The organism is Marinovum sp. PR37, assembly GCF_028807375.1.
In the GTDB taxonomy this organism is placed as follows: Bacteria; Pseudomonadota; Alphaproteobacteria; order Rhodobacterales; family Rhodobacteraceae; genus Marinovum; species Marinovum algicola.
In genome coordinates this window covers 1-56,322 of the sequence record NZ_JARAML010000027.1, presented here as the reverse complement: position 1 = coordinate 56,322, position 56,322 = coordinate 1, and the positions used below count along the sequence as shown (strand labels likewise).

50 protein-coding genes, 1 tRNA gene and 1 pseudogene (1 of these 52 only partly in view) are annotated in these 56,322 nt (G+C 65.9%); 24 read left to right on the top strand and 28 right to left on the bottom strand.

Annotation, left to right across the window (positions count from 1 at the left end; genetic code table 11):
• Positions 1 to 649, top strand: partial view of an HvfC/BufC N-terminal domain-containing protein gene (locus PVW49_RS19265; protein ID WP_274562626.1) — the 3' portion only. It extends 104 nt beyond the left edge of the window; the window shows 649 of its 753 coding nt (coding positions 105–753); the start codon falls outside the window, past its left edge; its stop codon occupies positions 647 to 649.
• Positions 646 to 1,218, top strand: coding sequence for a DoxX family membrane protein (locus tag PVW49_RS19260; RefSeq protein ID WP_274591315.1), 573 nt, complete (start codon positions 646 to 648; stop codon positions 1,216 to 1,218). The genes PVW49_RS19265 and PVW49_RS19260 overlap by 4 nt, the downstream gene beginning before the upstream one ends.
• Here the strand turns inward: PVW49_RS19260 and PVW49_RS19255 are convergent.
• From PVW49_RS19255 to PVW49_RS19220, 8 genes are all read right to left on the bottom strand, one after another.
• On the bottom strand, positions 1,215 to 1,706 hold the full coding sequence (locus PVW49_RS19255; RefSeq protein ID WP_274591314.1) for a hypothetical protein: 492 nt from the start codon (positions 1,704 to 1,706) through the stop codon (positions 1,215 to 1,217). The two genes, PVW49_RS19260 and PVW49_RS19255, sit on opposite strands and share 4 nt — an antisense overlap.
• A gap of 88 nt (positions 1,707 to 1,794) precedes the next feature.
• A complete protein-coding gene (locus PVW49_RS19250) occupies positions 1,795 to 2,079 on the bottom strand; it encodes an HlyU family transcriptional regulator (RefSeq protein WP_074835374.1) in 285 nt (94 codons plus the stop codon).
• 127 nt (positions 2,080 to 2,206) lie between these two features.
• Positions 2,207 to 4,189 carry an RNA polymerase sigma factor RpoD gene (gene rpoD / locus PVW49_RS19245; RefSeq protein ID WP_048530556.1) on the bottom strand — a complete coding sequence of 661 codons (1,983 nt, stop codon included), beginning with the start codon at positions 4,187 to 4,189 and terminating at the stop codon, positions 2,207 to 2,209.
• A 114-nt stretch (positions 4,190 to 4,303) separates the two neighbouring features.
• On the bottom strand, positions 4,304 to 6,271 hold the full coding sequence (gene dnaG, locus PVW49_RS19240) for a DNA primase (protein ID WP_074835376.1): 1,968 nt from the start codon (positions 6,269 to 6,271) through the stop codon (positions 4,304 to 4,306).
• A 46-nt stretch (positions 6,272 to 6,317) separates the two neighbouring features.
• Positions 6,318 to 6,608 (bottom strand): hypothetical protein, encoded by a 291-nt coding sequence (locus PVW49_RS19235; RefSeq protein ID WP_274562617.1) that lies wholly within the window; start codon positions 6,606 to 6,608, stop codon positions 6,318 to 6,320.
• A 91-nt stretch (positions 6,609 to 6,699) separates the two neighbouring features.
• Complete coding sequence (locus PVW49_RS19230) at positions 6,700 to 7,122, bottom strand: NUDIX hydrolase (protein ID WP_274562615.1); 423 nt, start codon at positions 7,120 to 7,122, stop codon at positions 6,700 to 6,702.
• 3 nt (positions 7,123 to 7,125) lie between these two features.
• Positions 7,126 to 7,494 carry a hypothetical protein gene (locus PVW49_RS19225; RefSeq protein WP_274591313.1) on the bottom strand — a complete coding sequence of 123 codons (369 nt, stop codon included), beginning with the start codon at positions 7,492 to 7,494 and terminating at the stop codon, positions 7,126 to 7,128.
• An 82-nt stretch (positions 7,495 to 7,576) separates the two neighbouring features.
• Entirely contained in the window at positions 7,577 to 7,891 is a 315-nt protein-coding gene (locus tag PVW49_RS19220) for an arsenate reductase family protein (protein WP_274591312.1), read from the bottom strand.
• Positions 7,892 to 8,117: 226 nt separating this feature from the next.
• On the opposite strand from PVW49_RS19220, the gene PVW49_RS19215 reads away from it, so the two are divergent.
• Entirely contained in the window at positions 8,118 to 8,324 is a 207-nt protein-coding gene (locus tag PVW49_RS19215; protein WP_048530545.1) for a cold-shock protein, read from the top strand.
• A gap of 90 nt (positions 8,325 to 8,414) precedes the next feature.
• Here PVW49_RS19215 and PVW49_RS19210 read toward each other — a convergent pair whose 3' ends face one another.
• Positions 8,415 to 9,320, bottom strand: coding sequence for a LysR family transcriptional regulator (locus PVW49_RS19210; RefSeq protein WP_048530543.1), 906 nt, complete (start codon positions 9,318 to 9,320; stop codon positions 8,415 to 8,417).
• A 96-nt stretch (positions 9,321 to 9,416) separates the two neighbouring features.
• Between PVW49_RS19210 and metF the strand changes: the two genes are divergently transcribed.
• Positions 9,417 to 10,283 (top strand): methylenetetrahydrofolate reductase [NAD(P)H], encoded by an 867-nt coding sequence (metF, locus tag PVW49_RS19205; protein ID WP_048530541.1) that lies wholly within the window; start codon positions 9,417 to 9,419, stop codon positions 10,281 to 10,283.
• Between the two features lie 164 nt (positions 10,284 to 10,447).
• On the opposite strand, the gene lpdA is transcribed toward metF, so the two are convergent.
• Genes lpdA through aceE form a run of 3 tightly spaced genes read right to left on the bottom strand, consistent with a single transcriptional unit; the run spans position 10,448 to position 16,177 of the window.
• Positions 10,448 to 12,205, bottom strand: a complete 1,758-nt coding sequence (gene lpdA / locus PVW49_RS19200) for a dihydrolipoyl dehydrogenase (RefSeq protein ID WP_274591311.1) — start codon at positions 12,203 to 12,205, stop codon at positions 10,448 to 10,450.
• Positions 12,206 to 12,217: 12 nt separating this feature from the next.
• The gene (aceF, locus tag PVW49_RS19195; RefSeq protein WP_274591310.1) at positions 12,218 to 13,501 is read right to left on the bottom strand and encodes a dihydrolipoyllysine-residue acetyltransferase; all 1,284 of its coding nucleotides are present in this window, start codon (positions 13,499 to 13,501) and stop codon (positions 12,218 to 12,220) included.
• A gap of 21 nt (positions 13,502 to 13,522) precedes the next feature.
• Positions 13,523 to 16,177, bottom strand: a complete 2,655-nt coding sequence (gene aceE / locus PVW49_RS19190) for a pyruvate dehydrogenase (acetyl-transferring), homodimeric type (RefSeq protein ID WP_048530536.1) — start codon at positions 16,175 to 16,177, stop codon at positions 13,523 to 13,525.
• Positions 16,178 to 16,596: 419 nt separating this feature from the next.
• On the opposite strand from aceE, the gene PVW49_RS19185 reads away from it, so the two are divergent.
• Positions 16,597 to 18,261 carry a CHAT domain-containing protein gene (locus tag PVW49_RS19185; RefSeq protein ID WP_274591309.1) on the top strand — a complete coding sequence of 555 codons (1,665 nt, stop codon included), beginning with the start codon at positions 16,597 to 16,599 and terminating at the stop codon, positions 18,259 to 18,261.
• A 3-nt stretch (positions 18,262 to 18,264) separates the two neighbouring features.
• Here the strand turns inward: PVW49_RS19185 and PVW49_RS19180 are convergent, their stop codons facing one another.
• The 6 genes from PVW49_RS19180 to PVW49_RS19155 form a co-directional block, all read right to left on the bottom strand.
• A complete protein-coding gene (locus tag PVW49_RS19180) occupies positions 18,265 to 20,955 on the bottom strand; it encodes a hypothetical protein (protein ID WP_274591308.1) in 2,691 nt (896 codons plus the stop codon).
• A gap of 5 nt (positions 20,956 to 20,960) precedes the next feature.
• The gene (locus PVW49_RS19175) at positions 20,961 to 22,031 is read right to left on the bottom strand and encodes a serine protease (protein ID WP_048530528.1); all 1,071 of its coding nucleotides are present in this window, start codon (positions 22,029 to 22,031) and stop codon (positions 20,961 to 20,963) included.
• Positions 22,032 to 22,087: 56 nt separating this feature from the next.
• Complete coding sequence (locus PVW49_RS19170; protein ID WP_074835387.1) at positions 22,088 to 24,103, bottom strand: caspase family protein; 2,016 nt, start codon at positions 24,101 to 24,103, stop codon at positions 22,088 to 22,090.
• Positions 24,104 to 24,166: 63 nt separating this feature from the next.
• Complete coding sequence (locus PVW49_RS19165) at positions 24,167 to 25,567, bottom strand: patatin-like phospholipase family protein (RefSeq protein WP_274591307.1); 1,401 nt, start codon at positions 25,565 to 25,567, stop codon at positions 24,167 to 24,169.
• 69 nt (positions 25,568 to 25,636) lie between these two features.
• The gene (locus PVW49_RS19160) at positions 25,637 to 27,013 is read right to left on the bottom strand and encodes a sensor histidine kinase (protein WP_274591306.1); all 1,377 of its coding nucleotides are present in this window, start codon (positions 27,011 to 27,013) and stop codon (positions 25,637 to 25,639) included.
• Positions 27,010 to 27,756 carry a response regulator transcription factor gene (locus PVW49_RS19155; RefSeq protein WP_244526431.1) on the bottom strand — a complete coding sequence of 249 codons (747 nt, stop codon included), beginning with the start codon at positions 27,754 to 27,756 and terminating at the stop codon, positions 27,010 to 27,012. The genes PVW49_RS19160 and PVW49_RS19155 overlap by 4 nt, the downstream gene beginning before the upstream one ends.
• A 235-nt stretch (positions 27,757 to 27,991) precedes the next feature.
• On the opposite strand from PVW49_RS19155, the gene PVW49_RS19150 reads away from it, so the two are divergent.
• From PVW49_RS19150 to PVW49_RS19135, 4 genes are all read left to right on the top strand, one after another.
• Complete coding sequence (locus PVW49_RS19150) at positions 27,992 to 28,630, top strand: hypothetical protein (RefSeq protein WP_274564481.1); 639 nt, start codon at positions 27,992 to 27,994, stop codon at positions 28,628 to 28,630.
• A 10-nt stretch (positions 28,631 to 28,640) separates the two neighbouring features.
• Entirely contained in the window at positions 28,641 to 30,758 is a 2,118-nt protein-coding gene (locus PVW49_RS19145; protein ID WP_274591305.1) for a caspase family protein, read from the top strand.
• Between the two features lie 71 nt (positions 30,759 to 30,829).
• On the top strand, positions 30,830 to 31,081 hold the full coding sequence (locus PVW49_RS19140; protein ID WP_274591304.1) for a hypothetical protein: 252 nt from the start codon (positions 30,830 to 30,832) through the stop codon (positions 31,079 to 31,081).
• Positions 31,078 to 31,455 (top strand): type II toxin-antitoxin system death-on-curing family toxin, encoded by a 378-nt coding sequence (locus PVW49_RS19135; protein ID WP_274591303.1) that lies wholly within the window; start codon positions 31,078 to 31,080, stop codon positions 31,453 to 31,455. The genes PVW49_RS19140 and PVW49_RS19135 overlap by 4 nt, the downstream gene beginning before the upstream one ends.
• Positions 31,456 to 31,458: 3 nt before the next feature.
• Here PVW49_RS19135 and PVW49_RS19130 read toward each other — a convergent pair whose 3' ends face one another.
• Positions 31,459 to 32,337: an NAD-dependent epimerase/dehydratase family protein gene (locus tag PVW49_RS19130; RefSeq protein ID WP_048530514.1), complete on the bottom strand. Its 879-nt coding sequence runs from the start codon at positions 32,335 to 32,337 to the stop codon at positions 31,459 to 31,461.
• Between the two features lie 151 nt (positions 32,338 to 32,488).
• On the opposite strand from PVW49_RS19130, the gene parE reads away from it, so the two are divergent.
• The 4 genes from parE (at position 32,489) to PVW49_RS19110 (ending at position 36,684) form a co-directional block, all read left to right on the top strand.
• Positions 32,489 to 34,447: a DNA topoisomerase IV subunit B gene (gene parE / locus PVW49_RS19125; protein ID WP_074835397.1), complete on the top strand. Its 1,959-nt coding sequence runs from the start codon at positions 32,489 to 32,491 to the stop codon at positions 34,445 to 34,447.
• A 3-nt stretch (positions 34,448 to 34,450) separates the two neighbouring features.
• Positions 34,451 to 35,095 carry a DUF2971 domain-containing protein gene (locus PVW49_RS19120; RefSeq protein ID WP_338020399.1) on the top strand — a complete coding sequence of 215 codons (645 nt, stop codon included), beginning with the start codon at positions 34,451 to 34,453 and terminating at the stop codon, positions 35,093 to 35,095.
• Positions 35,096 to 35,538: 443 nt separating this feature from the next.
• Positions 35,539 to 35,667: a hypothetical protein gene (locus PVW49_RS19115; protein WP_274591302.1), complete on the top strand. Its 129-nt coding sequence runs from the start codon at positions 35,539 to 35,541 to the stop codon at positions 35,665 to 35,667.
• Positions 35,668 to 35,970: 303 nt separating this feature from the next.
• Positions 35,971 to 36,684: a DUF1194 domain-containing protein gene (locus PVW49_RS19110; protein ID WP_048530508.1), complete on the top strand. Its 714-nt coding sequence runs from the start codon at positions 35,971 to 35,973 to the stop codon at positions 36,682 to 36,684.
• Positions 36,685 to 36,746: 62 nt separating this feature from the next.
• Here the strand turns inward: PVW49_RS19110 and rpmB are convergent, their stop codons facing one another.
• From rpmB to meaB, 3 genes are all read right to left on the bottom strand, one after another.
• Positions 36,747 to 37,037 carry a 50S ribosomal protein L28 gene (gene rpmB, locus PVW49_RS19105; protein WP_048530507.1) on the bottom strand — a complete coding sequence of 97 codons (291 nt, stop codon included), beginning with the start codon at positions 37,035 to 37,037 and terminating at the stop codon, positions 36,747 to 36,749.
• Between the two features lie 166 nt (positions 37,038 to 37,203).
• Complete coding sequence (locus PVW49_RS19100; protein ID WP_274564492.1) at positions 37,204 to 37,998, bottom strand: alpha/beta hydrolase; 795 nt, start codon at positions 37,996 to 37,998, stop codon at positions 37,204 to 37,206.
• Positions 37,995 to 38,972 carry a methylmalonyl Co-A mutase-associated GTPase MeaB gene (meaB, locus tag PVW49_RS19095; protein ID WP_048530503.1) on the bottom strand — a complete coding sequence of 326 codons (978 nt, stop codon included), beginning with the start codon at positions 38,970 to 38,972 and terminating at the stop codon, positions 37,995 to 37,997. Before meaB ends, PVW49_RS19100 begins: the two co-directional genes overlap by 4 nt.
• A gap of 192 nt (positions 38,973 to 39,164) precedes the next feature.
• On the opposite strand from meaB, the gene PVW49_RS19090 reads away from it, so the two are divergent.
• Positions 39,165 to 39,911, top strand: a complete 747-nt coding sequence (locus tag PVW49_RS19090; protein WP_274591301.1) for a DUF3108 domain-containing protein — start codon at positions 39,165 to 39,167, stop codon at positions 39,909 to 39,911.
• 7 nt (positions 39,912 to 39,918) lie between these two features.
• Positions 39,919 to 42,375: an ATP-dependent helicase HrpB gene (gene hrpB, locus PVW49_RS19085; protein WP_274591300.1), complete on the top strand. Its 2,457-nt coding sequence runs from the start codon at positions 39,919 to 39,921 to the stop codon at positions 42,373 to 42,375.
• 155 nt (positions 42,376 to 42,530) lie between these two features.
• Here hrpB and PVW49_RS19080 read toward each other — a convergent pair whose 3' ends face one another.
• Positions 42,531 to 43,118, bottom strand: a complete 588-nt coding sequence (locus tag PVW49_RS19080; RefSeq protein ID WP_074835406.1) for a TetR/AcrR family transcriptional regulator — start codon at positions 43,116 to 43,118, stop codon at positions 42,531 to 42,533.
• A 99-nt stretch (positions 43,119 to 43,217) separates the two neighbouring features.
• Between PVW49_RS19080 and PVW49_RS19075 the strand changes: the two genes are divergently transcribed.
• The 7 genes from PVW49_RS19075 (at position 43,218) to PVW49_RS19045 (ending at position 49,782) form a co-directional block, all read left to right on the top strand.
• A complete protein-coding gene (locus PVW49_RS19075) occupies positions 43,218 to 43,511 on the top strand; it encodes a hypothetical protein (protein WP_274591299.1) in 294 nt (97 codons plus the stop codon).
• Between the two features lie 85 nt (positions 43,512 to 43,596).
• The gene (locus tag PVW49_RS19070) at positions 43,597 to 44,883 is read left to right on the top strand and encodes a homoserine dehydrogenase (RefSeq protein WP_274564501.1); all 1,287 of its coding nucleotides are present in this window, start codon (positions 43,597 to 43,599) and stop codon (positions 44,881 to 44,883) included.
• 85 nt (positions 44,884 to 44,968) lie between these two features.
• On the top strand, positions 44,969 to 46,114 hold the full coding sequence (locus PVW49_RS19065; protein WP_274564502.1) for an HPP family protein: 1,146 nt from the start codon (positions 44,969 to 44,971) through the stop codon (positions 46,112 to 46,114).
• A 111-nt stretch (positions 46,115 to 46,225) separates the two neighbouring features.
• Positions 46,226 to 47,188 carry a class II fructose-bisphosphatase gene (gene glpX / locus PVW49_RS19060; RefSeq protein ID WP_074835411.1) on the top strand — a complete coding sequence of 321 codons (963 nt, stop codon included), beginning with the start codon at positions 46,226 to 46,228 and terminating at the stop codon, positions 47,186 to 47,188.
• Entirely contained in the window at positions 47,188 to 47,754 is a 567-nt protein-coding gene (locus tag PVW49_RS19055) for a cysteine hydrolase family protein (protein WP_074835413.1), read from the top strand. Before glpX ends, PVW49_RS19055 begins: the two co-directional genes overlap by 1 nt.
• A complete protein-coding gene (gene recJ, locus PVW49_RS19050; protein WP_074835414.1) occupies positions 47,751 to 49,499 on the top strand; it encodes a single-stranded-DNA-specific exonuclease RecJ in 1,749 nt (582 codons plus the stop codon). Before PVW49_RS19055 ends, recJ begins: the two co-directional genes overlap by 4 nt.
• Before the next feature lie 208 nt (positions 49,500 to 49,707).
• Positions 49,708 to 49,782, top strand: a tRNA-Glu gene (locus PVW49_RS19045).
• A gap of 201 nt (positions 49,783 to 49,983) precedes the next feature.
• Here PVW49_RS19045 and PVW49_RS23790 read toward each other — a convergent pair.
• The 4 genes and pseudogenes from PVW49_RS23790 to PVW49_RS19025 all read right to left on the bottom strand — a co-directional run.
• Positions 49,984 to 50,403 (bottom strand): annotated as a pseudogene (locus tag PVW49_RS23790) (tyrosine-type recombinase/integrase); the annotation flags it as partial.
• 1,088 nt (positions 50,404 to 51,491) lie between these two features.
• Positions 51,492 to 51,956, bottom strand: coding sequence for a hypothetical protein (locus PVW49_RS19035; RefSeq protein ID WP_274591297.1), 465 nt, complete (start codon positions 51,954 to 51,956; stop codon positions 51,492 to 51,494).
• On the bottom strand, positions 51,953 to 52,348 hold the full coding sequence (locus PVW49_RS19030) for a hypothetical protein (protein ID WP_274591296.1): 396 nt from the start codon (positions 52,346 to 52,348) through the stop codon (positions 51,953 to 51,955). The genes PVW49_RS19035 and PVW49_RS19030 overlap by 4 nt, the downstream gene beginning before the upstream one ends.
• Before the next feature lie 135 nt (positions 52,349 to 52,483).
• Positions 52,484 to 52,891 (bottom strand): hypothetical protein, encoded by a 408-nt coding sequence (locus tag PVW49_RS19025; protein ID WP_274591295.1) that lies wholly within the window; start codon positions 52,889 to 52,891, stop codon positions 52,484 to 52,486.
• A gap of 534 nt (positions 52,892 to 53,425) precedes the next feature.
• Here PVW49_RS19025 and PVW49_RS19020 point away from each other — a divergent pair.
• On the top strand, positions 53,426 to 55,147 hold the full coding sequence (locus PVW49_RS19020; RefSeq protein ID WP_274591294.1) for a hypothetical protein: 1,722 nt from the start codon (positions 53,426 to 53,428) through the stop codon (positions 55,145 to 55,147).
• Here PVW49_RS19020 and PVW49_RS19015 read toward each other — a convergent pair.
• Positions 55,116 to 55,820, bottom strand: coding sequence for a DNA-binding protein (locus tag PVW49_RS19015; RefSeq protein ID WP_274591293.1), 705 nt, complete (start codon positions 55,818 to 55,820; stop codon positions 55,116 to 55,118). The genes PVW49_RS19020 and PVW49_RS19015 overlap by 32 nt on opposite strands.
• A gap of 199 nt (positions 55,821 to 56,019) precedes the next feature.
• On the opposite strand from PVW49_RS19015, the gene PVW49_RS19010 reads away from it, so the two are divergent.
• Positions 56,020 to 56,322, top strand: a 303-nt coding sequence (locus PVW49_RS19010; RefSeq protein ID WP_274591292.1) for a site-specific DNA-methyltransferase, incomplete at its 3' end; no start/stop codon positions are given.

The window sequence follows — 56,322 nt, the reverse complement described above, 5'->3', positions numbered from 1 at the left end:
CGTCTATCGCAACAATATCGCCACCTCGCTGGGCGAGGCTCTGGCGACCGGCTTTCCGGCGGTGGCCAAGCTCCTGGGCGAGGCCAATTTCAAGGCTGTCGCCGCACGTTACCTGCGCGCCGAACCGCCCCGCTCGCCCCGCATGATGTATTACGGCTCCGGCTTCGGCGGCTTTCTCGACGGTTTCGAACCGCTGGCGAAATATCCCTATCTGGGCGATGTGGCGCGATTGGAGTTCGCCTTGCGAGAGAGCTATCACGCCGCCGATGCCGCGCCGCTGGCCGCCGAGGCGCTGGCGCTCGATCCCGAGGCGCTGATGGCACTGCGATTGCAATTGGCCCCCACCGTGCGGTTGCTGCGTTCGCGTTTCCCGGTGGTCTCGATCTGGCGGTTCAACATGGTGCCCGACAGCCCCAAACCCGCCCCGGTGGCCGAAGACGCGCTGATCCTGCGGCCCGAGTTCGACCCGGTGCCCCATGCCCTGCCCGACGGCGGCGCCACGTTCCTTGCCGCGCTGCGCGCCGACAACACCCTGGGCCAGGCCTATGAAGCCGCGCTTGACCAGACCCCGGAGTTTGATCTGGGCGCGGTCCTGAGCCTGCTTCTCTCGGGCAACGCATTGACAGACTTGAAGAAAGGCACGCCATGACCGCGCTCATAAACCTCCATGACATGATCTCCGACGCTATAGAGCGCGCGTTTGACAGCCTCTTGCCGCTGCTGGCGCGGCTTGTCTTTGCCGCGGTTCTGCTGGTCTATTTCTGGAACTCGGCACTGACCAAGGTGGGGGACGGGTTTCTCGGCCTGTTCCAACCCTCGACCGGCGCCTATGCGCAGATCTTTCCCAAGGTCATGGAGGCGGTGACATATGACGTCAGCCAGCTCGGCGCCTTTCACTGGCTGGTGGTGGTCGCCGGCATGTGGGCCGAATTCCTGCTGCCGCTGATGATCCTGCTGGGGCTGGCCACCCGGCTGGCGGCGCTCGGCATGATCGGCTTTGTCGCGGTGCAGAGCCTGACGGACCTCTATGGCCATGGCGGCATCAACCACCCCGAGACCTTCGGCACATGGTTCGACCGGGTGCCCGATGCGGCGATCCTCGATCAGCGGGCGCTCTGGATGTTCCTGTTGCTGGTGCTGGTGATCAAGGGCGGCGGCGCGCTCTCGCTCGACCGGATCATCGGTCGCGCGGTGCTGGGCCGGACACATGCCGATTAGGGGCAGCGGCCCCAGCTTCGGCTGTCGAAGTTCCAGCACTGGCCGCTTTCCTCCTTGGCGTCGAACAGCGGCGAGAAATCGGCGGTTGATATCGTATCGGCGGCACATGTCAGCTCGGCGATCTGCAAACCGTTGCGGGTGACCGTGAGCGTCCCGTCCTGCGGCAGCTCGCCATTGCGGTCGAAGCTGTGATGAATGCGGTATTCGAAAGCGCCGTTGGCAAAGGCCAGCTCTTCCCAATAGGTCCGGCTGATCCCGGGCCAGGGCGTCATGTGGATATCCTGTACATGGCGCGAAAAGACGATATCCGGCGCCCGCCCCGGCGGGCCATAGGCATAATAGGCCGCGCTGTCCTGCAGGCAGACCCGGATCTCGGTCTTGCCGCCCTCGACCGTGCAGTGAAACAACGGCGTGCCGGCATCGCCGTAACAGGCGGCCGCGGCGCCCATAGGCAGGCAGATGGCAGCAAGGGCAAGGGATCTGAACATCAGGCGACCTCCGGGCACGGCAGGTCTCAGCCTGGCCCGGAACCTGCCGCCCGGTCAATGGTCATGAGGACGCGATATTGGCCCCTGCTCAGCCGAAGAGCCGGTCGCCCTGTTCGTCGATCACCTGCCGGGCCTTGAGCAGCGACATCCGCTCGGCCTCTTCCGGGTCGGAAACAATGTCGGCGCGGATCAGGTCATGACGGCGCAATTCGCCGCCGATTTCCTTTTCGATCCGGGCACCGATGCGGTAGCCGCCGGATTGCTTGTCCGGCTGCGGATAGATCAGAAAGCCGTTGTAATCTTCGGGCTCGGGGTCGGATTTGGCCGCGCCCGCGCCGCTGCCGCCGCCAAAGAGTTTCTTGAATAGGGACATAAGCTGCGCTCCTCTTGTGCGGGCCGAGACGGTGCGCAGGAACTGCGCACCCTACGGGGCTTGCGGTGCGCGGTGGATTTGCACCGGGGAAACGGGGCGCACGGCGGAACCGTGCAGCCCGCGGGGGTTACTGATCGAGGAACGAACGCAACTTGCGCGACCGGCTCGGGTGCTTGAGCTTGCGCAGCGCTTTCGCTTCGATCTGACGGATCCGTTCGCGGGTGACCGAGAACTGCTGGCCGACCTCTTCCAGCGTGTGGTCGGTGTTCATGCCGATGCCAAATCGCATCCGCAGCACCCGTTCCTCGCGCGGCGTCAGCGACGACAGCACGCGGGTGGTGGTTTCCTTCAGGTTCTCCTGAATGGCGCTGTCGAGCGGCAGGACGGCGTTCTTGTCCTCGATGAAGTCGCCAAGCTGGCTGTCTTCCTCGTCGCCGATGGGGGTCTCCAGCGAGATCGGCTCCTTGGCGATCTTCATCACCTTGCGGACCTTTTCGAGCGGCATTTGCAGCTTCTCGGCCAGTTCCTCGGGCGTCGGTTCGCGGCCGATCTCGTGCAGCATCTGGCGGCCGGTGCGCACCAGCTTGTTGATCGTCTCGATCATGTGCACCGGGATACGGATGGTGCGCGCCTGATCGGCGATCGACCGGGTGATCGCCTGACGGATCCACCAGGTGGCGTAGGTCGAGAACTTGTAGCCGCGGCGGTATTCGAACTTGTCGACGGCCTTCATCAGGCCGATGTTGCCTTCCTGAATGAGATCAAGGAATTGCAGCCCGCGGTTGGTGTACTTCTTGGCAATCGAGATCACCAGACGCAGGTTCGCCTCGACCATTTCCTTCTTGGCCTGGCGGGCCTCTTTCTCGCCCTTCTGCACCTGGCCGACGATGCGGCGGAATTCGGGAATGTCGAGACCGACATATTGGCCGACCTGCGCCATTTCGGTGCGGTATTCCTCGACCTTGTCGGCCGAGCGTTCGATGAACATCTGCCAGCCGCGACCGGGCTTTTCGGCCATCCGCTCGAGCCAGGAGGGATCGAGCTCGTAGCCGCGATAGGCCTCGACGAATTCGCGCCGGTTGATGCGCGCCTGGTCGGCCAGTTTCACGATCGAGCTGTCGATCGACATGATCCGGCGGTTGATGCCGTAGAGCTGGTCGATCAGCGCCTCGATTCGGTTGTTGTGCAGGTGCAGCTCGTTGACCAGTTCGACGATCTCGGACCGAAGCTGCTGATAGATCGCCTCTTCATCCGCCGAGAACGTGCCATCTTCGTTCAGCGTGGCGGAAATCCGGCTGTCCTGCATTTCCGACAGGCGGGCATAATCCTCGGCGATGCGGTCGAGCGTTTCGAGAACCTGCGGCTTGAGCGCGGTTTCCATCGCGGCCAGCGACATGTTGGCCTGCTCGTCCTCGTCCTCGTCGTCGTCCTTGGCAATCGGATTGCCGTCAGCGTCGAGCTCGGGGCCGGTGTCCTTTTTCGGCGCGGTCGCGACATTGGCGGCCTCGACCACCGGCTCCTCGACCCCGCCCTCTTCGTCGAGCTGGCCCGAGAAGGTGGTTTCGAGATCGATCACGTCGCGCAGCAGAATGTCTTCCGAGAGAAGTTCGTCGCGCCAGATGGTGATCGCCTGGAAAGTCAGCGGGCTTTCGCAGAGCCCGGCGATCATAGTCTTGCGGCCGGCCTCGATGCGCTTGGCAATCGCGATCTCACCCTCGCGCGAGAGCAGTTCGACCGAACCCATTTCGCGCAGGTACATGCGCACCGGGTCATCGGTCCGGTCCAGCTTTTCGGTGCCGCCGGAAGAGAGCGCAACCTCGCCCGGCTTCTTGGTCTCGACCAGATCGGTCGCGCCCTTGTTGTCGTCTTCCTCGGCGTCTTCGTCTTCTTCGGTGACCTGGATGCCCATCTCCGACAGCATCGACATCACGTCCTCGATCTGGTCGGACGAGACCTGATCGGGCGGCAGCACCGAATTCAGCTGGTCGTAGGTGATATATCCACGCTCGCGCGCTTCGCCGATCATCTTCTTGACCGCCGCCTGGCTCATGTCGAGGGACACGTCTTCTGGGGCGTCGGTCTTCTGATCGTCGGTGTCTTTGGCGGCCATGCGGGGGCTCCTGTTTGCGGCGCGGGTGATTCGCTTATCCGAATCATTAACGAATCTGAGCGATTCGTGCAGCGTTCTACGCCGAATTATCTACAATTTCCTCTCCAAACCGCATCATTTGCGCGGTTTGGCATGCGCGATCTGGTCGAGAAGGGCGTTCAGTCTGTTGCGTTCGTCCCGATTGATTCGCGCGCCATTGGGTCCGGTGTCATATTCCGTGTTGTCTTCCTGCGAGCCCGACGCGGCGCGGTTGCGCGCCTCGGCCGCCTGCCCCAACCGCCATGTCACCGCTTCGTCGGACACGTGACCCAGGTCTTCGGCGGCCTCTTCGATCTCGGCCTGCAATCCGTGATGCGCGGTGAGTTTTGCGAATTCTTCAGCCAATGTCATGCGGGCCAGATCGATATCGCCGGGTTTGCGGATGCACGGGATGATTGCCACATGGCGCATGGCGAGCAGATTTTCAAGGGCATCATGACCCAGGGCATGTTCGATTTCTTCACAAAGCGCCTCGGCGCCACGCTCGGCATGGCGCAGGATCAGATCGCGCAGGCGGGCATGTTCGGGGGTCGCGCAGTCGAGGTTCTCCAGGGCATGTTCGAATTTCTGCACCACCGCCGGAGTGCGGATCGCGGCGGCAAGGATTACCGCCTCGCGCATCGCGGTAAAGGCGGCCTCATCGGCGGCAGCCAGAAGCGACGCCTTGGTGCCGGCGCGCGGCGGCTCTGGCGGGGCCCAGCGTTTCTGGCCGGGCTTCCACGGCGGGCGCTTCTGGCCCGGTGCCGGCTTGCGTCGGCCGGCGGAGAACAGCTGCCAGCGCAATTCCTTGATTTCTTGGCCGTAATGGCTTCGGATCGAAGGATCGGTGATCCGGGTGATCTTTTCGCGCAACGCCTTGTCCAGCGCCGCCTTGCGCTCGGGGCTGTCGAGCACCTTGCCTTCGGTTTCGCGTCGCCACAGCAGCTGCACCATCGGCAGCGCCTGATCGAGCAGCGCCTGCACCGCCTTGGCCCCCTTGGCGCGCAGCAGATCGTCAGGATCCTGCCCTTCCGGCATCAGCGCGAACCGCAGCGATTTGCCGGCCTCGAGCAGCGGCAGCGCCAGGTCGATCACCCGATGCGCGGCGCGCAGGCCGGCGGTGTCCCCGTCGAGCGCGATGATCGGCTCGTCCGCCATCCGCCACATCAGCCGCAGCTGCTCTTCGGTCACCGCGGTGCCAAGCGGCGCCACCGCCCCGCCGAAACCGGCCTCGACCAGCGCGATCACATCCATGTAGCCTTCGGCGACAATCAGCGGCAGCCCCTTGCCACAGGCCTCGCGGGCGGGGCCGATGTTGTAGAGGTTGCGGCTCTTGTCGAAGAGCTCGGTTTCCGGCGAGTTCAGGTATTTGGCGTTGTCGTTGGGGTCCATCGCCCGGCCACCAAAGGCAATCGCCCGGCCCCGCGCATCGCGGATCGGAAAGATGATGCGGCCGCGAAAGGTGTCATAAGGCCGCCCGCCCTTCTGGCTGGGCCGCGCCAGGCCGGCGGCAAGGATCAGCTCTTCCGACACATCCTTGGCGCGCAGGTGATCCCAGAGGCCCTGCCAGCTGTCGGGGGCAAAGCCGATCTCGAAGCGTTCGAGGGTGGCCGGTGCCAGTCCGCGCCGGTCGAGGTAGGCGCGCGCCGCCCCCGCCGCCCCGGTGCGCAGTTGCAGCCGGAAGAATTGCACCGCCTGTTCCATCACCTCGCTCAGGACGGTACGGCGGTCGGCCTTCTGCTGAGCCTGCGGGTCGCGGGCGGGCATCGGCAGGCCGGCCTCGCCGGCAAGGATTTCCACCGCCTCCATGAAGCCGACATTCTCTGTCTCGCGAACAAAGGAAATCGCGTCGCCCTTGGCGTGGCAGCCAAAGCAATAGTAAAAGCCCTTGCGGTCATCCACATGGAAAGACGCGCTTTTTTCGTGGTGAAAGGGGCAAGGCGCCCACATGTCGCCCTTGCCCTGATTGCTCTTGCGGGCATCCCACATGACCTTGCGGCCGACCACGTCGACAAGCGACAGGCGGGTGCGCAGTTCATCGAGGAATCCGGGGGGCAGGCTCATGGGGTCTTATATTGGCCCTGCCACGCGAAGAGTCGAGTCCGCCCGGTTACTGTGCCGCGCACTGGGTGGCAAAAGCCTGCCCGGCCTCGGCGGTCAGATGCTCTTCCGGCAGGCCGTTGTAGACCCAATCCGTCAGATGCGGGATGGTACCGACAAACCGTTCCTGATCGCCGGTGTAATCGGCGGCAACGGTCTCCATCGCGGCCTTCATCTCGGTGCCCTCGACCCGTTCGGCGACGATCTTGTCGACGATGCCGCCCATCACCTCGCAGTCGGGATTGGCAGCGAGCGTGGCGCCGGGCAAGAGCGCGAGGCAGGTCACAATCAGATAACGCATGTCAATTCTCCTTCGTTGCCGGGTGAGGTAGTGCATTCGCCGGCGCGGCTCCAGCCCCGCGCCGCGGGATCGGCGAAACCACGCACATCGCTCAACGCTCCAGCGCCCGGCGCAGCACGGTATCGACATCTCGGCTGAGCGGCAGCGCGCCGCGCAACACGTGATCGACGGGGTGCCAGGCGGCCTCGGCGGCATCGTCGCAGGCGGCAAGCGTTCCGACCGGGGTGGCACAGCGCACGGCGACCAGAAGGTAGTGAAAGAGCAGTGTGCCCTCGGCGTCATGGCGGATCAGGTCGAGATGGGTGAGGGTTTCCACCGGCGTGGCGCGGAGGCAGGTTTCTTCCAGCAGCTCGCGCGCGGCGGCGGCATGGACGGTTTCGCCCGGTTCCACATGGCCGCCGGGAAACCCCCAGAGCCCGGCGTCGGGCTTGTGCGCGGCGCGGCGTACAAGCAGCACGCTGTCGCCGTCAAGCACCACCGCCAGCGCGCCGATCCTAGGGTAGGACACCGCCATCGGTCAGAAATGCGCCTTGGGTTCGTCGGGTTTGCCGGCGAGCAGCGCCAGCACACCGCCCAGCCCGGTAAAGGCGATCGGAAACATGGTGCCGACGTTGAACCCATAGGCCACATACATCAGCCCGCTGGCCAGCAGCATCAGCACCCCGCCCCAGAGCGCGCGCGCCTTGGCCATGGCCCCGCCGGCAATCGCGAGCAGCGGCGAAAGAACGGCCGCGGCGCGGATCAGCTCGACATTGGAGAACTGCCGCGCCAGCCCCTCGATCTCGCCATAGCGGTCGACGACCTCGGTATAGCCGTAGCTGAAAAACCCGACGATCATGGCGATGATGCCGCCGATCACGCCCAGGGTCGATGCTGCATTGCGCATGGAGTCTCCTGATGTTGCCTGATGTCGAGGTAGGCAATCGCCGCCACGGTTCCAAGCCGGGAATTCGGCGGCGGTCTTCCCCCTAGCCTGCCAGCTCGGACTGAACCTCCTGGGTCCAGCCAAGATACATCCGGTCGCCCTCGACGATCAGCGGCCGTTTCATCAGCGTCGGATGTGTGGCCAGAAGCGTTTCCGGCGGCGCCGAACGCTCTGTTTCGGACAATCCACGCCAGGTGGTGGAACGGGTGTTGATCACTTTTTCGCCGAACTGCCCAATTGCGCGGCGCAGCACCTCGGCCGGCACGCCCTCGGCGCGGACATCAACAAACTCTGCATTCGGCAAGGCTTTCAGCGCCTTGCGGCAGGTGTCACAGGTTTTCAGTCCAAATAGCTGCATCGAGGCCTCCGGGATTTTTCCGCAAATTATCACGCAAGCGCGGCGCGGCCAGTGCTTGTTCTTGATTTTTTACAAAGGCGTGCAATCCTTGCCCCTACGTGACTTTCGACAATCAGGCGATTGGGGCGGGGTTTCTCGGGCCCGGGGGGCATGAAAGGCGGCTGTGACGGACAAGACCCGGAGGTCTGGACACCTCCGGCAAGGCAAGATTGAAGGAGACGCGGACATGCCGACGGGCACCGTGAAGTGGTTCAACACCACAAAAGGCTATGGATTCATCGAACCGAGCGAAGGCGGCAAGGACGTTTTCGTTCATATTTCAGCCGTGCAGCGGTCCGGTCTGACCGGGCTGGCGGACAATCAGAAGGTGGAATACGCGCTGGAAGATGGCCGCGACGGACGCCAGATGGCGGCCGATCTCAAGCTGGTTTGATCCTCCAAAAACTGCAAGGAAAGCCCGGCCGGGCTTGAGGGGTCTCTCCTCGGCCTTTTGCCGGGCCTCCTTGCCCAAGGCCCTGTTTTCTCAGGCCGCCTGGAGCCGCGCCGCCTCGGACCGGGCGAGCGCAATCAGTTCCTGCATGTAGGGCTTGTCCACGTCCTCGGAGCGCGTGGCGGCATAAAGCGTGCGGGTCAGTCCGTTTTTCGTCAGCGGCCGGGTGACGTAATCGGAATTGTATTTCACCTCGCGCACCACCCAATCGGGCAGCACCGAAATGCCGCGATTTGACGCCACCAGCAGCAGGATCACCGCCGTCAGCTCGGCCTGGCGCACTGCCGCCGGCTCGACCCGCGCGGGGATCAGCAGCTGGCTGAAAACGTCGAGACGGGTGCGTTCGACCGGATAGGTGATCAGGGTCTGCCCGCGAAAATCCTCGGCGTCGACATAAGATTTCGCCGCCAGCGGGTGATCCTTGGAGGCGACGAAGACCGGCGCATAGTCGAAAAGCTCGGAAAACTCCACATGCGGCAGGCTCTCTGGATCGGAGGAGACCACCAGATCGACCTCTTCCTTCTGCAAGGCCGGCAGCGCATCGAAAGCCAGGCCCGGGCGGATATCGACATCGACATCGGGCCAGGATTTGCGAAAGGCCTCGAGCACCGGAAACAGCCATTCGAAGCAGGCGTGGCATTCGATGGCGATGTGCAGCCGCCCGGATTTGCCATCGCGCAGCCCCGAAAACTCGTCCTGCAACTTCTCGATTTCCGGCAGGATACGCTCGGCCGCACGCAACAGCCGCAGCCCCGCCGCCGAAAGCTTCATCGGCTTCGAGCGCCGCACGAAGAGCTCGACCCCGGCCTGATCCTCGAGCCCCTTGATCTGATGGCTCAGCGCCGATTGCGTGATGTTGAGCTGATCGGCCGCGCGTGCCAGCCCGCCGGCCTCGTGAATGGCCTTGATGGTGCGCAGATGGCGAAACTCGATGTGCATCCTATGGTCCAGCTCATAATGGTGATGAGATTTATGAGTTTGTCTCACATGCGCGCATTTGCGACAAGGAGGAAACTTTGACAGGAATCGTAACCCATGAGTGCTCCCGCCGTATCATTCGAATTCTTCCCGCCGCGTGATCTCGAAGCCTCCTTCCGGCTCTGGGACACGGTTCAGGTGCTGGCCCCGCTGGAACCGCGCTTTGTCTCGGTCACCTATGGTGCCGGTGGCACCACCCGCGAACTGACCCGCGATGCGGTGTCGACGCTGCACAAATCCTCCGGCCTCAAGGTTGCGGCGCATCTCACGTGCGTCGATGCCAGCCGCGAGGAAACCCTTGGCATTGCCGGCGAATTCGCCAAGGCCGGGGTGAATGACATTGTCGCGCTGCGGGGCGATCCGCCGAAAGGCGTCGACCGGTTCGTGCCCCATGCGGAGGGCTTTGCCGACAGCTGCGAGCTGATTGCGGCGCTCAAGGACAGCGGCGATTTCACCATCCGCGTCGGCGCCTATCCCGACAAGCACCCCGAGGCGGCCGACGATCAGGCGGACATCGACTGGCTCAAGCGCAAGCTTGACGCCGGTGCAGACGAGGCGCTGACGCAGTTCTTCTTCGAGGCCGAAACCTTCCTGCGCTTCCGCGACCGCTGTGCGGCCGCCGGCATCACCGCGCCGGTCGTGCCGGGGATCCTGCCGATCGAGAACTGGAAAGGCGTGCGCAAATTCGCCAAGGGCTGCGGCACGCCGGTGCCGGCCTGGCTCGAGGATGCCTTTGACAAAGCCCTGCGGGATGATCGTCAAGATCTTCTGGCCACCGCGCTTTGCACCGAAATGTGCGACACGCTGGTGAGCGAAGGCGTCGATGCGCTGCATTTCTACACGCTGAACCGGCCGGAACTGACCCGCGATGTCTGTTTCGCCCTGGGTGTGACGCCGAAAACCAAGCTCGAAAACGTCGCCTGATCCCCTGCCCGTCCCGGGCCTGCCCCGGGACATCTCCTGCCCCTGCGCATCGCACTCACGAGGCCCCGGATCATGTCCGGGGCGCTTTTGTTTCCAGAGCCGCGTGGCGACAAAAAAGGACCGGGCGCGCTGCCCGGTCCTTTCGCTTTCCTACAGAGGCACGTTCAGTGCTTCTTTTTCTTCTTCGGCGGCATCAGGTCGGTGATCGTGCCTTCGAACATCTCGGCGGCAAAGTTCACCGTCTCGCTGAGCGTCGGGTGCGGGTGGATGGTGTGGCCGAGGTCGACCGCATCCGCCCCCATCTCGATCGCCAGCGCCACCTCGGAGATCAGGTCGCCGGCATTGGTGCCGACGATCAGCCCGCCGATGATCCGGTCGTCCTCGGGATCAAACAGCAGCTTGGTCATACCCTCGGAGCGCCCGTTCGACAGCGCCTTGCCCGAGGCCGCCCAGGGGAAGACGCCCTTTTCGTATTTCACGCCGCGCGCCTTGGCCTCGGTCTCGGTCATGCCGGCCCAAGCCACTTCCGGGTCGGTATAGGCCACCGAAGGAATGAGCCGGGCGTCGAAATGCCGGTTCTGGCCGGCACAGACCTCGGCCGCGACCTTGCCTTCATGCACCGCCTTGTGCGCCAGCATCGGCTGGCCCACCACATCGCCGATGGCAAAGATGTGGTTCACACCGGTGCGCTGCTGGGCATCGACCGCGATGAAGCCGCGATCATCGACCGCGACACCGGCCTTCTCGGCGTCGATCAGCTTGCCATTGGGCTTGCGCCCCACGGCGACAAGCACCTTGTCGAAAATACCGGCGCTCTCTTCGCCCTTCTCGTTCTCGAAGGTGACCTTCAGCCCGTTCTTCTGGGCCTTCACATCCGTCACCTTGGTCTTGAGCATGATGTTTTCGTAGCGGCCCTCGATCCGCTTGTGCAGCGGTTTGACGATGTCCTTGTCGGCGCCAGGGATGATCTGGTCCATCAGCTCGACGACCGTGATTTTGGAGCCCAGCGCATCGTAGACACAGGCCATCTCCAGACCGATGATGCCGCCGCCCAGAACCAGCATCCGTTTCGGGATGTCCTTCAGCTCGAGCGCGCCGGTCGAGTCGATCACCCGCTCGTCGTCATGCGGAATGAACGGCAAGTTCACCGGTTCCGAGCCGGCGGCGATGATGCATTGATCGAACGACACCGTCTTGGTGCCATCGTCGCCTTCGACGGCGATCATGTTGGGGCCGGTGAACTTGCCATAGCCCTGCACCACCTCGACCTTGCGGCCCTTGGAGAGGCCTTTCAGCCCGCCGGTGAGCTGGCCGACCACCTTGTCCTTGAAGGCGCGCAACTCGTCGAGATCGACCTCGGGCTTGGAGAAGGACACGCCATGCGCACCCATCTCCTCGGCCTCGGTGATCACCTTGGCAACGTGCAAGAGCGCCTTCGACGGGATACAGCCGACGTTCAGGCAGACCCCGCCGAGCGAGGGATATTTCTCGATCATCACCACCTTCTTGCCCAGGTCGGCGGCGCGGAAGGCCGCCGTGTAGCCGCCGGGGCCGGAACCCAGAACGACCACCTCGGCGTGAATGTCGCCCTTGCCAGAGGCGCTGCCGGTGGCTTCGACGGCCTTGGGGGCGCTGTCTTCGGCGGTGCGCGGCCCCGGCTCGGAGGCCGGGGCGGGCTTGTCCTCCTCGCCATCGGCGCTTTCCAGCACCATGATGACCGACCCTTCGGAGACCTTGTCACCCTCGGCGACCTTGATTTCCGTGACCTTGCCGGCGGCGGGCGACGGCACTTCCATCGTCGCCTTGTCGCTTTCCAGCTCGATCAGCGGGTCCTCTGCGGCGACCGTGTCGCCGACAGAGACCAGAACGGTGAGAACGGGGACGTCGGAGAAATCACCGATATCGGGTACTTTGACTTCCATCTGATTATCTCCTTACCACATCAACTTGCGCATATCGCCAAGCAGCGTCTTGAGCGTCACGCAGAAGCGTGCGGCAAGCGCGCCATCGACGGCACGGTGGTCGTACGACAGCGACAGAGGCTGCATCAGGCGCGGCTTGAACTCCTCGCCGTTCCAGACCGGCGCCATCTTGGACCGGGTAAGGCCGAGAATGGCCACTTCGGGCGCGTTGACGATCGGGGTGAAGGAGGTGCCGCCGATGCCGCCCAGCGACGAGATGGTGAAGGTCGCGCCCTGCATGTCCTTGGACTTCAACTCGCCTTCGCGTGCGGCCTTGGACAGCGACATCAGCTCTTTCGAGATCTCCACCAGCCCCTTGCGATCGGCGTCCTTGATCACCGGCACCATCAGCCCGTTGGGCGTGTCGGCCGCAAAGCCGATGTTGTAGAAATCCTTCTTGATCAGCTTGTCGCCATCGGGATGGATCGACGAGTTGAACTCCCAGTGCTGTTTCAACGCCGACACGGACGCCTTGATCACGAAGCTGAGCAGCGTGACGCGATAGCCCTCTTCCTTGGCCTGGGTGTCCATCTCCTTGCGGTACTTGTCCAGCTCGGTGATGTCCGCTTCGTCGTTGTGGGTGACATGCGGGATGTTGAGCCAGGAGCGGTGCAGCGCGGGGCCCGAGATCTTCTTGATCCGGCTCATCTCCACCTCTTCCACCGGGCCGAACTTCGAGAAGTCGACCGCCGGGATCGGCGGGATGCCCATGCCGCCCTGCGCGCCACCGCTCGCCCCTGCCGGAGCAGCCGCGGTGGTGGATTTGAGATAGTTGGTCACATCCTCGCGCAGGATACGGCCCTTGCGGCCCGAGCCGTTGACCTTGGCCAGATCGATCTCGAGCTGGCGGGCAAAGGCGCGCACCGATGGCGAGGCATGCGCCTTGCCAAAGCCCGCATCGGTGACCGGCGCCGGGGCGGTGGATTGTGCCGGCGTGGCACCGGCGGCGGGTGCGGCGGCATTCGGCGCCTCTTCGGCCGGCTTGGCCTCTTCCTTGGGCGCGGCCTCGGCCGAACTTGCGTCTTCGCCTTCCAGCACCATGATCAGCGTGCCTTCGGAGACGGTGTCGCCCTCGGAGATCTTGATCTCCTTGACCTTGCCGGCGGCGGGCGACGGCACTTCCATCGTCGCCTTGTCGCTTTCCAGCTCGATTAGCGGGTCTTCTTCGGACACCGTGTCACCGACGGAGACCAGCACGGTAAGGACGGGGACATCGGTGAAATCGCCGATGTCGGGGACGTTTACTTCAATTGCCATATTACTGTTCCTCCTTCCCGCTTACACCAGACGCGGGTTCGGCTTGTCGCCGTCAATTTCGTATTTCTTGAGCGCCTTCTCCACGTCGGCCTTGCTGACCGCGCCTTCGCGGTGCAGATCGACCATGGCCGCGGCGGCGATGTGATTGGCGTCCACCTCGAAGAAGCGCCGCAGATTGACCCGGCTGTCGGAGCGGCCAAAGCCGTCCGTGCCCAGAACGGTATAGCGGTTCGGCACCGCCGCCCGGATCTGCTCGGCAAAGTTCTTCATGTAGTCGGTGGCGACGACGATCGGGCCTTTGGCCTGTGACAGCTGTTTGGTCACAAAGGGCTCTTTCTCGTCAGCCAGCGGGTTCAGCCGGTTGTGACGCATGCAATCCTGCATGTCGCGGGCCAGCTCGTTGAAGCTCGGGGCCGACCAGATGTCGGAGGTCACGCCGAAATCTTCCTTCAGCATTTCCGCCGCCTTCATCACCTGCACGAGGATCGTGCCGGAGCCCATCAGGTTGACGTGCTTCTTGCCCGGTTTCTCGACCTTCGAGAAGCGGTAGAGGCCCTTGATGATGTCCTCCTCGACGCCCATCGGCATGTCGGGGTGGCTGTAGTTCTCGTTCATCAGGGTCAGATAGAAGAACACGTCTTCCTGATCCTGATACATCCGCTTGAGCCCGTGATGCACGATCACCGCAACCTCGAACTGGAAGGTCGGGTCATAGGTGATGCAGTTCGGAATGGTCGAGGCCAGGATGTGGCTGTGACCGTCCTCGTGCTGGAGCCCCTCGCCGTTCAGCGTGGTGCGCCCGGCAGTACCGCCCAGCATGAAGCCGCGCGCGCGGCTGTCGCCCGCCGCCCAAGCCAGATCGCCGATCCGCTGGAAGCCGAACATCGAGTAGTAGATGTAGAACGGGATCATCGGCACGCCGTGGTTGGAATAGGACGTCGCCGCCGCGATCCAGTCGGCCATGGCGCCGGCCTCGTTGATGCCTTCCTGAAGCACCTGGCCGCTTTCCGATTCCTTGTAATAGGACATCTGGTCGGCGTCCTGCGGCGTGTATTTCTGCCCCAGCGGGTTGTAGATCCCCACCGAGCGGAACAGGCCCTCCATGCCGAAGGTCCGGCTTTCGTCGGGCACGATCGGCACCACATGCTTGCCGATCTGCTTGTCCCGAAGCAGGGTCGTCAGGATCCGCACAAAGGCCATGGTGGTCGAGATTTCGCGCTCGCCGGTGCCTTCGAGCTGGCCCTTGAATTTCTCGATCCCGGGGATTTCCAGCTTGGGCGCATCCGAGGTCCGTTTCGGGAACTCACCGCCCAGCGCCTTGCGGCGGTCGGCCAGATAGGCCTTTTGCGCGTTGTTCAACGCCACGAAGGGCGCCTTGGCAACGTCTTCGTCGCTGACCGGGATCTTGAAGCGGTCGCGGAAGGCGCGCAACTGGTCCTCGTTCAGCTTCTTCTGCTGGTGGGTGGTGTTCTGGCCTTCGCCGGCCGAGCCCATGCCGTGGCCCTTGACCGTCTTGACCAGCAGGCAGACCGGCTGATCCTTGGTCTCGGTCGCCTTCTTGAAGGCGGTGTAGACCTTCTGCGGATCGTGCCCGCCGCGGCGCAGCGCCCAGATCTGATCGTCGGTCCAATCCTCGACCAGCGCCGCCGTCTCGGGGTATTTGCCGAAGAAATGCTTGCGGATGTAGGCGCCGTCCTTCGACTTGAAGGTCTGGTAGTCGCCATCGACGGTTTCGTCCATCAACTGGCGCAGCTTGCCGGTCGTGTCGCGCTCCAGCAGGTCGTCCCAGCCCTTGCCCCAGAGCAGCTTGATGACGTTCCATCCCGAACCGCGGAAGTTGCCTTCGAGCTCCTGCACGATCTTGCCGTTGCCGCGCACCGGCCCGTCGAGCCGCTGGAGGTTGCAGTTGACCACGAAGATCAGGTTGTCGAGCTTTTCACGCGCCGCCAGGTGGATCGCGCCAATCGATTCCGGCTCGTCCATCTCGCCATCGCCGAGGAAGCACCAGACCTTGCGGTCGGCCATGTCGATGTGGCCGCGGTTGTGCATGTATTTCATGAACCGCGCCTGATAGATCGCCATCAGCGGGCCGAGGCCCATGCTGACTGTCGGGAACTGCCAGTAATCCGGCATCAGCCAGGGGTGCGGATAAGACGACAGGCCGTTGCCGTTCACCTCGGAGCGGAAGTTTTCCAACTGTTCTTCGCTGATCCGGCCTTCCATGAAGGAGCGGGCATAGATGCCGGGGATCACGTGGCCCTGAAAGAACACCAGGTCGCCGCCGTGGATCGCGGATTTCGAGCGCCAGAAGTGGTTGAGACCGATATCGTACATCGCGGCGGAAGAGGCGAAAGAGGCGATGTGGCCGCCATATTCACTCGACACCTTGTTGCGGCGGACAACCGTGGCCATGGCGTTCCAGCGGTTGATGGTGCGGATGCGCCATTCCATTTCCAGATCGCCGGGAAACTCGTACTGATCGTCCACGGGGATCGTGTTCTGGTAAGGCGTCGTGGCGCTAAACGGCAGCGTGGCCCCGGCCGCGCGGGCCTGTTGCACTGCCTTGTCGAGCAGGAAATGCGCCCGATTGGCACCGTCGCGTTCGATCACGTCCTGGACGGCATCCTGCCATTCCTGGGATTCAATCGGATCGATGTCGGAGGTCTGGTCTGTCATATATCCTCTTCCCTTTTCGCGCGAGCCCTCGCGCTATTGTTTAGCACTAAACTACATCTCGCCAGCCAAGTGCCGCCCGGAGCGGCTCAGGATGCTGACGGCCTGCGGACAGGCGCACTCGCAACTGGGGAGGCAATAACACAAGAGAGCGGCGCCCCGTAGTGACCTGGGCGCATAACCTTCATGCATGCAGCGCATGGCGGATAGTTTAAAGCTAAACAATCCGCGACTCGCGCCGTCTCCTCCCTCTCGCTGAGATCAGCGTAACATGCTCACTTAGAATTGCGAATGTTTTGAGATTGTCGGCATTTACCGGATTATCGCACTGATTTTGTCACCATTCCCAAGGTTTGAAATCGCCGGATTTCGTGAGAAACTGCGGCTCCGAGTGGTTTTGCGCCCCATCGCGGAGGTTCGGCATGATCCGTGACATTTTCCTGGCAATTGTCCTCTGGTCGGTGTTGACCCCGCCGCTTTCGGCCCAAACGCGGGCCGAGATTCGCGACCGGGTCTTTGTCACCGCCCAGCGCGCCCAGGCCTCGGCTGCCGGACAGGCCCTGGCCCAGGCCGCTGGCCGGATTGCCGCCGGCACCGCCGGGCTCGAGGCGCTCCTGCGCGAACAGCAGGACATCTCCAAGGCGATCTCGGACCAGCGCACGGCCCTGGCCAAGCTGGCCGCCCAGCCCGGCGCCGAGGCCGAGCTTTCGGTCAGCCGGCTGCAATCCCAGATTGCCCGGGGCCGCGACAAGCTGGCGGCACTCGATGTCGAGCTGATGGCCGATTTCCCCGAATTTCGCGAGCTGACCAACCCTGCCCCGCTGTCCATCGCCGAGGTGCAGGCGCTTCTGCGCGCGGACGAGGCGCTGGTGATGACGATGACGGTCGACAGCTACCTTTACACCTGGGCGGTCTCGCCCACCGCCAGCGCCTGGACCCGGGCCGAACTGGCGCGGGCGGATTTGCGCGCGCTGGTCCAGGGCCTGCGCGCCCAGTTGCGTGTGGCCCAGGACAACCGGGCCGGCGTCTCGCTCAACAAGGCGGCCCGTGCGCCGAGACTGCCCGGCTTCGACCGCGCCGCCGCCCACCGGATCTATCAGCACAGTCTGGCGCCGCTCGAACCGGTGATCGGCGGCGCGCGCCATCTGATGGTGGTGTTCGACGGGCCGCTCACGTCGCTGCCGCCCGCCGTGCTGGTCGCCCGCCCGCCCGAGGGCGCGGACACCGCGCCGCAGGCCCTGCGCGAGACCGACTGGCTGCTCAAACGGCACGCGCTCACCAGCCTGCCCAATGTCTCGGCGCTGCGGGCATTGCGGCAGGTGGCCCTGCCCCGGCGCGCCGCGAAAGCGCCCAGTTTCCTCGGCTTCGGCGATCCCCTGCTGGGCTACCGGCTGGCGGCCGAAGACGGTGCGCCGGCGCCCGAGGCGGCACAGGTCGTCACCCGGGGCGTCTATGAGGATGTGCGCCGGGTCGCCGATCTCGCCCCGCTGCCCAATACCGCGCGCGAGCTGCGCCGGCTCGCCGCCACTATGGGCGCCCCCGAGGACAGCGTGTTCCTCGCCCGCGCCGCCACCGAAACCGCCGTCAAGTCGCATGATCTCAGCCGCGCCGACGTGGTGGCCTTTGCCACCCACGGGCTTCTGGCCGACGGGCTGCCGGGGCTGGCCGAGCCCGCGCTGGTCTTTACCCCGCCCGAGACGCCCACCGCGCTGGACGATGCGCTGCTGACCGCCTCCGAGGCGGCGCAGCTCAAACTCTCGGCCGATCTGGTGATCCTCTCTGCCTGCGACACCGCCGGGCCGGACGGCAGCCCCGGGGCCGAAGGTCTCTCGGGTCTCGCCCGCGCCTTCATCTATGCCGGTGCGCGGGCCATTCTGGTGTCGCATTGGCCGGTCGACGATTACGCCGCCTCGGTGCTGACCACCGGCATGCTCGAACGGATGTATGGCAGCGATGCCCGCAGCCGGGCCGAGGCGCTGCAACTTTCGGCCCTCGAAATCCTCGCCGACACCCGCGAAGACCGGTTCGCCCATCCGCGCATCTGGGCGCCGTTCGTGGTGGTGGGCGAAGGCGGGCGCGATCGTTAGGGCTCAGGGTTCGTCCGGCAGGGTCTGGGCATAATCCCAGCCGATCATCGCCTCCCAGATCGCCCGGTCGCGGTAGCCCCCCGGATCGACATCCTGCGCGCCTTCGGCCAGACGGATCGACAGGAGCCAGTCGGTATAGATGTCGTTGCTCTCGACGATGGCGGCAAATCCCGGTGCCAGCGCGCCATTCCAATAGTTGGCGATTGCCCGCGACTGGCGGGTAAAGGATTGTTCCCGCCGCCAGTCGATTGCCGGGTCGTCGTCGATCTCCGCCTCGGCCCGGTCGAGCGTGGCCAGCACGTCGGGCAGATCGGCGTAATTGGCCTGTGCGTCGGCCTTGATGCGCAGCAGGATCACCCGGTCGAGCGGCTCCAGCCGCGCCAGGATCGCCGGGTCGCCCAGCACGCCGTCAATGAACTCGGCCGCCTTTTCCGGGCTGTCCGTGCGCCACCACAACGCCGTTGCGGTGCTCTGATAGATCTCGCCGATCAGGTTGGGTCGCGCGGTCAGCGGATCGATCAGCCGCAGGGCCTCCTGCGACAGCGAATGCGCCTCGTTCACCCGGTCGAGCCCCAGCAAGAGACCCGATTGGCGCGACAGCAGATACGCCACCTCGTCAACCCGGTGATACCGCGAGGCCCGCATCGTCTCGACCGCCTGCCGCATCCAGTAGAGCGCATCCTCCGTGTTGCCGCGCCAGCCATGGGCATTGGACAGCGCGAATTGTGTTGCGTAATGCAGCGAATGGCCCTCCGGCACCATGGCGCCGATGCTGCTGACGATGGTGCCCAGTTCGACCAGGGCCTCGTCGCTGAACACGCCGGTGCGCGAATTCATCACCTTCACCAGCCGCAGGTAATCGCGCGACAGGGTGAGGGTCGGAAAATCGGCAAGCGCCGCAAGGGTCTCGTCCATCAGCGTCCGGTTCAATTCGGGGTCCATCTGGCCAAAGGCCATCTCCATCACGACGGTGGCGGCAAAAATGTCCCATTGGGTCTTGCGACGTGCCGGATCATGCGCCGCGAACCAATCGGCCAGCACGGCGCGCATGGCCGCGCTGTCATCGCGGCGGAAGTGGTAGAAGGCCAAGAGCGCGCGGTAGATGCTGCGCTGCTCGGCGCTCATCGCCGGCAGCCGCGCGCCAAGCCGGGCAAAGGCGTCCTGCGCCGCATCGGGGTCGTGCCCGGTGCCCCAGACCCGTGCAACCGCATCGATCAGGTCGAAGATCGGCGCGCCGGGCGGCAGGGCGCCGCTGGCCAGGGCGCTTTCGCGGGCCTCGGCAAGCGCGGCGACGCTGGCATCGTGATGCCCCTTCAGCGCCAGGGACAGCGCGCGATTGAGGCGATAGAACGTGGCCCCGCGGCCCGCGGCCCCGGCATGGCGCGCCAGCACCGGATCGAGCAGCAGGTAGTTGCCCTCGAAGAACAGCCGCAGCACGTCGCGGCCGTCCGGCGCCAGATCGAAGCGCACCGCATCCACCGCGCCAAGCTCTGACGCGAAGGCGAAATCGGCCATGCCGGGATGCAGGATGTCGATCTTTTCCCGCGCGCTCTGGGCGATCCAGTGATTGGCGCGGTCGACCGCGCGCACTTCGGCATAGGCCTCGCGGTAGAGCCTCTGGCTCTCGTCATCTTTGCCGATGGCCGCTGCGGCCGAGGCCTGTTCCAGAAGAATGCGCGCAATGGCATGTGGCGGCGTGCCGGTCTGGCGCGCGATCTGCACCTCATCGGCAAAGAACCGATAGGCCTTGGCGCTTGTCTGGCCATACCGGATGACCAGCCCGAGATAGATGATGCAATTGGTCAGATCGGCCCCGGTGATCTGCGCCTCGCGGTAATAGTCGTATTCCTTTTGCAGCAGCTCGAGCGCGGTGTCGAAATCGCCGTTCTGCGCCAGAAGCGCCCCAAGATAGCCGCGAAATCCGGCAATTCGACGGAGCGGCATGTCTTCGGCGGCTTCAGCGGCGGCCACCAGGTTGCGGGCCCGGCGGATGGCCCGGCCAAGGTCATCGTCTCTGGTATGATCCTGATCGATGTCGCGGTAGTTGATGATCAGAGACAGCTCCAGCGGAATCGGCCAGTCGCTGCTCCAGTTGTCGAGGAATTCATCGGTGATCTCGCCCGCGTCCTCGCGAAACAGATCGGTGACCACAAGCGCGAGGTTGTACAACGCGATGCCATAGGTCTCGGCCAGGTCGGGCCGCCCCCGCGCCGCCGCAACACCATTGCGCAACAGCACCTCGCCTTCGGCTTCGCGCGACAGATTGATCAGCGCCGCCCCCTGAAGAACGCTGGCGGCCACGCGGTTGGGATGGTCGGGAAAGCCGTCGGCCGTCAGCCCGGTGGCGACCGAGGCGGAAAACCGCAAGACTTCCCGCCAGTCGCCGGTGTCATAATAATAATGGGCCAGCCCGAGATTGGGATAATGATCGGCGACCGAGGGGTAATCCTCTTCATAGGTGATCTCGTTCACCGCCTCGAGCCGCTGCAACGCGGCCTCATGCTCCCCGGCGCGAAGGAGCTTCAGCCCCGCGTCGACCTCGGCAATGATCTCTTCGGCGGTCGGCAGGCCGGGCGTCGGCGCGAGGTCGCCCGCCGCCCGGGCGACCAGGCCCGGCAGGACGAGGCAGGCGGCGCAGAGCAGCCGGGCCAGCCACGGGCCGGCCCGGTGGAATGTCTGCGGCCGCCGCGCCATCCGCCTCAGTTGCTGCTGACGGTCTGGTTCAGCCAGGGCACGAATTTCGACGCCTTGGTATAGACCGAGAACATCGCATCCTCGGCACAGGTGGTCGAGCCGTTGCCGACAAGCCCCCAGCTCACCACACCCGCTTGGATGTAGCTGCCGTCGGTCAGCGGCACCACCAGCGGCCCGCCACTGTCACCCTGGCACGAAGTCTTGCCGCCCTCGAAGGTGCCCGAGCAGATCATGTTGGGCGAAAGCGGCAGCGGCGCCCGCGCCAGCATCTCGGACCAGACCTCCTCGGTCTGCCGCTGGTCGAGCTGGAAGGCGCCCGCCGCCTCCATCACCCGGGGCGCGGCAAAGCCGGCACGGGCCTCCATCATCGCATTGTTGCAGGCGTCACGGCTGATGATCTGAATCTCGGCCTGCATCATCGCCTCGGTCCGCTGGGCACCGTTCACCAGCCCCCAGCCGGTGACGATCGTCGGCACGCCCTGCTGATCCAGCTGTTCGCCGAATTCAGTGTCGGGTACGTTGATCGTCTGATAGGCCGCGCTTGGCGCACGGGCGAGCTTGATCAGGGCGATGTCATTGTCGAACAGGCGGTCGTCATACTCGGGGTGGCGGTAGACCCCGGCCACCGGCACCCGATCGCCCTGCCCGTCGGCAATGGTGTTGGTGCCGACGAGAATGTCGAACTGTCCCGGCTCGAGCTGAAAATTGCCGCCATTGCCGTCGGCCATGTAGATGCAATGCGCCGCCGTCAGCACCCAGGTGTCAAGCACCAGGGAGCCGCCGCAGAACTGTGCGTCGGGGGTCGAGGGCTGGCCGGCCACCATCAGTGCCACCTGCCAGGGCCAGGCGCCATCGGCCGCCACTTCGCCGCCGATCACCCGGTCGCCCGCCGCCGCGGCCTCGGCCTTCTGCGCTTCGAGCATGGCTTCCTTGGCGTCGGATTTGGCAAAGGCAAAGGGATTGACAGTGTTGGGATCGCTCTGCGCCCCGTCGGGCATGCCCTGGGCAAAGGCCGGGCCGGTACAGGCAATGAGCCCGGCCAGTGCGGCGGAGAGGAAGGTCTTTTTGTCCGTCATGGGTTTCTATCCTTTTTTGACGCTAATGTGCGGGGTGAAAGGGGCGGCTCGGCCGGTCAATCCGGCACCAGCCTGATGGAAAAGCGGGTCACCTCGAGCGGCGTCAAAGCACCGGGAAGCGAAAGATTGCGGGTCGCCGCATCCGGCAGGGTCGCCTGCAACAGCCAGGCCGCCGCGCCGGGGGTATCTTCGGGAATGGCCCGGGTCGGCGCCGGATCGGCCAGCGCGGTCAGCACGGTGCGCGGCGCGTTGTCCCTTGCCGGCACGGTCAGCACGATGATCTCTTCCAGCCCGTGGCGCTGTGGCGCCGGGTTCTGGATCAGCAGCCCGGCCTCGACGGTTTCGTCAAAGCCCACCCGGTTCGACAGGCCGGCCTCGGGCCAGATCGCCGAAATGCGGTTGTCGGCGTCGATATACAGCACGGTCACATCGCGTGCCGTGCGAGAAGGGTTCTTGATCTCCAGCCAGAGCTGATCGCAATGGCGGACGGTCACCATCTTGCTGACCGGCTGTTCGGCTTGCACCGTGCCGCTGTCACAGCCCGCCCCGCCGCCGGTCACCGGCACATGGGTCAGGCCATATGTCGGGCCGAAACCGCTCAGCGTCAGCCCGGTACGCCCGGCGGACACCTGCTGCGTGGCAGAGCGCACCTGAAACACCCGCACCGCCCGCTCCAGCAGATCAAGCAGCCCGTCCGGTGCCATCGCCCGGGGCGCGCTTCCGGGGCCGGCGCCATCGACGATGCCGTCGCGCCCGGCCAGCGCCAGCGCCCCATCGGTCAGAACAAGGGTGTAATCGGCCGGCCCCTCGGTCCAAACCACGCCATCGGGAGCCCGTGCTGCCCGAAGGCGCGCGATCTCTTGTTGCAGCGGGCCATAGTCCGCGCCATCGGCGACGATCGGCCCGGCCAGCCGCACCGGCTGCGGCTGGCCCGGCGATTTGAGCCGGGCGAATCCCCGGGGCGGCAGCGCCCCGGTGGCCTGCATCCTGGCGCTGGTGGCTTCGAGCGCGGTCACGCGCGCCTCGGCCAAGGCCGGCCCGTCGGAAGAGGCAAAAATTTCGTAAATCGCGCCTTGCCGCACGCCCTGCAAGGCACCGGCCTGCAACCTGTCGCCCGCGGTGCGGATCACCGGCGCCCGCGGCTCTGTCTGGCCCAGCACCGCCCGCTCGAGCAGCGGGCCCTCGGCGTCGGGCGTCTGGGTGGCCGGGGCATTGGCGTTCATCTCGGCCATCGCCTGTTGCAGGAGATCGGCCCAGGTCAGCGCCGCGCCGCTTTCCAGCGCCATGGCCACCGCGCGGGTGAAATCGCCGTACCAATTGGCCGGATCCGCGGGATCGCCCAGCGGATATTCGAACGCCCGCTGGTTCTGCTGCGCGGCATAGAGAAAGACGAAATCGCCGACGAGCGGCGGAGCGGCCGGTGCCGCGGTTTCACCCTCGGACAGGTCGGACGGCATGGCCAGCAGCGATGGCGCGATATAGCGCGCCACCGGCGCGGCGGCGCTGTCGGGCAAGGCGCGAAAGCCGGTCTCGGAGTAGCAGGCATCGAGCATGGCGACCACGGATGCGCCGGTATCGAGGATCGCTTGCAGCGGCGCGGTCATCTCGTCGTCGACGATCGCATTCTCGACCGTGCCGATGGCGCCGTTCCAGCCCTTGGCGTCAGCCGGCAGGAAGATCTCGTCAAATCCGCCCTGCTCATCGCCGTTCAGGTCCGGCATCTGGGTGCCGTGGCCGGAGAAATAGAACACCGCCTGGGTTTCGCCGTCGGATCGTGCCGCCAGCTCTGCCAATCCGCCCAGGATCGCCGCCCGGGTCGGTTCGCCGGCGTTGGTCACCCCCTCGGGAAGCCGGGCCGAGGGCGCGGCCAGTACCGTGATCCCGGAGGCCTTGGCTCCCCGTGCCATCAGTGCCCGGGCCATCAGGCCGACATCATTGGCCGGGCCGCGCAGATCGGCATCGAGGTACCGATACTCGGAAACCCCGACCAGAAGCGCGCGGATCTCGGCGCTTGCCGGGGCGGCGGCGCTGGCGAAGATCAACAACGAGAGGGCGGCAATGGCGCGTGTCATGGCCCTGATCTTGCCGCTCCACCCCCCGGCTTCAACTTTTGCGCCTCTGGCTGACTGCATTTGTCATTCTCTCCGGATCGGGCTGATACGGCGCGGCGACGTGCCACTGCCGCGCTGCGCCAGCAGCGGGGCGGTCTCGACGTACCCTGCGGCGCGCAGAAATCCCTGCACCTGGGCATTCTGCCGGGTCGAGAGCCGGCCGGCGGCAATGGCAAGATCGACCTCTTCGGTCGCCAGCCGCAGCCGCGTGGGAATGGCGTCGAGCGTCTCACGCATCGCGTCCGGCAGGCCGCGGAACGCGACCTGGCCGACAAAGAACTTGATGTCGCGGCAATCCCAGCCCGCGAGCGAGCCGCGCAGACGGCGCACCTCGGCCCGCCCGAGACCACAGCGATAGTCCACCAGGTCGCGTTCCCAGTTCGCCACCTGCAACCGCATCGCATCATAGCCGGTCCGAGAGGCCGCGCCCATCGAGGCATTGGCGATCGAGGTCGCCAGTTGCACCCCGCCGGGGCCCCGCAGCCGCTGTGTCCAGGCCAGATCGCGGCGGACCCCGGCATCGGCCACCAACAGCAGCGCGCGTTTCAGCGTCACCGCCTGCGCCGGCGTCAGCGGCGCATAAGGCGTCTCGGCCCGGGCGCGGGCCACGGCCAGGCCGGTGGTGCCGAAATTGTCGGTGATGCCGCCATCGAGCAGCTTGAGGAATTTCACCGCGCCGCCGGCATAGCTTTCCAGCGCCTCGGCATGGGCGATCATCGCCGCTGTCGCCTCCGGGTTGTGGCGCGCGGCGGTGAGCCAGCCGGGCTCGGTATAACCGCATTTGCCGGCATGCGCCTCGAGCACGATCGGCGAGAACACCAGCGGAAAGGCCGCCGAGGCGGCCACCGCATCGGAAATCGGAAAGCTGTCGAGATCGGAGCAGAGCGCGTCGAAGGTCTCGGGGCTGAAGAGGAAGGTCACCTTGTTGGCGATGTCGGTGGCGTTGATCCAGGTGGTGATCTTCGAGCGCCGCGCCAGATCGCCGAAGGTCGCGCCGTGAAACAGCGCCTCGTCGAGATAGCGGCCAAAGGTCTCACGCCCGTTGGCGCCGCCGGAGATCCCGCGCGCGATGGCCAGCGGGTTGACCGGCGAATTGGCCATATAGCGTTCGGCATCGGTGATCAGATAGGTCTCGCGGTAGCCTTCGACCGCGCCGGGCCCGTAAAGGCCGAAATGCGCCGCGGTGACCGATCCGCCCGACACCCCTGTGACCAGCCGCACCTCGGACAACATGCCGAAAGGCGCCGCCTCGGAACGCGACAGGGCGCGCAACTCCTCCAGGACGCCGTGGGCAAAGGCCGAAGCCCGCATGCCACCGCCAGAAAAGGCGAGGCCGACATACAGCTCGCCGGCGTCAGCCGCATGATTGGCAGGAAACGGCGTATTGCGCCCCTCGCTCAGCGCAAGGTTCAACGGTTTGTTCAAAGCGGCGCAGCCGGAAAGCATAATAGCCAGCGCGAGCGCCGCCACCCTCCCCAGGTGCATGAATTGTGCTCACGAATCGATTAAGTCTGCGTCAAGCTTATGGAAGGCGATGGCAATCGCAAAACCTTTCGGCCGCGGCGGCAGGTCGAGCTTGGCGCCATGGCGCGCCGCAATCGCCTGTACCAGCGCGAGGCCGAGCCCATGGCCGGCCTTGTCGCGGTCGCGTGCGGCGCGGGTGAACCGCTCGAAAAGATCGGCGCGCAGCTCCTCGGGCACGCCGGGGCCGGTGTCGGCCACCTCGAGCACATGGCGCGCCCCCTGCGGCGTCAGACGCAGGGTGACGGTATCGCCGGGGGCGCAGAACTTGATCGCATTGTCGAGCAGGTTGGACATCAGCTGCGCCAGCAGCGAGCGGTCGCCAAGGATGTGCAGGCCCGGCGGCGCCTCGATGCGACAGGACAGGCCACGGTCCTCGGCGACCGGTTCGTAGAGGTCAAAGACCTCACGCGCGGTCCGGCTCAGGTCGAGCGGCGCGAGACCCGGGCGCTGCCCCTGCTCGGCCAGCGCGCCCGAAATGTCGAGCAGGGCGTCAAAGATGCGGATCGTGCCGCGCAGCTCGGCACGGATCTCGCCCACCAGCTCTGGCTGGCCTTCAAGCTGGTCGAGTTTCTGCTGAATGCGGTTGAGCGGCGTGCGCAGCTCATGCGCGATGGCATCCGACAGCCGGTTGGTGGCGGCGTTGAGGTTCTGGATGCGGTCGAGCATGGCATGCACGTGATCCTCGAGCGCGCCGAATTCATCCGCGCTGCGCGCGCCCGGCAGCCGCGCCGCCAGATCGCCCGCCGCCACCCGGTCGGCCAGCGCGTTCACCCGGTCGATGCGGCGCAGCACCAGCCGGCTGACGAACCCGCCGGTCAGCGCCGCCATGCCCAGAAGCGCCAGCGCCATCCACAGGATGGTGCCACGCATCTCGGCCAGGGTGTCGGTGGTGACAGTTGTGGCGCGGGCCACCAGCAGAGGAAAGCCGCCGGGCAGGACGCGGGCGATGCCGGTGTATTCCGCCCGCCCCGGCGGCAGGGAAAACACCCGCGGCGCGGCCTCGGTGACGCCGCCGGCCATCGCCGGCAGGTCTTCGGGCCAATCCGGCAGATTACCCGCCAGCGTCCGCCCGTTGCGGTCCTGCAAGAGATAGAGCGCGCGGCCCTGCGGCGTCTGCGCGGCGCGCTCGGCGATCGCCTGCCGCAGCGCCGGGATGCGACGCTGGTCGTAGAGTTCGGCGAAACTGTCGATGTCGGATTGCAGCAGATCGGCCTGCTGCCGCTCCAGCGCCTGGGCGGCGGTGCGGTATTGCACCGCCATCGCCATCACCGCCATGAACAGGATCAGCCCGGCGATCGCCAGTGTCAGGCGCAGGCTGGCCGAGCGCGCCAGCGGCACCCGCCTCATGAAACGCCCCGGCCGGGATCGAAGATATAACCTTCGCCGCGCGCCGTGTGGATCACCGGCCGCCCCGCCGCCGCCTCGAGCTTGCGGCGCAGCCGGCCGACATGGACATCGACCACATTGGTCTGCGGATCGAAATGCAGCTTCCAGACATGTTCCAGCAATTGCATCCGCGTCACGACCTGCCCGGCATTGCGGGCGAAATAGGTGATCAGCTCGAACTCTTTGGGGCTGACCGGCACATGCTCGGTCTTTACGTGCACGGTGCGCGCCTTCATCCGGATCTCCAGGGCGCCAAAGGCGATCAGGTCGTTGTCGAGCACCGTCATCTCCTGCCGTCTCAACAATGCCCTGAGCCTTGCGCGCAGCTCTTCGGGGTCGAAAGGCTTGGCGAGGTAATCGTCGGCGCCTTTTTCCAGCCCCTCGATCTTGTTGGCGGCGCGGCCCAGCGCCGAGACCACGAGTATCAGCGCCGTGGAACCGCCCGCCCTGATCTTGGCGATGGCATCGACACCGTCGCCGCCGGGCAGCATCCGGTCGAAGACCACCACCGCGAAATCGGCCAGACCGGCGGCCGTGACCCCGTCGTCAAAGCTGCGCATCACCACCGGCGCACAGCCGAGATCGCGGACCGCCTCTGACAGCGCGCGGGCGGCGGCGGCATCGTCTTCGACGATCAGAATACGGCGCAAGGGCGCAGATTTCGCGGGGTCGGCCGCTTCCAAGGTCATCTCCTCTACGGACATCACTGCCTCCAGATCAAAGGGTATTTGTCGCAGGGTCAAGCACATCCGCCGGATGACGGCGCGGGGCTGCATCACGGTCTCCTGCAAAACCCGTGGCCGGCCAAGGCTAGGCAACCGCCGCGCATCGCGCACATGAAAAGCCCCGTTAAGTGCGCCAAAGCCACAACAAATCCTTTGAAACACCGCCCCGACCGCTCAATATCGGGCCAAAGTGATTGCTTTGGGAGTGTTTCAGATGATCCGATTGCTCACCTCCGCCGCCCTGGCGCTGGCGCTTGTCGCAGCCCCCGCGCGGGCCGACCGCACCATTGCCCAGACCGCCGCGCTATCGGCCGAGCTCTACCTCGCAGGTCTCGAGGCGCGCGATCCGCTGCTGGTTCTGGCGGCGGCGCGGCTGCGCAAATCCGTGGCGCTGTCCGAGGTCGCGCGGGCGGTGGACAAGGACATGCCCGAGCCCGAAGACATCGCGGCCGAGGCACCGCTGGGCTGGCAGGAGATGCTTGAGACGGCCGAGGCCATGGCCCCGGAAGACGCGATCATCACGACACTGGCCGAAGACATCCGCGCCGAATCCGCGCGCGGGGTGAAGACCGGTCAGCTCTATTCGATCACCGCGATCCGCAATGGCGGCACCGACACCTATCCGCCGATGACCTATCGCGGCGGCGAATATGCCGATGTCTATGTCGAAGGCACCGGGCAGGCCGATCTCAACCTCTTTGTCTATGACGCCCAGGCGCGGCTGGTCTGTTCCGATACGGACATCTCGGCGATTGCCCATTGCGGCTGGACCCCGGCGCAGGACGCGCCGTTCACCGTGGTCGTGCGCAACAAGGGGCGCGGCAATTCCGGCTATTCCCTGATCACCAACTGAGAGGCCCGCCATGCTCCGCCCCGTCGCCGCCGCCCTCGCCCTGTTCATCGGTTTCACCCCCGGCGCGCTGCTCGCACGCGAGGCCCGTGCCTTGCTGATCGGCGCCTCGACCTATCCTTCGCTGGATGAGCGTTTCTGGCTCAAGGGGCCGGCCAATGATGTCGACCTGGTGGCCAGATATCTGGCCAGCAACCCCGTCCTGCCCTTTGCCCCCGACAACATCGTCGTTCTGGCCGACGGCGTAGATGGCGGCAGGGCGCCGACGCTGGCGGCGATCCGGGCGGAATTCGCCGCGCTGGCCCAAGAGGTCGCCCCCGAGGATTTTGTCTACCTGCATTTCTCCGGCCATGGCTCGCAAGCGCCCGCCGCCGATCCGGCAAGCGAGCTGGACGGGCTCGACGAGATATTTCTGCCGGTGGACATCGGCCCCTGGAACGACACCGTGGGCCAGGTCGAGAACGCGCTGGTCGACGACGAGATCGGCGAGATGATCGATGCCATCCGCGCGCGCGGCGCCGATGTCTGGGTTGTCTTCGACAGCTGTCACTCCGGCACCGCGACGCGCGCCGCCCCCGGCGCAGGCGAGGTGCGGATGCGGCAGTTGCCGCCGGATGCGCTCTCCATTCCGGCCGGGGCCATGGCAGAGGCCGCAAGCCGCAGCCGGGCGCTGCCCGACCCGCGCAGCCCGGCCGATGCGCCGGTCGAAGCGGTCGGCGACGATGGTGAAACCGGGCGTCTGGTGGCCTTTTTCGCGGCCCAGACCAATGAAACCACGCCGGAAAGGAACATGCCCAAGGGACAGGCGAACCGCCGGATCCAGGGCGTCTTTACCTATACGCTGTTCGAGACTTTGGCCGAGCGCCCCGGCATCACCTATCGGCAATTGGCGCAGGAGGTGCTGCGCAAATACGTCAGCGGCAACCTGGCGCGATCAACGCCGCTGTTCGAAGGCGACCTCGATCTGCCGGTCTTTGGCCAGGGCACGGGCGACCGCATCCTGCAATGGCCGGCGCGGCCGCAGGGTACGGCGCTGCGCATCGACGCCGGGCAGCTGCACGGGCTGAACCTGGGCAGCGAATTGCTGCTGCTGGCCTCGCCCGCCGATGCCGATGACGCGGCGCTGGCCAGGTTCACCGTCAGCGCCCTCACCACCTTTTCGGCGCAGGCAACGGGCGACTACAGTCTCGATGCGCTGCCCCCCGGCGCGGTGCTGCGCAAGATCGGCACCGCGCTCGACCTGTCGCTGACCGTCGCCCTGCCGGCGCCCGGAACGGCCCCGGCCGAGGCCCTGGATGCCGCCCTTGGGGTGATCGCGCGCGACGGCCTGACCGGCCCACGCATCCGATTTGTCCCCGCCGGCGATCCCGAAGCCGATCTGCGTCTCGCGGTCTTTGCCGACAGCCCGCGGCCCGATGCGCTCTGGTTCATGTCGGCGGCCGGTATCGTCGATATCGACGAGCTGGCGCAGGTGCCCTCGGTGACGACCGGCGACAAGGACGCGACGCAACTAGCCCGGATGGTGGCGGAAAACCTGACCCGGATGTCACGCGCCCTGAACCTGATGAAGGTAGGCGCGGCAACTGCCGGCGCTTCGGCGCTCCGGGTCGAGGCCGAGATGGTACGCGGCCGCTACGACGCTGCGCGTGAACAGGTGCTGCCGGCCTCGCGCGTGGCGTTTTCCGGCGCCTCGGTGCCGCGGCTGGTGCCGGACGACACCCTGGGGCTCAGGCTGGCCAATCCCACCGAGGCGCCGGTGGATTTCAACATTCTCTACGTCGGTTCCGATTATTCCATCACCTTCATCGACAATGGCCGGATGCAGCCGGGCGACAGGCTTGACGAGGATTACATCCTGATCACCGGCGACAGCTTCGGCCGCGAGCGGGTGATCGTTGTCGTTTCGCCGGCGGCCGCGGGATCGGCAGTCGAGGATCTGTCATTCCTCGCGCAGGACGCGGTGGCACGCAGCCGCGCCGCGCCGGCCGGTCCGCAGGGCCTGGCCGACCTTTTGGCAACGGCGGGGTTCGGCGACACGACCCGCGCCGCCATCTCGCTCTCGCGCAAGAAGAAGGCAGCGGAGCCAGTGCCCTTGTTCCTTCAGTTCGAGGTCGAGACGGTACGGCCCTGAGCCCTGCCCTGCCTTGCAAAACGTGCGGAAAAGTGTATATTGAAATACACATTCCAATCAGGAACACCGCCATGGTCACCCGTCTTCACACCCGCAACATCTGCACCATGACCGAGCTGCGCGAGCCGCAAAAGGTCTTTGACCGCGCCGGCGGCGAGCCGGTGGCGATCATGAAGAACTCGAAATGCGTGGGCTATCTGGTGCCGGAAGAGGCCACGCTCGACGGCGAACCGCGGTTTGCCTCGATGGATGAGGTTCTGGCTGCGGTAGAGGATACCCGCAAACAGGCGACGCCGGTCCTCGAGTATCTGAAGGACAAATGACCTTTGTTCTGCTCAACGCCGAGCAAGTCGAAAGGCTGCATGATCTAATTCTCAATCCGGGCGAATTGCCCGGACGCGCTCAGGACAAATCGCTGGAAGGTGCCTTGGGACGGGTCGACAATCGCCTGATCTATGGGATGATCGGCGATGTCTTCGACCTTGCCGCCGCTTATGCCAAAGCAATTGCCACCGGCCATTGCTTCAACGATGGCAACAAGCGCACTGCCTATCGGACAATGCTGGTGTGTCTACGATTGAACGACATTTCGATCGAGCATGAAACCGTGGACATCGGCGATCGCATCATCCGCCTCGCCCAGGGCCATCTGGACGAGGCGAGCTTTGCCGAATGGCTGCGCGGCCAGGCCGGCTGAGCCCTATCCGAGCACCTCGCGCCAGGAATGCGCGGGCTGGAAGCCCAGCATCTCCTTGGCCTTGCGGTTGCTGTAGAAGGTCTCGGCCTCGCCCATCTCGCGGCGCAGCGGCACACCGTCGTAAAACCGCGAACGGACCTCGGCGTTCGTCAACCCGACCGAAAGGTCGTCGTTGGCAACGTTGAACACCTCATAACCCAGCCCGTCGGTCTCGAGGCATTTCTCGACCATCTGCCCCAGGTCGCGCACGTCGATATAGGCAAATATGTTGCGCCGCCGCAGCGAGGGATCTGCCATGTAGGCCGGGAAGTCGCTGGCGTATTCCTCGGGCGCGATCACGTTGTTGATCCGCAGGCCATAAACGTCGATCCCGGACCGGGCCTGAAACGACCGCCCGCAAGCCTCGTTGCAGACCTTGGACATGGCATAGCTGTCATGCGGCACCACCGGATGCTCCTCGTCCACCGGCAGGTAGTCGGGCTTTACCTCGCCCTGGGCGAAACAGATGCCATAAGTGGTCTCCGACGAGGCAAAGATCACCTTGGGGATGCCCAGTTTCACCGCCGCCTCCAGGATGTTGTAGGTCGACAGGGTGTTGACCCGAAAGGTCTCGTTGTCGGGCTGGATCAGGATGCGCGCCAGCGCGGCGAAATGCACCACGGCGTCGAACTTCGGCACCTCGGGCCGGTCAAGCTCGTCGAACCCCGACAGGCTCGAGAGCGCATTGAACACCTGGCCGCTGTCGGTGAGATCGACCGACAGGTTGTCGGGCTCCTGCGGGGCATTCAGATCGAGGTTGAGCACCCGGTGTCCCCGCTCGCGAAGCCACGGAACGATATGCCTGCCTGCCTTGCCGTTGCCGCCGGTGAATGCGATGCGCATGTCTGCCTCCCTGATTGTGGTTCTGCGGATAATCGCCACCATGGCGCCAATGACAAGCCCGTTCGGGCGCAGTGGGCGATCCGCACCCTTCCCCCGCCCGGCGCGCTCTGCCATACTGCGCGCCAATCAAGAGCAACAAAGAGCAGCGGACATGGCCGACGATCTTCTTACACCGGTGGACCCTTCTGACTACGATGCCAGCCATATCGAGGTGCTCGAAGGGCTGGAACCGGTGCGCAAGCGGCCCGGGATGTACATCGGCGGCACCGATGAACGCGCGTTGCACCACATGGTGGCCGAGGTGCTCGACAACTCGATGGACGAGGCCGTCGCCGGCCATGCCAACCGCATCGAGGTCGAGCTGCACGAAGATTTTGCCATCACCATCCGCGACAACGGCCGCGGCATCCCGATCGACCCGCACCCGAAATTCCCCGGCAAATCCGCGCTCGAGGTGATCCTCTGCACGCTGCACGCCGGCGGCAAGTTTTCGGGCAAGGCTTACGAGACCTCCGGCGGTCTGCATGGCGTCGGCGCCTCGGTGGTCAATGCGCTCAGCGATTCCATGGTTGTCCAGGTCGCGCGCAACAAGGAGCTCTTCGAGCAACGGTTTTCCCGCGGCCTGCCGCTGGGCCCGGTTGCCAAGGTCGGCGCCGCCCCCAACCGGCGCGGCACCACGGTGACCTTTCACGCTGACGAGGAGATCTTCGGCAAGCACCGCTTCAAACCCGCCCGCCTGCTCAAGATGGTGCGTTCCAAGGCCTATCTGTTCTCGGGCGTCGAGATTCGCTGGAAGAGCGCCATCGAGGATGGCGAGACCCCGACCGAAGCCACCTTCCACTTTCCCGGCGGGTTGTCGGACTACCTGACCGAGACCCTGGGCAGCGCGTCGACCTATGCCGAGAAACCCTTTGCCGGGACGGTGGATTTCAAGGAGAAATTCGGCACCCCGGGCAAGGTGGAATGGGCGATCAACTGGACGCCCTCGCGCGACGGGTTCATCCAGTCCTATTGCAACACCGTCCCCACCCCCGAGGGCGGCACCCATGAGGCCGGCTTCTGGGCCGCGATCCTCAAGGGCATCCGCGCCTATGGCGAGCTGTCGAACAACAAGAAGGCGGCGCAGATCACCCGCGACGACCTGATCACCGGCGGCTGCGCGCTGGTCTCCTGCTTCATCCGCGAGCCGGAATTCGTCGGCCAGACCAAGGACCGGCTGGCCACCACCGAGGCCTCGAAGCTGGTCGAGGGCGCGGTGCGCGACCATTTCGACCACTGGCTGACCTCGGACACGAAATCCGCCGGCGCGATCCTCGATTTCCTGGTGCTGCGCGCCGAAGAGCGGCTGCGGCGGCGGCAGGAAAAGGAAACCGCGCGCAAGACCGCCACCAAGAAGCTGCGCCTGCCCGGCAAGCTGGTGGATTGCTCGGCCACCTCGCGCGAGGGCACCGAGCTGTTCATCGTCGAGGGCGATTCGGCTGGCGGCTCGGCCAAGATGGCGCGCGACCGCAAGACCCAGGCGCTGCTGCCCCTGCGCGGCAAGATCCTCAACGTGCTCGGCGCGGCCTCGTCCAAGCTTGGCTCGAACGCCGAAATTTCCGATCTGTCCCAAGCGCTTGGCGTCGGGCTGGGCACCAAGTTCAACATCGACGATCTGCGCTACGACAAGATCATCATCATGACCGACGCCGACGTCGACGGCGCCCATATCGCGGCGCTCTTGATGACCTTCTTCTTTACCCAGATGCGGCCGATGATCGACCGCGGGCACCTCTACCTCGCCTGCCCGCCGCTGTTCCGGCTGACCCAGGGGGCCAAGCGGATCTATTGCCTCGACGAGGCCGAGCGCGACATGTGGCTGGAGAAGGGCCTCGGCGGCAAGGGAAATATCTCGGTCTCGCGCTTCAAGGGTCTGGGCGAGATGGACGCCAAGGACCTGAAGGAAACCACGATGAACCCCGAGACGCGCAAGCTGATCCGAGTGTCGATCGACGAGGACGAGCCCGGCGAGACCGGCGACCTGGTGGAGCGGCTAATGGGCAAGAAGCCGGAGAAGCGGTTCGAATATATCCAGGCGAATGCGAAGTTTGTCGAGGAGCTGGATTTTTGAGGGATGCGGGTTTACAAATTCCGAACAGCTAAAAGAGCGCTTGAAATAATTAGAGACAAGCGAATTAAGATCTCGAAAATTTCCGAGCTCAACGATCCGTTCGAGTTTATGGCACCCGCTTTGCGGAAAAGGAGCGACCGAAACGCTTGGAAAGAGATGCGAAATAGGCTCGCCTCGAATCGAGGGGTGATCTGTTTCAGTTCAAGCTGGGAAAACCCAGTTCTGTGGAGCCATTACGGAGACTCTCACAAGGGAGTCGCACTGGGCTTCGACGTAAGAGACGAGTTTCTGGCAGACGTGGTCTACGAACCAGAAAGACTCACAGTGAACGACATCACTCAATTGTCCGACAATCAAAAATTCAACCTTGTTGAGAAAGCATTTCGTACGAAATTTATGCATTGGAAATACGAAAGTGAGCTTCGACTTTTCACATCTTTGACGGAAGAACGTGACGGACAGTTTTTCATGGAATTGGGCGAAGATTTACAGCTAAAAGAGGTAATTTTAGGTGCCAATTCCGCTGTGGAGCGGAATGAGATAGAAAACGCTTGGGGCGGTTCGCAAGATCTCGAAATCGTCACGGCCAGGTTGGCCTTCAAGTCTTTCAAAGTTGTGAAGCAACTGAACCCTGCGTTCCAGAGGTAACGGAAGCCGGGCCAGCGCCTGCCCGCGGGATGGCGCTGCTCCCTCCGTTCGACAGCGCTTTATCCCAGCCAAGCACAGCCCACAGACATTCGGCGCACCAACCCCAGCCAGAGCGCCAGCCCGTCACGCCAAAGGCGTGCCACTTGAACTCGGCGGACCTCTGGTGCGACGGGGCGGGCAGGCGCTGGCCCGGCGGCCTGCGGCCTTGATTCCGGGCCGGCGAGAAGCGCGACCGACGCGAACATCGCACAACCGCGCCCGCGATCATCCCTCTTGCGAGCGCCCCGTCACAGGCGTAAATTCCCCGCCGCAGCCCCGGTGAGGACGACTCACCCCTGCCGCTTCCCAAGGATCATCGCCCCGCCGAAACGGGCAACCCTGATCGTCTGACGATGCGACGGCCCGTGGCAATTCCGCTGCGGGATATCCCTCGGAGATCACCCATGTCCAAACACAAGAACCGCGGCAACAAAGAAGCCAAGAAACCCAAGCAGGAAAAACCCAAGGTCCTCGCCACCGCGCATTCGAGCCTCGGAAAACCGCTCAACATCGGGACGCCCAAGGCCAAGTGACCCGCGCAGGGCACATGGGGCGGCCTGTTCAGGGCCGCCCCATCGCCGTTCACAATGGAGGGTTGATATTTTGACGAGAAGTGACCCGCCCCGCCGCGTAGCGGCTCTGACCTTCCGGCCCGATACCGCTTCAGGGGTGTGCGCTTTGCGGCGGATCACTTATCGCGTGTCCTTGGTATAGCGCGCCCCGCCGCCGCAGCGCAAAAGCGCATTGGGCGAAGCTGCCTATCCCGAAGGATAGTCGCCCCGCCCGGTGACACAAACGTGAGCCGCCCGCCGGCCGCATGCCGCTATCGTGGCACCATGCGCCAGCTTCTGTTCTGCCTCCTCCTCGCCCTGCCCGCCGCCGCGCTGGCCCAGGACACCGATCTCGAACTGGTGCTGCTGGCCGATGCCTCCGGCTCGATCGACAGCCGCGAGATCGCCTTTCAGCGCCAGGGCTATGCCGCCGCCCTGACCGACCCCGAGGTTCTGGCCGCAATCGCCGGCACCGCCTATGGCACCATCGCCGTGACCTATATCGAATGGGCCGAAACCACCGCCGTCATTGCCCCCTGGACGCGGATCGACGGGGCCGAGGCGGCAGCGGGATTCGCCGCCCATCTGCTGGCCCAGCCGCGTCAGGCGCGAGGCCGCAACGCCATTGGCGGCGCGCTGCTCGAAGGGCTGCGGCAGATCGAGCAAAACGACATCCAGGGCTGGCGGCGGGTGATCGATTTTTCCGGCGACAGCGCCAACAATCATTCCGGGCCGGGCATTGCCGAGGCGCGGGCACAGGTGCTGGCGGCGGGGGTCACGATCAATGCCCTGCCGATCCTGCGGCCCGGCGATCCGGGGCGCGCCCAGGGCGGGCTCGAGGCGCTCTATGAACAGCGGATCATCGGCGGCATGGGGGCCTTCGTGGTCACCGCCGAAAGCCGCGCCTCCTTTGCCGAGGCGGTCAAGCGCAAGCTGGTTCTGGAGATATCCGGCGCCCTGCCCGGCGCGCCGCACTTGGCACAGGCGCAAAAAGAATAACCCCCGCCGGGTGGGCCGACGAGGGTCTGACGGCCCCGAAAGGCCGCGGTACATCAGAAAGTTCAGGCCTCGGCGGCTTGCGCTTTCATGATTTCTTTCTTGACCTTGAGCGCTGCATCGGACAGCTCGGCGTCCTTGGCTTTCGCCAGGAACTTGTCGAGACCGCCACGGTGGTCCACCGAGCGCAGGGCCGAGGCCGAGATCCGCAGCTTGATGCCACGGTTCAGCGTTTCGGATTGCAGGGTCACGTCGTTCAGGTTGGGCAGAAAGCGACGTTTGGTCTTGTTGTTGGCGTGGCTGACGTTGTTGCCAGTCATCGGGCCTTTTCCGGTCAGTTCGCAGCGGCGCGACATGTGATCATCCTCATCGTTTCAGAGCAGGACATCGAACCCCTTGGCCCGGACGCGCCCCGCAAATATCAAAGGGCGCCGCATAGGCCGCGCCCGGAATCTGGTTTGCAGGCTATTACGCGCGCGGCCGGGGATCGTCAAGAGCCTCGTGACAAAGCCGGGCGGTTCTTCAACCCGGCTCCGCCGCCAGCGTGGCCGCCCGGACCCGGGCGGTGCGGGCCAGCGCGTGGCGCCCGGTTTTCTCTGCCTGCGCAGCCAGATGGCGCCAATAGGTCGGGCTCCGGCGCCGGGCATTGCGATGCAGCATCACGATCCGCCGCACCGGCACCCGCGGCTTGCCGAGCTGCGCCTGTAACTTGCCGAACCGCCCGGCGTCGCGCAGCACCGCCGTCGCCGGATGTCCGCCGCCGGCCAGCCGGGCGATCCGCATGCCAGCAAAGGCCATCCCGATCAACGCGGCATGGCGGATATCGAGCGGCCGGAACGGATCGGCGAGGATCACCCCCTGCACCGGTGCGCCACGCGGCGACAGATCGCCGAGCACGTCGTCGAAGCCGCTGGCGCAATCGCGGTAGCGCCGGTCGAAGGGCACCTGCCGCGGCGAGATCGAAAACTGCGGCGACACCGCGATGATCCGGCGCAGCCGCAGCGCCGCGGCAAAGCGAAAGGCGGCATACCCCCCCATGGAGAATCCCATCGCGCAGGCGTCGTCATAGCCCGCCGCATGCGCCACAAGCGCCGCCTCCAGCGCCTCGGTCTCCGGGTTGATGTACCAGTCGTTCCAGCGCGATTGCAGGTGCAGGTGGCTCATGCCCGCATTGGTAAAACTGCGCACCGGGCGCGGATCGCCAAAGTGGCCCGGCTCGGCAAGTCTTTGACGAAAGCTGACAAAAAGCCCACGCTGGCCCGGATTGAACAGCGTGGCGCGCAGCAGCGCCCCGTCAAAGAGGGTCTCCGACCTCATCCGCCGAGGTGCCGGGTCACCATGTCCCGTGCCGCCTGCGCCGGGGTCGTGCGGCCCTCGGCCACCGCGTCTGACAACGCCTGCATCGCCTCGCGGGCCGCCGGCGCTTGCAGTCGCGCGAGCAGTGCCTGCCGCACCTCCTCGGCAAACCAGTAGCGTGCCTGATCGGCGCGGCGCGCGTCGAAATGGCCCTCGTCTCGGCGCCAGCCGGTCAGGGCCTGCATCTCGTCCCAAGCGGTCTCCAGCCCCTGCTCCTCGAGCGCCGAGACGGTCAGCGCCTTGGGATAGCCCGGCGGATCCTGCGGCCGCTTGCGCAACAGGCGCAGGGCGCCGGAATAATCCGCGCAGGTTCGCGTCGCGGTGGCTTTCAGGTCACCATCGGCCTTGTTGACGAGGATCAGGTCGGCCATTTCCATGATGCCGCGCTTGACCCCTTGCAGCTCGTCGCCCCCCGCCGGCGCCAACAACAGCAGGAAGAGGTCCGACATCTCGGCCACCACCGTCTCGGACTGGCCCACACCGACGGTCTCGATCAGCACCACGTCGAACCCGGCGGCCTCGCAGAGCCGCACCGCCTCGCGGGTGCGCCGCGCCACGCCGCCCAGATGCGACTGGCTGGGCGAGGGGCGGATAAAGGCGTTGCGGTCGCGCGAGAGCTGTTCCATCCGCGTCTTGTCGCCGAGAATCGATCCGCCGGAACGGGCCGACGAGGGATCGACCGCCAGCACCGCCACCCGCTTGCCCTGCCCGGTCAGCATCAGACCGAAGCTTTCGATGAATGTGGATTTGCCGACGCCGGGCGTGCCCGAAAGCCCGATTCGCAGCGCCTGCCGGTCGGATAGGCGCAGATGCTCCATCAGCTCGGTGGCCCTGGCCCGGTGATCCGCGCGCTGGCTTTCGATCAGCGTGATCGCCCGCGACAGCGCCCGTCTCTCTCCGGCAAGAACCCGCTCGGCCAGTTCGGCAATCTCCATCTCGTCCCTCACTTTACTGCGACCGGCATCTTTCCGCACAGAGCCCGCCCCGCATACGCGGGAATTCGCGCGCTGGCGGCCCGGCAGGCGGACCGGCTGGCAATTTCTGCCTCGGCTTGTACCTCTAGTCCAGAGCGGTGGCGACAATCCACCGGACAATGCATTTCCGCGCAGGACTCGGGAACACCACAGATGATCGGGCAGCATATGCGGCACAGGCTCTGTGCCCTGATAACCTTTTTCGCGCTGGGGGCCGCCTCATTCGGCGCAGGCAGCGCGACGGCAGCGCAGCCGGCCTCGGAATCCGGCAGATTCGAGGTCTATTTTGCCGGTCTCAAGGCCGGCGAGGTGCGCTTTGCAATGACCCGCGAGAACGGGCAGTACGCGGCGACGGGCCGGGTGAAATCCTCGGGCCTGATCGCCGCGATCGCCCGATTTCGCTACCGTGCCGACGTGACCGGACGGGTGAATGGCGACAGCTATGCGCCGCTGCGCTATGAAGAGAGCCTCGATACCGGGCGGCGCAGCAGCGACAAGGTGATCGCCTATCGCGGCGGCCTGCCGGTGCTGGAGGAAAGCGAAGAGCCCGACGCGCATTGGCTCGATCCGCGCAGCCAGGGCGACGCGCTCGATCCGCTGACCGCCTTCTGGCAGTTGTTGCGGGCGCGCGATGGCGACGATCTCTGCCGGCTCGACACCGTCTATTTCGACGGCGAGCGGCGCATCCGGTTGACCACCTCCGAAGACAGCCGCGCCACCGATCGGGTGGTTTGCAAGGGCCGGTATATCCGCGAAGGCGGGTTTTCCCGCAAGGCGCTGAAGGAAGGCCGGACCTTCCCCTTCGAGCTATCCTATGCGCCGGCGGCCTCGGGTCATTGGCAGGTCAGCCGGATCGACGCCAAAACTCTGCGTGGACGGGTGCTGCTCATTCGGCGATAAGGCCGGCATGACGCCCCGCCTGCCCCTTCCCATCGACGACGCGCTGCCCGAACTTCTGGCGGCGATCGCGGCCCAGGGCCGCGCCGTGCTTCAGGCGCCGCCCGGCGCCGGCAAGACCACCCGCGTGCCGCTGGCCCTGCTCGAGGCCGGGCTGGTCGACGGCCGCATCCTGATGCTCGAGCCGCGCCGGCTGGCCGCCCGCGCCGCCGCAGAACGCATGGCCGAAACCCTGGGCGAGACGGCGGGCGAGACCGTGGGCTACCGGATTCGGGGCGAGAGCCGCATCGGCAGACACACCCGCATCGAGGTGGTCACCGAAGGCATCCTGACCCGGATGATTCAAAGCGACCCGGAGCTTTCCGGCGTCGGCGCGGTGATCTTCGACGAATTCCACGAACGTTCGCTGAATGCCGATCTGGGCCTCGCGCTCTGCCTCGAGATCGCCGAGGCGTTGCGCGACGACCTGCGGCTGATCGTGATGTCGGCAACGCTTGAGGCCGCACCGGTGGCGGCCTTGATGGGGGATGTGCCGGTCATCACCTCCGAGGGCCGCTCTTTCCCGGTCGAGACCCGCTGGCTCGACCGGCCGCTGGGGCCCAAGGCGCGGATCGCCGAGGCCTGCGCCGATCTGGTGACCCGGGCGGTGGCAGAGACCGAGGGGGGCGTGCTGGTCTTTCTGCCCGGTGAGGGCGAGATCCGCCGCTGCGAGACCCTGCTGAGCGCGCGCCTGCCCGGCGACTGCCAGCTGCGGCCGCTTTATGGCGCCCTGCCCTTTGCCCGGCAGCGCGCTGCGATCCGGCCCGAGAGCCAGGGCCGCAAGGTGGTGCTGGCGACCTCGATCGCCGAGACCTCGCTGACCATCGAGGACATCCGCGTGGTGGTGGATGCCGGCCGGGCACGGCGCGCGCGCTTCGATCCCGGCTCCGGCATGTCGCGGCTGGTGACGGAAAAGGTCAGCCGCGCCGAGGCCACCCAGCGGGCGGGCCGCGCCGGCCGGGTGGCGCCGGGGGTGGCCTACCGGCTCTGGACCCGGGGCGAGGACGGTGCGCTGCCGGCCTTTGCCCCGGCCGAGATCGAGGTGGCCGACCTGGCGGGGCTGGCGCTGGAGCTGGCGCTCTGGGGCGCCAGCGCCGACGAGCTGCCTTTCCTCACCGCGCCCAACCCCGGCAGCTGGGCCGAGGCGCAGGGCCTCTTGCGGATGCTGGGCGCGCTTGATGCCGGCAACCGGATCACCGCGCATGGCCGCCGGCTGGCGGCGCTGCCGCTGCATCCGCGGCTGGCGCATATGCTGGCCGAGGCCGGGCCCGAGGCGGCGGCGCTGGCGGCGCTGCTGGCCGACCGCGATCCGCTGCGCGGCGCGCCGGTGGACCTGGCCCTCAGGCTCGAGGCGCTGCGCGATCCGCGCGGCTTCCGCCAGCACCGGCCCTACGAGCTGCACCGCCCGGCGCTCGACCGCATCAACCAGGAGGCGAAGCGCCTGACCCGTGCCGCGGGGCGCGGCCCTGCGGGCGCGCTGAGCGCCGCGCAGATGGCGGCGCTGGCCTATCCCGACCGCATCGGGCTGCGCCGCAAGGGGGACGCGCCGCGCTACGTGCTGTCGGGCGGCAAGGGGGCGGTGATGGAACCCGCCGATCCGCTGGCCGGCCAGCGGCTGATCGTGGTGACCGACACCGACGGCAACCCGCGCGAGGCCCGCATCCGCCAGGCCATCGCCATCTCCGAGGCGGAGATCCGCGCGCTCTTTGCCGATCAGATCGCCTGGGTCGATCTCTGCGACTGGTCGAAACGCGAGCGCCGGGTGGTGGCGCGACAGCAGGAGCGGCTGGGGCAGATCGCGCTTCAGGACCGGATCTGGAGTGATGCACCGGAGGACCGGGTGGCCCGCGCCATGCTCGACGGGGTGCGCGAGCTGGGGCTGAAGATGAGTAAGGGCGCGACCCGGCTGGTGGCCCGGATCGAGGTGGCGCGCGATGGCGGCGTCGATCTGCCGGATGTCTCCGAAGCGGCACTGCTGGCGGAGCTCGAGGAATGGCTGCTGCCCTATGTCACCGGCCTCCGGACGGCGGAGCAATGGAAGGGATTCGATCCGCATGATGCCCTGGTGGCACGGCTCTCCTGGGATCAGATCCAGGCGCTCGACCGGGCGGTGCCCGCCGCATTCGTGACGCCGCTGGGCCGGAAGATCCCGATCGATTATTCCGGCGCCCACCCCGAGATCACCCTGCGGCTGCAAGAGATGTTCGGCCAGACCCGCCATCCGACGGTGGCTGGCCAGCCGCTGCGCGTCACCCTGCTGTCGCCGGCGCACCGCCCGGTGCAGACCACGATGGACATACCCGGTTTCTGGGACAGCTCTTATGCCGATGTCCGCCGCGACATGCGCGGCCGCTATCCGCGCCATCCCTGGCCGGAGGATCCGCGCGAGGCCGATCCCACCCTGCGCGCGAAACGGCGCGGCAGCTGACATCGCGCCTCGGGGCTGGCGGCGAGGTCCCGGGGCAGGTTCGGGACGCGGGCGATGGGACAGGAAAGCGCACGGCCTATGGGGGCGCTGCCCCCGTCGCGGCAGGCCGCGACTCCCCCGCGGTATTTTCGGCAAGAGGAAAGTGCAGGGGCGGCTCAGGCGCCAACCGCGCGGCGCACCATGTCCCAGTAGATCTGTTGCACCTCGTCCAGCGACAGCCGGCCGCCGGCGCGGTACCAGGTATTGACCCCGGTGAGCATGGCGATCACCGCCAGCGTGGCGATCTTGGGATCGGGCACCTCGAAGCAGCCTTGGGCGACGCCGGCGCGCAGGATCGCCTCGAGCTCGTCCTCATAGGCGCGGCGCTGCTTCTCGATCACCGCGAAATTCTCGGGGGCGAGGTTGCGCAGTTCCATGTAGGAGATGAAGATCGCCTCCGGCCGCTCGATGTTGAAGCGGATGTGGAAGCGGGTGAACCGGGCGAGGCTTTCGACCGGATCCCGCGCCGTCGGTTCGGCCGCCCAGGCGGCCAGCAGATCGTCCATGTGCCCCTTGAGCAGCGAGAACAGCAGGCTTTGCTTGTCGGGGGTGTAATTGTAGAGCGCCCCGGCCTGGACCCCGACTTCGCCGGCGATCTGGCGCATCGAGACGGCGGCAAAGCCGTGCCGGGCAAAAAGCCGCAGCGCCGCGTCGCGGACCTTGGGGCCGGTGATGTCGGAATGCGAGCCTTGGGTGCGTGCCATGGCGCCACAATGAACTGAACAAACGTTCAGATCAATCACCAATCCTTGCCCTCCCGCCGCCGATGCGGCATGAGGAAGGGAGCAATTTGCGGAGCCCTCATGCGCCTGATCCGGTTAAGTTTCTGCCTGAGCCTGGCGGCCTGTACCCAGTTTCCCGAACTGGCCGACAGCGAGGGCCCGGCGGTTGACGCCGCGTCCTATCCCCGGTTGCTCAGCGTCGAGGAACTGGCCGCCGTGCCGGAGGCCACCACCTCGACCGCCCTGGCCGAAGGTCTGCTGTCGCGCATTCGGGGGCTCGAAGCGCGCACCGCGCGGCTGCGCCGTCCGGTGATCGACCGGGGCACCCGGGCGCGCATGGCCCGGGGCGTCGGCGAGATCGTCCTGCCCGAATAGACGGCAGGGCGCATCCTTGCCGTTGCACCCTGCCGCACTTGGCGATACATCGCGCGAAACGCCTGATCTTGCCGGAGGACCCCCCATGACCACACCCCTACGCCTTGGTATCGCCGGGCTTGGCACGGTCGGCACCGGCACGGTCAAGATCGTCCGGCAGAAGGCCCATCTTCTGGCCGTGCGCGCCGGGCGTCCGATCGAGATCAGCGCCGTCTCGGCCCGCACCCGCGACAAGGATCGCGGCGTGAACCTCGCGGCCTACGATTGGGAAGACGATCCCGTGGCCCTGGCCAAGCGCGATGACGTGGATGTCTTTGTCGAGCTGATGGGCGGCTCGGACGGGCCGGCCAAGGCCGCGACCGAGGCGGCGCTCAAGGCCGGCAAGGACGTGGTCACCGCCAACAAGGCGATGCTGGCGCTGCATGGCCAGGAGCTGGCGCAGCTGGCCGAGGACCATGGCGCGGTTCTGCGCTTCGAGGCGGCGGTCGCCGGCGGCATCCCGGTGATCAAATCGCTTACCGAGGGGCTCGCCGGAAACGAGGTGACCCGCGTGCTGGGCGTGATGAACGGCACCTGCAACTACATCCTGACCCGGATGGAAAGCGCCGGCCTGCCCTATGACACGGTCTTTGAAGAGGCCAACCAGTTGGGCTTTCTCGAGGCCGATCCCGAGTTGGACGTCGGCGGCATCGACGCGGGCCACAAGCTGGCGCTGCTGTCGTCGATCGCCTTTGGCACCCAGGTGAATTTCGCCGGGGTCGAGCTGGAGGGCATCGGTCGCATCCTGATCGAGGACATCCGCGCCGCCGCCGACATGGGCTATCGCATCAAGCTTCTGGGCGTGGCACAGATGACCGGCCGCGGGCTGGAGCAGCGGATGTCGCCCTGCCTGGTGCCGGCCGCCTCGCCGCTGGGGCAGCTCGAGGGCGGCACCAACATGGTGGTGATCGAAGGCGACGCCGTCGATCAGGTGGTGCTGCGCGGGCCGGGGGCCGGCGAAGGCCCGACCGCCAGCGCGGTGATGGGCGACGTGATGGACATCGCACGCGGGCTGCGGGTCACGACCTTCGGTCAGCCGGCAAAGACCCTCTCCGAGGCGCAGCCGGCACAGAGCGCCGCGCCCGCGCCCTATTACCTGCGGATGACCCTGCGCGACAGGCCGGGCGCCCTGGCCAAGGTGGCGACGCTGCTCGGCGCCTCCGGAATCTCGATCGACCGGATGCGGCAATACGATCACGCCGACGAGGCCGCGCCGGTGCTGATCGTGACCCACAAGACCCAGCGCTCGGCATTGAACGAGGCGCTGGATGCCATCGGCACGACCGATGTGGTGCTGGGCGATCCGGTGGCGCTGCGCATCGAAGAGGTCTGACGACGGGGCGCTGCGCGAATTGCGCGATGCTTGAACTTCGGGGGGTTTGCTGAAATTTTGCGCGCAGTCGCAAAAGGGGCCCGTCTTGCACATTCTGCGTTCTCTTGGCCCTGCCGTGGCCGGCCCCGCGCCCGGTGAGGCGCTGCGCGCCGGGGTCGGCGCCTTTGCGGGCCTTGCCCTCGTCGGGCTGTTCCTGCTCTCGCCGGTGGTCGATCTCGAACTCGGGCTTTATCTGGTTGCGCCTTTCGGGGCTTCCTCGGTGCTGCTGTTCGCAGTGCCCAACAGCCCGCTGGCGCAGCCCTGGTCGGCCATCGTCGGCAATACCCTGGCGGCGCTGGTGGGGGTCACGGTGGCGCTGCTGCTGCCCGAGTCCGCGCTGCGTATCGCGCTTGCGGTCGGGCTGGCGGTGACGGTGACGATCCTGTGCCGCGCGGTACATCCGCCGGCCGGCGCGGTGGCGATGACGGCGGCGATGAGCCCCGAGGCGGTCGAACGCCTGGGCTTCTGGTTTGCGCTGGCGCCGATCGCCCTCGGCACGGCGGCGCTGGTGGCCCTGGCGGCGGTCTATGCCCGGCTGACCGGGCGCCACTATCCGCTGCGGCAATTCGACGACCCCGGCCACCATGGCACCGAGGATGCCGATCCGGTCGAGCGACTGGGGCTGTCCGAGGAAGAGCTGGCGGCGATCCTCGAGCGTTATCGCCAATCCCTCAACCTCGGGGTCGAGGATCTGGCCCGGCTGATCGGCGCCGCCGAGCTTCAGGCGGCGTCCCATCGCACCGGGCCGCTCGCGGCTGCCGACATCATGTCGCGCGATCTGGTCACCGTGACGCCCGAGACCCCGCTGACCGAGGTGGCGCGTCTCTTTGCCCGGCACCGTTTCACCGCCCTGCCGGTGGTCGGGCCCGGGGCGCGGTTTCTGGGGGTGATCTTTCAGATCCACCTGATCACCCGCGCCCGCGAGGACGCCCTGCGCCTCGACCGGGGCTTCGGGCCGGCGCTGAAACGGCTGCTCGACCGCGACCGCGACCGGCCGGTGGCGGCCGCCGAGATCATGTCGGTTGCCGGGCCGCGCGCCACCGCCGAAACCCCGATCGCCGCGCTGATGCCGATGATGGCTGGCGCGGGGATCGATGCGGTGCCGGTCCTGGACCGTGGCCGGATCATCGGCATCGTCACCCGCACCGATTTCATGGCGGCGCTGGCCCGGCACACGGTGCGCGCGCCCTGAGCGGCCGGAAATGCGCCGCCCCGCGCGCCCGGCACGCCGCAACCCACTTGCGGCCCCGTCCCCGCACAAGGTAGTCAGAGGCCGACGCTTCTGTTGCAAAGGATTTCGCCGATGGCTCCCAAGGATTTCAACGACCGCATGCTGTCTCTGGGCCTCGCCCGGGTGGCCGAACAGGCCGCCATCGCCAGCGCCAAGCTGATTGGCCGCGGGGACGAGAAAGCCGCCGACCAGGCCGCCGTCAACGCGATGCGCGATCAGCTCAACCAGCTCGACATCCAGGGCACGGTGGTGATCGGCGAAGGCGAACGCGACGAGGCGCCGATGCTGTTCATCGGCGAAGAGGTCGGCACCGGCAAGGGCCCGGCGGTGGACATCGCGCTCGACCCGCTGGAAGGCACCACGCTGACCGCCAAGGACATGCCCAACGCCCTGACCGTGATCGCCATGGGTCCGCGCGACTCGATGCTGCATGCGCCCGATGTCTACATGGACAAGCTGGCAATCGGCCCCGGCTTCAAACCCGGCGTGGTGACGCTGAGCATGAGCCCCTCCGAGCGGGTCTCGGCGCTGGCCGCCGCCAAGGGCTGTTCCACCACCGACATCACCGTCTGCGTGCTGGAGCGTCCGCGCCATGAAGAGATGATCGCCGAGCTGCGCGCCACCGGCTGCGCGATCCGGTTGATCACCGACGGCGACGTCGCCGGTGTCATGCATTGCGCCGAACCTGAACTGACCGGCATTGACATGTACATGGGCTCTGGCGGCGCCCCCGAGGGCGTGCTGGCCGCGGCGGCGCTGAAATGCATGGGCGGGCAGATCTATGGCAAGCTGATGTTCCGCAACGACGATGAAAAAGGCCGCGCCACGAAGGCCGGGATCACCAACTTCGACCGGGTCTACACCCGCGACGACATGGTGACCGACCATGTGATCTTTGCCGCAACCGGCGTCACCTCGGGCTCGCTGCTGCCGGGGCTCAAGCGCACGCCGGGCTGGACCACCGCCGAGACGCTGCTGATGCGGTCCAAGACCGGATCGGTGCGCCGCATGATCTATCGTCACCCGGAAGAGTGATGGCGGCAACCGCCCTTGTGATGATCGACTTCCAGGCCGGGTTTCGCGATCCGGCCTGGGGGGCGCGCAACAACCCCGACGCAGAGGCCCAGGCCCTGCGGCTGGCGGATCACGCGCGCGCGCAGGGCTGGCCCCTGCATATGGTGCGCCATCTCAGCACCACCCCCGGCAGTCCGCTGCACCCCGAAACCGGCGATATCGCCTTTCTGCCCGGGTTCGCCCCGCTGGCCGGCGAGGCGCAGCACGAGAAATCGGTCAATTCCGCTTTCATCGGCACCGGGCTCGAGACCGGCCTCCGCGCGCAGGGCGTGACGCATCTGGTGATCTGCGGGCTGACCACGCCGCATTGCGTCTCGACCTCCTGCCGCATGGCCGCCAACCTCGACTTCGCGGTGACGCTGGCGCATGACGCCTGCGCCGCCTTTGCCGGCAATGCCGACACCTCGTGGCGGGCGGGCCTTGTCGCGCCCGACCCCGAGGCGATCCACGACGCCGCCATCAGCCATCTGCATGGCGAGTTCGTCACCGCCCGCAGCACCGCCGAAATCACCGGGGGCGCCGGATGACCGCATTCCTGAATGTCGAGCGCTCGCTTACCGGCCGCCGCTGGATCGGCCCCGGCCTGGCCGTCGAACGCCAGGCCGATCTGCTGGAGCAGGCCACCGCCCTGCCCCGCGCTCTGGCGCAGGTGCTGGCGCGCCGCGGGGTCGAGGCCGCCGAGGCCCAGGCCTTTCTCGAACCGAAGCTGCGCGATCTTCTGCCCGACCCGCGCCAGATGCGCGACATGGACAAGGCCGCGGCGCGCCTGCTGCGGGCGCTGAAGGCCGGCGAACGCATTGCGATCTTTGCCGATTACGACGTTGACGGCGGATCTTCCGCGGCGCTGCTCATCGCCTGGCTGCGGCATTTCGGGCGGCAGGCGACGCTTTACGTGCCGGACCGGATCGACGAGGGCTATGGCCCCAATGAACCGGCAATGGCCGCCCTGGCGCGCGACCATGACCTGATCCTCTGCGTCGATTGCGGCACGCTCTCGCACGGGCCGATCGCCGCCGCCCGGGGCGCTGACGTCGTGGTGCTCGACCATCACCTCGGGGGCGAGACCCTGCCCGATGCGGTGGCGGTGGTGAACCCCAACCGCCAGGACGAGGATGGCGCCCTGGGCCATCTCTGCGCCGCCGCCGTGGTCTTTCTCTGCCTGGTCGAAGCCGGGCGACAGCTGCGCGAGGCCGGCGAGCGCGGGCCCGACCTGATGGCGCTGCTCGATCTGGTGGCGCTGGCCACCGTGGCCGATGTGGCACCGCTGACCGGGGTCAACCGGGCGCTGGTGCGCCAGGGGCTCAAGGTCATGGCGGGCCGGCAGAGGACCGGGTTGGTGGCGCTCTGCGATGCCGCCCGGCTCGACTGTGCCCCGGCCGCCTATCACCTGGGATATGTGCTGGGCCCGCGCGTGAATGCCGGCGGCCGCATCGGCAAGGCCGATCTGGGCGCCCGGCTCCTGTCCACCGACAATGCGGCCGAGGCCCGCGCCATGGCCGACCGGCTGGAAGAGCTGAACGCCGACCGCCGCGAGATCGAGGCGGCAGTGCGCGCCGCCGCGCTGGCCCAGGCCGAGGAACGTGGCCTCGATGCGCCGCTGGTCTGGGCCGCCGGCGAAGGCTGGCACCCGGGCGTCGTGGGCATCGTCGCCTCGCGGCTGAAAGAGCTGACCAACCGTCCGGCCATCGTGATCGGCTTTGACGGTGACGAGGGCAAGGGCTCGGGCCGTTCGGTGGCCGGCGTCGACCTCGGCGTCTCGATTCAGAAACTTGCCGCCGAAGGCCACCTGACCAAGGGCGGCGGCCACCGCATGGCGGCCGGCCTCAGCCTGACCCGCGCGCAGCTCGCGCCGGCGATGGAGCGCCTGTCCGAGCTGCTCGCCCGCCAGGGCGCCGGCGACGCGGGCCCGGCCGATCTGCGCTGTGACGGCGCGTTGATGCCCGGTGCGGCGACGGCCGAACTGGTGACCCGGCTGGAAGACGCCGGCCCCTATGGCGCCTCGGCCCCGGCCCCGCGCTTTGCCTTTCCCGACATGGCGATCCGCTTTGCCAAACGCGCCGGCGAGAGCCACCTGCGGCTGAGCTTTTCCGACGGGCTGACGCCGCCCCTCGACGCCATCGCCTTTGGCGCCTTCGACGGCCCGCTGGGCCAGACCCTGCTCGACCACGGCGGCGCACGGTTTCATCTGGCGGGCAAGCTCGACATCAACACCTGGGGCGGCCGTCAGAAAGTGCAGCTGCGCCTCGACGACGCGGCCCGCGCCACCGGGTGATTCCGCGCCTGTGGATCGTTTTCCGCAGAATCCCCGCCTCTCAAGTGAAGGATATCAAAGGCTTACCCGCCGCTGCGCTGCGCCGAAAAAAATCGCACCCGCGCGGGATTTTTTTCATTTTTCCGCTTGCGCAATCCCACCGCATTACTTAGAACCCGCCTCACGCCGCAGGGTTGGCCACACCGCCCACCCCGCAGCGACACAGAGTGGCCCGTTCGTCTATCGGTTAGGACGCCAGGTTTTCAACCTGGAAAGAGGGGTTCGATTCCCCTACGGGCTGCCACTTTTCCTTAAAATCCCTTGGTTTATTGACTCCGTGCCCCCCGTGTGTCCCACGTTCCGGGGGCCGTGGGACACCTTGCACCCGCTTGGCCTCTTCGACGCGGTCGAAGCTGGCCTCCGCAAGGCGCTTGCGGTCGATGTCGCGGACATACGGCGCCGACGACTTGAAGTCCGAGTGCGACAGCCTGGCGGCGATCTCATAGACGTTCGCTCCGGACTCCGCGAGCTCGTGCGCCGTCGCCTTCCGCACCCCGTGCTGCGAGCGCGTGGATCGCATCTCCTTCCCGGTTATGCCTGTCTTCTTATCGACAACTTCCACCTCTTTCGACAAGCCAGCCTGCACGCACCATTTCGCGATCCTGTTGCCCAGGCTCTTCTTTGATGCGAAGCGCGACCCCTTAGTGCTGAACAAGAAGGCGTCAGCGTGCCACTCTCCAACATCAAGTTCTTCGACCAACTCAAGCATCATCGGGACCTCGACGTATTTCGATCCCTTCTTTTCGGGCTGCCAGCCGATGTATGCACGGCCATTACGCAGCTTGATGTTCTGCGGCCCAAGCTGGTGAGTGTCGCCAATCCGACCGGCTGTGTTCTTGGCCAGGTAGAACCAGCGACGGGCCATGGTGCCGCGCCCGTGCCGGGCGAGGAACTTCGCCTCGTCCTCAGAGGTCCAAGCGATCGCACCGCCCTTCTCGACGTGGTTGCTCTTCACCCGAAAGACGGGGCTGTCCTCGGGATAGCCTTTTTCTTCTCCCCACTTGTAGAGCGCCCGCAAGGCCTTCAGGCAGGTGTGCCCCGCCCCAGTGAAGACGCCAAAGGAGTCGCGGATATGCGCGAAAGCCGCCTTCGGAAGGTCCGGGGAAAGCTCGCCCATGCGAACCTTCTTGTTGGGCGCGAGGCAATCGCAGGCCTGGCGCAGCCCCGTCATTCGGCTCGTCATCGTTGCTTTCGTGAGATTCCCGGCGTCTACCTGCACCTTGAGCCATCCCTCGTATTCAGCGACCATCGCGTCGAGTGAGCCCTTTCGGGGTATCCGAACCTTCTTCGGCTCCAGCCGCTGCCCGGCGCGTGCCGCGAAGTAATGATCCTCGAAATCTTCGTGCTCGGGATCGACTGCCAAAGTGATCTTCTTGGTCTTTTGGCCGTCAACACGAACACGCCAGCGGGTATGTCCCGCCGGCGTCTTCTCCTCGCACAAGCCTGGATAGCTCTTCGTCAGGTGCATACTGCTTCATCCCATGTCATCGCACTGTCATGTCCGTCGTCGGAAGGTTTCGAAGGCACCTTCGGTGCTTCGCCTTGATTTCCCACTACATCGACGCAGAAGGACCCATCGGCGTTTACCCGCACTGCGCCCGGCTGTAGGCCAGCTGCGATCATTGCATGGATCACGTTCGATACCGAGGATTTAGAGGGCTGAGCAGCGGGCATTGGTCTTCACTTCCTTTGACGGAAGAAGAGTGGGTTGATCGCATTCGATCGAGTCGCAGGAATCCGAAGAAAAATTTCATACGAGGCACGTATTACCTCCAAGCCATTGATCCGAATAGAAACTTTTCTCGGCTCGTTGCCTCGATTCTGGTCAATCGGCGTATTGGCTGGCGCAGCAGAAGGATTGGAGGCCAACACGCCTGCCCATGGTGATCCTTCCATGGACACGGGTCATTCGACCCTCAAGGCACGGCGCCCCAGGCAGGGGCGCCGTGATGCTCATCCGTCGATCATGTTCTCCGCAACGCGCGCCGCGCCGGCGGCGCTGAGTGCTGTGGCGACGAGATCGCAGAGCAGATCGAGTTCGCCGATGGCGGCAGCGAGAGGCTGTGCGCCGGGCTCGCGAAAGATGCTCTCGTAGCCGCCGCGAACGTGGTGCTCGTCTCCATGGAAGTAGACGTGCGTGCGGTCTTTGACCTCCCCGTCCAGCCGCTCGATGAGCGTCCTGAGATCGCGTGCGAAGTCGTGGTGGAAGATGTCACGACGGGCGATCTTGGTAGCGATCATGGCCGGGAACGCGCGCTGCGCAGGTGGCAGCTCCGGGATGACGGTGTCGTAGAGTTCGCCGGCAGCCGCATCGGCCTGCAACAGCGCCGCAGTGACGATCCCCGTGATCAGGTTGGGCGTCATCTCGAGGCCGTCGACGAGGGCAGCGAAGCGGGGCAGCGTGACGGGCCGGCTCATGCCGGCACCCCAGGGGCAACCGTCTCGGACGCTTCCTGGCAATATACTTCAACCGCTTCGGCGAGACCGTCTGCGAGGGCGCAGATTTCCTCAACAACCGGCTCGGTGGGGTCCAGCGCCGCGAAGCATGCGGCTTCGATCCGATGCGGCTCATGCACATGCTTTAGCATGAGAAGGCCGACGAGATCGTCGAGCGCGCGCATCGTGCGTTCCGTCGGACGGCCGGGGACGGCCAGACCGTCGAGCGCCGTCAGAACGGTGCGGACGGCCGGGGCCGCACCCAGCAAAGCGGCGGCGCTGACGAGCGCATCAGCGTTTTCGCCAACGAAGGACCGCAGGTCATGAAGGGCCTGCGACGGTTCGGCGATGATGGTGTCGGTAAAATCGAACATGATGTCTCCTGGTTTTTCGGAGTGTCCGGCTCGAGGCCGGGTCAAGTTCGTTCGACTTCCTGTTTTCTCGAGCTGCGGCTCCCCTGAACTTGGCTCTCGCAAGGAGGAGCCAAGATCAGGGAGATGCCGCGCTGTTTACGATATCGCTTTCCATAAGATCGCATTGCTGAGTCCTGCGTTGCACGAAGTGCCGGTCGCCAACAGGCCAGGGCCCGACGGTGCGGACGTCAGATCCATTTGCTTCCTCATTTCCTCGGCGACCAGCATGCGTTCGTGGTTCGACATCCGGCCAAGGACGCCGAACAATTCGATCAGCGCCGTCGTGAAGATCTCGGCGACCTCATCGCTGCTACCTGGCTCAGTGGGCGTCATGGCGCCCAAAAAGACGTTCCCACAGTAGACTTCGATGTCCCGCGTATTGATGCACTGGATGATCGTCAGATAGGGGCCGGCCCGGGACCTACGCCTGGGGCTTCTTGACCTCTCCGTCTCATTTGGGCTGACCACTGGGTCGTTTTCGCCAACGGTTGGTCGATCTGTCATGGCAAACCTCCTATCGCCAATCTCCTGCCGTAAGAGGAGATGGGCGATGGGAGGTTCAGGTAGGGCACGAACACCTCGATCATACGCTTCGCCACGCGGTCTTGTCGAAGCAGCCGGGCGTGATGGGAGAGGTCGAGGAGAGGGCCTGCCCTCTCTTCGCCGGCCGTGGGGAGCGGCGAGCAGGTGGGGGCCGCGGGGGAGGAGTGCGGAACGACGCTCCCCCGCGCCGTCGGAGACGCCAGGGGGTTTCGAGGGGGAGTGGCGAACGATGCCCCTCGAGCCGCCGGAAGGCGCCGGAGTGCAGGGGTGGCGAACGCCCTGCCGCCGTCCGCGCAGGACCGCCTCCCCGGCGCGAGGGGCCCTCGGAGAGCCGGCGCGTATTCAGGCCCGAAGGGGCGTCTCGGAATACGCATAGTCGGTCTCTATGAGTATTGCGCCGGGTTCCCGGCGAGCGTCACCGACCGTTTTTCTGCACCAGCAGGTCTTACCTATGTCCCTTCTGCTTCAATCAAAATCAGGAGGCGGAGCGCAGCGATGCAGGGATATCAATTTGCCCACATGGAGACCTATTCGGTCAAGGGCGCGCCGGGCGCCGGGCCGGACGCGACCGCGAAGAAGAAGAACGGTCAGAAGGCCTGGACCGCACGGGAGATACTGGACGAGGCCGAGAGGAAGGAGATGGCATCGATGCACGTCGGCGAAGGCGGGCCGGCGCCGGAGATCATGGAGGGCGAAGTTTCAAGCTTCGACGCATTGCGGGATGCGCACTCCGCCGCCGCTGCCAGGAAGGAGAGCTTCCGGTATACGAAGAAGGATGGCACCGTTCAGACGCGTCGGCGAAAGCTCCGCGCCGATGCGCCCACCTTGCACACGACGATCGTCTCTATCCCGGTTACGTCCATGGATGCTCTTGCCGATCCCGCTCTGCTCGAGAAGTGTCGGGGGCTACTTCGGAAGGCGATGGAGGATGAGCGCAGGCGCCTGGAGCTGCTCGGCGGGAAGATGATGATTGGCGTGATCCACCTCGACGAGCGTATGGTCCACGCCCACTTTTACGCTCTCGACCCCGCGCGTGGGCGGGTCGACCACCTTCACCCCGGCAAGGCTGCCAAGGCCGAGTTCCATCTGGAACACAAGGATAGCCAGGAGGACCCGAAGGACGTCCGGAAAGCCGGCAACCGCGCCTACTGCGATGCCATGCGTGCCTGGCAGGATAGCATCCACGAGAACGTTTTCAGCCCGGCCGGCCTCCTTCGCATCGGCCCCCGTGCGGCCCGGTTGTCCACCCCCGAATACAACAAGCTCAAGGCGACTAAGGAGCAACAGGCGAAGGAGGCGGCGCGCAGCGCCACGCTGGCTGCGCAGATCGGGCGCCAGGAGGACCAGATCCGCAGGATGCTCCGAGAGGCCGGGGCAGCGGCACAGGACCTCACGCGTCAGTCGGTCGAACTCCAGACCGACAAAGTAGAGGTTCTGGTCCAAGCGAGTGAGGCGGCGATCACCAAAGCCAAGGCCGAGGTAGAAATCGAACATGGGACGCGACAGGCAGCGGACGCCGAGGCGCTCAAGAAGGCCATGCTCCGCGGCTGGGATGCTGTCGAGAACCGCGAGGTGGATTATCAGGAGAAGACCAAGGAGGAGCGGGAGGGCCTGAAGTTCGGACCGAATGCCCCGAAGGAGAGGTGCGACCGCGCTTCACTGATCGATGCTATCCGCCCCGCCTATGATTTCGTGGTCGACATTGCCAAACGTGCCTTCGGCCGGCGCAAGGAGGAGGATGCACGCGAGGCAACGCGCCGTAAGGAGGAGGCAGAGCTGCGGCGCCGCGCGGCCGTTGTCGCCGAGGAGTTGGAGCGCAGTCAGCAGGCTGTTCCGGAGGCTCTGCGCGAATTCGCGAATGCCGAGGCGGCGACCTACAGCGAGTCCAGCTTTCCTGAGGCCTGGGCGATTTCCCCGGGGGCTGATCCCAAAGAGATTGGGGAGCGCCTCAACGCCACGACCAATCTGGACCTGCGTGCGGCCTACATGGCGACACGCGACGCCGTTCGGTTGCTGGAAGAAGAAGCTCCGTTACGTGCGAGGTTCGCGATCGGTGTGCAGGTGCTGGAAGCCGGAGCTGCGCAACGAGGCTTCAACCTTGAGACGGGCCGTCAAGATATCTCGAAGGCACTGAGCCCCGACCTGGCCGCGCTGCACCGCGACCAGCTCGAGGAGGGACCGAAGGTCATTCGGAAGAATCGGACCCGGGTTCGGTAGAGATACCGGGAACCGGGAGGTTTCCGGTTTCAGGGACGTCAGGCTTGCGCGCACGACGAGAAGACTTCTTCGCCGCCGCTTCGCCCATGAAATCTGCTTTGTCCGCCTCGGAGCTCTTACGTGATGCCAGCATGACAAAAATTTCTTCACGCTCGGCCAGCCGGGCATGTGCAGCGGCGAGGTCCGTGGTTGTCGCCTCGATCCGCGCTTGGAGCTCGACGCATACGGCCTCCGCGGTCGCGGCGCGCGCCGCTTGTGTGTCTCGGTCCGCCTCGAGCGTCTCGATGACTTCCTGCATCTCCCTGATTTCCTCGCGGTGGCTCTCGTCCTTCGCGGCTTGCGCTCGGCGCAGGTTCACGATCTCGTCGTTCTGGAGGTCACGTGTGCGGGTCCATAGGTCCTTGAGCATCTGTTCGTGCGCAAGACGTAACTCCTCGGGCATCTCGGGCATGTTGGCCAGTTTGGTCTCGATCGCCATCAGGCGGGATTTGACCATACGCGCGGCCGGACCGAGACGCGTGAAGGAGGTTTGCACCTTCTCGTTGATTTCGTTGTAAGTCGGCATTTTCCCGTCGTTCTGGGCCATGAGGGCCAGAATGGCGCTCTCGGTGCGACGCAGCAGATCAGGGTCGATCTCGGCCGCGGGATTGAAGGACTTCTCGTGCTTGGACATCTGTCGTCTCCGGCTGGGGTGTAATATTCGGTAGCGATATTACCGAGTATTACCGCCCCACCACGGGACGGCAGAAAGGATGTCGGTCGACCACGATGGGAGGAAAAGCGGTTCCGAGCCCTTTCATCAAGAAAACCCGTTGTCGGCGGCGAATTCAGCAAGTTTGGCGGAAACTCCAGAATTCCAATAAGGAACCAGTATGCCTTCCATCCTTGCCGCTTTGAAAGATGTCCTTGCCGGGCTGCCGGACCTCGTGAACGAAGAGGGAGTGATTATCCGTTCCCGCGTTGAGGATCGTGCGCTGAACATGCAGCCGGATCTACTGGGCGCGCTGGCAGATAATGACAGTCTCCGAGAAGCCTTTTTCGAAGAGGTCGGTGGAACGCTCATCTTCGACAAGGTGCGGTTCATGCAGACCGTGACAATGCGAGACTTCTTGCCTGACAGCTTTACCGCCTTTGACCTGCCACGGAACTTTCATCCAACCGCGACCGGAGCCCGG

Coding starts and splice junctions, on each gene's coding strand:
- PVW49_RS19145 (WP_274591305.1), top strand. CDS start 28,641: ATGCTCCGCCCCGTCGCCGCCGCCCTCGCCCTGTTCATCGGTTTCACC.
- meaB (WP_048530503.1), bottom strand. CDS start 38,972: ATGGAGATTGCCGAACTGGCCGAGCGGGTTCTTGCCGGAGAGAGACGG.
- recJ (WP_074835414.1), top strand. CDS start 47,751: ATGACCGCATTCCTGAATGTCGAGCGCTCGCTTACCGGCCGCCGCTGG.
- metF (WP_048530541.1), top strand. CDS start 9,417: ATGAGTGCTCCCGCCGTATCATTCGAATTCTTCCCGCCGCGTGATCTC.
- PVW49_RS19170 (WP_074835387.1), bottom strand. CDS start 24,103: ATGACACGCGCCATTGCCGCCCTCTCGTTGTTGATCTTCGCCAGCGCC.
- PVW49_RS19210 (WP_048530543.1), bottom strand. CDS start 9,320: ATGCACATCGAGTTTCGCCATCTGCGCACCATCAAGGCCATTCACGAG.
- PVW49_RS19155 (WP_244526431.1), bottom strand. CDS start 27,756: ATGTCCGTAGAGGAGATGACCTTGGAAGCGGCCGACCCCGCGAAATCT.
- PVW49_RS19235 (WP_274562617.1), bottom strand. CDS start 6,608: ATGCGTTATCTGATTGTGACCTGCCTCGCGCTCTTGCCCGGCGCCACG.
- PVW49_RS19160 (WP_274591306.1), bottom strand. CDS start 27,013: ATGAGGCGGGTGCCGCTGGCGCGCTCGGCCAGCCTGCGCCTGACACTG.
- PVW49_RS19135 (WP_274591303.1), top strand. CDS start 31,078: ATGACCTTTGTTCTGCTCAACGCCGAGCAAGTCGAAAGGCTGCATGAT.
- PVW49_RS19225 (WP_274591313.1), bottom strand. CDS start 7,494: ATGCGCAATGCAGCATCGACCCTGGGCGTGATCGGCGGCATCATCGCC.
- PVW49_RS19250 (WP_074835374.1), bottom strand. CDS start 2,079: ATGTCCCTATTCAAGAAACTCTTTGGCGGCGGCAGCGGCGCGGGCGCG.
- rpmB (WP_048530507.1), bottom strand. CDS start 37,037: ATGTCGCGCCGCTGCGAACTGACCGGAAAAGGCCCGATGACTGGCAAC.
- PVW49_RS19100 (WP_274564492.1), bottom strand. CDS start 37,998: ATGAGGTCGGAGACCCTCTTTGACGGGGCGCTGCTGCGCGCCACGCTG.
- aceF (WP_274591310.1), bottom strand. CDS start 13,501: ATGGCAATTGAAGTAAACGTCCCCGACATCGGCGATTTCACCGATGTC.
- PVW49_RS19220 (WP_274591312.1), bottom strand. CDS start 7,891: ATGCAGCTATTTGGACTGAAAACCTGTGACACCTGCCGCAAGGCGCTG.
- PVW49_RS19055 (WP_074835413.1), top strand. CDS start 47,188: ATGGCGGCAACCGCCCTTGTGATGATCGACTTCCAGGCCGGGTTTCGC.
- PVW49_RS19070 (WP_274564501.1), top strand. CDS start 43,597: ATGACCACACCCCTACGCCTTGGTATCGCCGGGCTTGGCACGGTCGGC.
- PVW49_RS19175 (WP_048530528.1), bottom strand. CDS start 22,031: ATGACGGACAAAAAGACCTTCCTCTCCGCCGCACTGGCCGGGCTCATT.
- PVW49_RS19030 (WP_274591296.1), bottom strand. CDS start 52,348: ATGTTCGATTTTACCGACACCATCATCGCCGAACCGTCGCAGGCCCTT.
- PVW49_RS19185 (WP_274591309.1), top strand. CDS start 16,597: ATGATCCGTGACATTTTCCTGGCAATTGTCCTCTGGTCGGTGTTGACC.
- PVW49_RS19035 (WP_274591297.1), bottom strand. CDS start 51,956: ATGAGCCGGCCCGTCACGCTGCCCCGCTTCGCTGCCCTCGTCGACGGC.
- PVW49_RS19150 (WP_274564481.1), top strand. CDS start 27,992: ATGATCCGATTGCTCACCTCCGCCGCCCTGGCGCTGGCGCTTGTCGCA.
- aceE (WP_048530536.1), bottom strand. CDS start 16,177: ATGACAGACCAGACCTCCGACATCGATCCGATTGAATCCCAGGAATGG.
- hrpB (WP_274591300.1), top strand. CDS start 39,919: ATGACGCCCCGCCTGCCCCTTCCCATCGACGACGCGCTGCCCGAACTT.
- PVW49_RS19075 (WP_274591299.1), top strand. CDS start 43,218: ATGCGCCTGATCCGGTTAAGTTTCTGCCTGAGCCTGGCGGCCTGTACC.
- parE (WP_074835397.1), top strand. CDS start 32,489: ATGGCCGACGATCTTCTTACACCGGTGGACCCTTCTGACTACGATGCC.
- PVW49_RS19015 (WP_274591293.1), bottom strand. CDS start 55,820: ATGTCCAAGCACGAGAAGTCCTTCAATCCCGCGGCCGAGATCGACCCT.
- PVW49_RS19115 (WP_274591302.1), top strand. CDS start 35,539: ATGTCCAAACACAAGAACCGCGGCAACAAAGAAGCCAAGAAACCCAAG.
- glpX (WP_074835411.1), top strand. CDS start 46,226: ATGGCTCCCAAGGATTTCAACGACCGCATGCTGTCTCTGGGCCTCGCC.
- PVW49_RS19080 (WP_074835406.1), bottom strand. CDS start 43,118: ATGGCACGCACCCAAGGCTCGCATTCCGACATCACCGGCCCCAAGGTC.
- PVW49_RS19025 (WP_274591295.1), bottom strand. CDS start 52,891: ATGACAGATCGACCAACCGTTGGCGAAAACGACCCAGTGGTCAGCCCA.
- rpoD (WP_048530556.1), bottom strand. CDS start 4,189: ATGGCCGCCAAAGACACCGACGATCAGAAGACCGACGCCCCAGAAGAC.
- PVW49_RS19230 (WP_274562615.1), bottom strand. CDS start 7,122: ATGGCGGTGTCCTACCCTAGGATCGGCGCGCTGGCGGTGGTGCTTGAC.
- PVW49_RS19260 (WP_274591315.1), top strand. CDS start 646: ATGACCGCGCTCATAAACCTCCATGACATGATCTCCGACGCTATAGAG.
- dnaG (WP_074835376.1), bottom strand. CDS start 6,271: ATGAGCCTGCCCCCCGGATTCCTCGATGAACTGCGCACCCGCCTGTCG.
- PVW49_RS19140 (WP_274591304.1), top strand. CDS start 30,830: ATGGTCACCCGTCTTCACACCCGCAACATCTGCACCATGACCGAGCTG.
- PVW49_RS19020 (WP_274591294.1), top strand. CDS start 53,426: ATGCAGGGATATCAATTTGCCCACATGGAGACCTATTCGGTCAAGGGC.
- PVW49_RS19255 (WP_274591314.1), bottom strand. CDS start 1,706: ATGTTCAGATCCCTTGCCCTTGCTGCCATCTGCCTGCCTATGGGCGCC.
- PVW49_RS19120 (WP_338020399.1), top strand. CDS start 34,451: ATGCGGGTTTACAAATTCCGAACAGCTAAAAGAGCGCTTGAAATAATT.
- PVW49_RS19215 (WP_048530545.1), top strand. CDS start 8,118: ATGCCGACGGGCACCGTGAAGTGGTTCAACACCACAAAAGGCTATGGA.
- PVW49_RS19130 (WP_048530514.1), bottom strand. CDS start 32,337: ATGCGCATCGCATTCACCGGCGGCAACGGCAAGGCAGGCAGGCATATC.
- PVW49_RS19180 (WP_274591308.1), bottom strand. CDS start 20,955: ATGGCGCGGCGGCCGCAGACATTCCACCGGGCCGGCCCGTGGCTGGCC.
- PVW49_RS19110 (WP_048530508.1), top strand. CDS start 35,971: ATGCGCCAGCTTCTGTTCTGCCTCCTCCTCGCCCTGCCCGCCGCCGCG.
- PVW49_RS19090 (WP_274591301.1), top strand. CDS start 39,165: ATGATCGGGCAGCATATGCGGCACAGGCTCTGTGCCCTGATAACCTTT.
- lpdA (WP_274591311.1), bottom strand. CDS start 12,205: ATGGAAGTCAAAGTACCCGATATCGGTGATTTCTCCGACGTCCCCGTT.